Below are 55,323 nucleotides of genomic sequence, written 5' to 3'. Positions count from 1 at the left end.
GGATGTTAAAGGGCATAGAGCGTGTTTCTGTGAGATGGCGCCGCTAGTCTACATGGGTCTTGCTTTTTAGACCAGTTGAGCTCATCCGGAGCGGGTGAAACACCTGCACGTCGGCCCGCGCAGGCGCTTGGACGTCGCCTGCGCAGGCGCTTGAACGTCGCCCCCGCGCAGGCGGGGGTCCAAGTCCTGCAGGAGCTGTCGAAACGTTACCGAACCTGGGTTCCCGCCTTCGCGGGAACGACGTCATTTGCTAGTGCAGCTGCCGGTAGATCTCTTCCGCCAGCGTGCTCGAAATGCCCTCGACCGACATCAGGTCTTCGACGCTGGCATCGATCACGCCGCGCAGGCCGCCGAAGCGCGCCAGCAGCTTCTGGCGGCGCTTGGCGCCGATGCCTTCGATCTCCTCGAGGCGCGAGGCCTGGCGGGCCTTGGCGCGCTTGGCGCGCATGCCGGTGATGGCGAAGCGGTGCGCTTCGTCGCGGATCATCGCCACCAGCATCAGCGCCGCCGATTCCTTGCCCAGCTCCTGCGGCTCGCGGCCATCGGCGAAGATCAGGGTCTCGAGGCCGACCCGGCGCCCCTCCCCTTTCGCCACGCCGACGATCGCGCTCACGTCCAGGCCCAGTTCGGAGAACACCTGGCGCGCCATCTCGACCTGGCCCTTGCCGCCGTCGATCAGGGCGATGTCCGGCATCACCCCCTCGCCGCCCGCGACCTTCTCGTAGCGCCGCATCAGGACCTGGCGCATGGCGGCGTAGTCGTCGCCCGGCGTGATGTCGTTGATGTTGTAGCGGCGGTATTCGCCGTTCTGCATCTGGTGATGGTGGAACACCACGCACGAGGCCTGGGTCGCTTCGCCGGCCGTGTGGCTGATGTCGAAGCACTCGATGCGCAAGGTGTCCAGTTCCTCGCTGTCGAGGCCCAGCACCTCGGCCAGCGCGCGCGTGCGCGCCTGCTGCGAGCCCTGCTCCGACAGCAGGCGCGCCAGCGAGATCTCGGCATTCTTCTGCGCCAGTTCGAGCCACTGGCGGCGCTGCCCCTGCGGCTGGAACACCAGGTTGATGCGGTGTCCGCACTGCTCGGTCAGGGCGTTGATCAGCTCCGGCATGTCGAAGAAGGTGTTCAGGATGAAGGTGCCGGGGATGAACTTGTCCCCGTAGTGCTGGGCCAGGAAGGCGGCCAGCACCTCGACCTCGATCGACGACTCCTCCAGCGCCTCGCCGACCTGGGTCGGGAAGTAGGCGCGGTCGCCGAGGTGGCGTCCGCCGCGCACCATCGCCAGGTTGACGCAGGCGCGCCCGCCCTGCACCACCACGGCGATGATGTCGACGTCGGCGTCGCCGGTGGTCTCCATGCTCTGCGCGTGCAGCACCTTCGACAGCGCCTGGATCTGGTTGCGCACGCTGGCGGCCTGCTCGAACTTCAGGTCCCCGGCATAGGCCAGCATCTTCGCGTTCAGGTCTTCCAGCACCTCGGTCTGGCGCCCGCGCAGGAATTTCGCGGCGTTGTCGACGTCGCGCCGGTAATCCTCGGGGGCGATCAGGTCCACGCAGGGGCCGCTGCAGCGGCCGATCTGATGCAGCAGGCAAGGCCGCGTGCGGTTGTGGAACACGCTGTCCTCGCAGGTCCGCAGCTTGAACACTTTCTGCAGCAGCTGCATCGATTCCTTGACCGCCCAGGCGCTCGGGAAAGGTCCGAAGTACTGGTTCTTCTTGTCCAGCGCGCCGCGGTAATAGGCCATGCGCGGGGAGTCGCCTCCCGTGATCTTCAGGTAGGGATAGGACTTGTCGTCCCTGAACAGGATGTTGTAGCGCGGCTTGAGGGTCTTGATCAGGTTGTTTTCCAGGATCAGGGCCTCGGCCTCGCTGTGCGTCACCGTGGTCTCCAGGCGCGCGATCTGCGACACCATCATCGCGATGCGCGGGCTCGACAGGTTCTTCTGGAAGTAGCTGGAGACGCGGTTCTTCAGGTTGCGCGCCTTGCCGACGTAGAGGACCTTGTCCTCGGCGTCGAAATAGCGGTACACGCCGGGCAGGCCGGGCAGCTTCGCGACGGTGGCCAGCACCTGCTCGCGGGTCGCGGCGTCCGGCCGTGCGCCGCCCTGCGCATCCTTCTGGATCGTCGCGTTCAGCTCTTCCTTCATGGCCTGCCATGCATCCGGGCGCGGGCGCGGCGAGCCTTCCGGCTGGCCTTCGGCCTTGGCCCGGTTGCTGGCGGCGCGGCTGCGCTTCGACGGTGCCACGGGGGCCGGAGCCGGCATCGCGGCGCCGCCGGCGGCCACATAGGCGACGTGTGCCTCGCGCACGTCGAGCGCTTCGCTTGCTTCGGGCGTTGCCGGGGTGTCCGGCTGCCCGTTCGATCGAACTTCCTTGGTCACTTGGGTCCTGCCAGATAAAGCTAAATGGGTTCGGGCGCCTGGGTCACGATCACGAAGGCGACGCCGTAGTCGGCTTCATCGCTGATCGTCACCTGCGCCGAGAGGCGGTTCGCCCGCATGAATTCCTCGAGCGCCCCGCTGCAGACGATGACCGGCTTGCCGCCGGGCGCGTTGAGCATCTGGGCCGAGCGCCAGGTCATGGGCATGTGCATGCCCAGCCCGATCGCCTTCGAGAACGCCTCCTTGGCCGAGAAGCGCGTGGCCAGGAAACGCAGCCCGCGCAGTTCGTGCCTGGCGCGGCGGGCGTGGTATTTCGCCAGTTCCTGCGGTCCGAGGATCTTTTCGGCGAAGCGTTCGCCGTTGCGCGCGAGGGCAGCCTCGATGCGCGAGATCTGGACGATGTCGGTACCGATCCCGTAGATCATGAACACCTCCCGCTCAGGTCTCCGACATGGGATTGCCGAGCGCGACGCCGAGACGGGCATCGACCATGATCGACTTCATCTCGCGTACCGCGTGCTCCCATCCCACGAACAGGGCGTGCGCGACGATCGCGTGGCCGATGTTCAGTTCATGGATCTCGGGGATGGCGGCGACCGGCTGCACGTTGGTGTAGTGCAGGCCGTGGCCGGCGTTCACGCGCAGGCCATGCTTGACGCCGGCCCGCACGCCCAGCTTGATGCGGGCCAGTTCGCGCGCGACCTCTTCTTCGTCCTCGGCCTCGGCATAGCGGCCGGTATGCAGCTCGATCACCGGCGCGCCCACCGCCGCGGCGGCGGCGATCTGCTGCTCGTCGGCGTCGATGAACAGCGAGACGCGGATGCCCTCGCCCGCCAGCTGCCTGACCGCGGCTTCGACTTCCTTGTAGTAGCGGATCACGTCCAGGCCGCCCTCGGTGGTCACTTCTTCGCGGCGTTCCGGCACCAGGCAGACGTCCTGCGGCTTCACCAGGCAGGCGAAGTCGATCATCTCCTGGGTGACGGCCGCTTCGAGGTTCATGCGGGTCAGCAGCTGCGGACGGATCGCCAGCACGTCGGCATCCTTGATGTGGCGGCGGTCTTCGCGCAGGTGCAGCGTGATCAGGTCGGCGCCGGCCTGCTCGGCCAGCAGGGCCGCGCGCAGCGGATCCGGATAGACGGTCCCGCGCGCGTTGCGGACGGTGGCGACGTGGTCGATATTCACGCCGAGGTCGATGACCTGGCCGGTGGGGTTCAGGAAGCTCATGTGCTCGTCTTTTCTTTTTAAAGCTGCATCAGGTCGATGAGAATCTGGCGCGTATTCAGCGGCGCGCCACCTAGGTGGTAGGCCAGCAGGAAGCGCATCAGCTGCTTGCTCTGCGCCTGCGTCTGCGGGTCGCCGTAATGTTCGTTTTCCATGTCGATCAGGGTCTTGCCGGTCACGACGGGCCAGGTATCCCCCATCCGCGCCGTGCGCGCGCCGCGTTCCGGGTCGACGACGTACAGCTCGCCCGGCTCGACCCGCGCGCGGGTTCCGGTGTCGCGCGTCAGGTCGGCGGCAACCCCGGTCTCCTTAAGTAAGGCCCTTTCGAACTTTCGCAAGACGATCTGCGCAGGTTCATTGTGCGCCAATTCGTTGAGCGTCGCCACGTAATGGTCGAACAGCTTCGGGTGCGGGTCGTCACGCGCCAGCAGCTTGACCAGCAGTTCGTTCAGGTAGAACCCGCACAGCAGCGCCGTTTTCTCCAGCGGCAGCATGCCGCCGACCCAGTCGGCGTCGATCAGGGTGCGCAGTTCGGACTTGCCGGAAAAGGAAATCGACAGCGGCTGGAACGTCTGCAGCACTCCGCGCAGCTTGGACAGCGGACGCTTGGCCCCTTTCGCGACCACGCCGATGCGCCCATGGTCGCGCGTGAACATGTCGACAATGAGGCTGGTTTCCTTGTAGGGGTAGCTGTGCAGCACGAAGCCGGGCTGGCCCAGCACGCGGGTGTCGCGGGCCGGGGTGCGGCGGCGTTCGGGTCTTGCGGGTGCGGGTGCGGGCGCAGGTGCAGAGGCAGGCGCCGGGACGGCAGGCGTCGCCACCGCGACGGCGGACCGGGGCGTCCCGGCGTACGGCGGCGCCGCGGCTTCCTCCACCCGGTCGGGGCCTTTGTTTTCCTGGTCGTCCTGGCCGGACATGCAAGCGGGCGCCGGAAGCTTATTCGTAGCCGTAGGCGCGCAGGCCGGCTTCGTTGTCGGCCCAGCCCGACTTGACCTTGACCCAGATTTCCAGGTACACGGGGCCGCCGAACAGTTTTTCCATGTCGAGGCGCGACTGGGTCGAGATCTCTTTCAGGCGCGCGCCCTTGTTACCGATGAGCATGGCCTTATGGGTGTCGCGCTCGACCAGGATGGCGGCGAAGATGCGGCGCAGATTGCCTTCCTGCTCGAACTTCTCGATCAGGACGGTGCTGGTGTACGGCAGTTCGTCGCCCACCAGGCGGAACACTTTCTCGCGCACGATCTCGGCGGCCAGGAATTTCTCGCTGCGGTCGGTAATGTCGTCCGGGCCGAACACCGGCGGATTCTCCGGCAGGTGGCGGCGGATTTCCTTTTCCAGCGCATCGACCTGGAAGCGCAGCTTGGCCGACACCGGCACCACGGCCGTGAAGTCGCGCAGCCCGGCCACCTTGGCCGCGAACGGCATCAGCTCGGCCTTGTCCTTCATGCGGTCGGACTTGTTGATCACCAGGATCACCGGCACGTTCTTCGGCAGCAGCTCCAGCACCTGCTGGTCGGCCGGGCCGAACGTGCCCGCTTCGACCAGGAACAGGATCACGTCGGACGCGGTCAGGGTGTTCGAGACCGTCTTGTTCAGGGTCTTGTTCAGCGCGTTCGCGTGGCGGGTCTGGAAGCCCGGGGTGTCGACGTAGATGAACTGGGCGTCGTCGCGGGTCTGGATGCCGGTGATGCGGTGGCGCGTGGTCTGGGCCTTGCGCGAGGTGATCGACACTTTCGCGCCGATCAGCACGTTCATCAGCGTCGACTTGCCCACGTTGGGGCGGCCGACGATGGCGATGTAGCCGCAGCGGAAGTCCGCGGGGACCTGATCGTCCTGGTTGTTGTCGCCTTGGGTGGTCTCGATGTTCATGCTGCTGGTTTCCTCGTTGATTCTGTGATGGCCGGCGCTTCGCCCTGCTCGGCGCTCTGGTCGGTCGCGATGCCCGCCAGTTTCAGCTGGGCCGAGCGCGGACGGCTCTTGCGGGCGCCGCCCGGGTTCTTTTGCGCCGCCTGTTCGGCGACTTCGAGGGCCAGGCGCGCCGCCGCCTGCTCGCCGGCGCGCCGACTGCCGCCGCGGCCGAACACCTGGATGCCGAGCTTGGGCACCAGGCATTCGATCTCGAATTCCTGGCTGTGGGCGGCGCCATGGGTCGCCACCACGTTATAGGTCGGCAGCGAAATCTTTTTGCTCTGCAGGAATTCCTGTAGCAGCGTCTTGGCATCCTTGCCGAGGGTACGCGGATCGACCGAGTCCAGCAGCGGGATGTAGAAGGCGCGGATCACGTCGCGCGCGCTGTCGAAGCCGCTGTCCAGGAAGATCGCGCCCAGCAGGGCTTCGAGGGTGTCGGCCAGGATCGAGGGACGGCGGAAGCCGCCCGATTTCAGCTCGCCCTCGCCCAGGCGCAGGAACTGCGACAGCTCGAGCTTCTGGGCGATCTCGTACAGCGACTGCTGCTTGACGAGGTTGGCGCGCAGGCGCGACAGGTCGCCTTCGGCCAGTCCCGTGAAGCGCTCGTACAGCACCGAAGCGACCACGCAGTTGAGGATCGAATCTCCGAGGAATTCGAGGCGTTCGTTATGCAGGCTGCTGTGGCTACGGTGGGTCAGCGCCTGCTGCAGCAGGCTGGGGTCCCGGAACGTATAACCGAGGCGAGTTTGCAATAACTGAAGATTCATTGTCGTTTCATTGTGCTAGAGCCGTGCATCGGAGCCGGCATCCGGACCCGCGCACGGCGCCAGCCCGGCTTGTTACTTGGCGGCCGTATCGGCCGAGGCTGCCACCTCTCCGCTCGGGTCGGTGGTGCCGGCGTAGTCGATCAGGAGGCTGACGTTGCCTGCCAGCGGAATCCGTTTTTCGTAGGCGAAGCTGATTTCGGCCTGGCCGTTGTCGCGGGTGATCACCAGGTCTTTACTGCCGATCACGGTGATGTTGTTGATCTCGGCATTCCGTGAGAAGGCCTGCTGCATCTCGCGGTTGCTGCCGCCGGTTGCCTTGGCCGCTGCGATCGCATGCTTGATCGAACGGTATTCGGCCCAGGACGGGAACACCCGTATTGCCACCAGCGCCACGGCGCCCAGCACCACCAGCACCACGATCAGGCCGGACAGCGATACACCGGCCTCCCTACCCTTTCCTGCATGTCGCATCCGCGCCTCCGCTTGTCAGTGGATACCGCCGATGCGCTTCAGGTTGCTGAAGTTCATCCAAACGAGCACAGCCTTGCCAACGATGTTCTGGTCCGGCACGAAGCCCCAGTAGCGGCTGTCTGCGCTGTTGTCGCGGTTATCGCCCATCATGAAATAATTGCCTTCCGGTACGATACAGGTAAATTTATCGTAGGAATAGGTGCAATTTTCGTGATGGGGGAAGTCCGGATCGACCGCGGCCAGGTTGATCGTGCGCTGGCCCTCCATGTTCAGGATGCGGTGCGGCGCATTCGCGAGCTTCTCCATGAACTGCTTGTGGTACACCGGGCGCTCGTCGTCGAGGTAGTCGTCCATCGGTTCGTACTGGACCGGAACCCCGTTGACGGTCAGGCGCTTGTTCTCGTAAACGATTTTATCACCCGGCACGCCGATGACGCGCTTGATGTAGTCCTGGCTCATGTCCTTCGGGTACTTGAAGACCATGACGTCGCCGCGCTGCGGGTTGCCGACCTCGATGATCTTCTTGTTGATCACCGGCAGGCGGATGCCGTAGTCGAACTTGTTCACGAGGATCAGGTCGCCCACCAGCAGGGTCGGCACCATCGACGACGACGGGATCTTGAACGGCTCGAACAGGAAGGAGCGCAGGAAGAACACCAGCGCGATCACCGGGAAGAAGCTGCCCGAGTACTCGACCCAGGTCGGCTGGCGCAGGATCGACGCTTCCAGCGCCGCGCGGTTGCTGTTGTCGACCTTGATGCCGTCGGCGGTCAGCTTGGCGCGGTGGGCGTCGTATTCGGCCAGGGCGGCGTCGGCTTTCGCGCGGCGTTGCCTGGACAACACGAAGACGTCGAGGAACCAGATGACGCCCGTGATGACCATGGCCACGAACAGGATCAGCGCAAAATTTCCGAGGATCGGTTGCAGATTCATCGCTTGTTATTCTTTCACGTCGTTCTTATTTGTCTTCGACCTGGAGGATCGCCAGGAAGGCCTCCTGCGGGATTTCCACCGAGCCCACCTGCTTCATGCGCTTCTTGCCGGCCTTTTGCTTTTCCAGCAGCTTCTTCTTGCGCGAGATGTCGCCGCCGTAGCACTTGGCCAGCACGTTCTTGCGCAGGGCCTTGACGTTTTCGCGCGAGATGATGGTCGCGCCGATCGCGGCCTGGATCGCCACGTCGAACATCTGGCGCGGGATCAGTTCGCGCATCTTCGCCGCCACCTGGCGTCCGCGGTAAGGCGCGTTGGCGCGGTGCACGATGATCGCCAGGGCGTCGACCTTCTCGCTGTTGATCAGCATGTCGACCTTCACCACGTCGGCGGCGCGGTATTCCTTGAACTCGTAGTCCATCGACGCATAGCCGCGCGAGGTCGACTTCAGGCGGTCGAAGAAGTCCAGCACGATCTCGGCCATCGGGATCTCGTAGTGCAGCTTGACCTGGCGGCCGTGGTAGGCCATGTCCATCTGGATGCCGCGCTTGCCGTTACACAGGGTCATCACCGACCCCACGTATTCCTGCGGCATGTAGAGGTTGACGTCGACGATCGGCTCGCGCACTTCGTTGATCTTGGACGGTTCCGGCATCTTCGACGGATTGTCGACGCGGATCACGCTGCCGTCGCGCATCTCGACCTCGTACACCACGGTCGGCGCCGTCGTGATCAGGTCCATGTCGAATTCGCGTTCCAGGCGCTCCTGCACGATTTCCATGTGCAGCAGGCCCAGGAAGCCGCAGCGGAAGCCGAAGCCCAGCGCCTGCGACACTTCCGGCTCGTACATCAGGGCGGCGTCGTTCAGCTTCAGCTTCTCCAGCGAGTCGCGCAGCGCGTCGTACTGGTTGGCTTCGACCGGGAACAGGCCGGCGAACACCTGCGGCTGGACTTCCTTAAAGCCCGGCAGCGGCGCCGGGGCCGGCTTGGCCGCATGGGTCACGGTGTCGCCCACCTTGGCGGCGGTCAGCTCCTTGATGCCGGCGATGATGAAGCCGACCTGGCCGGCCGACAGTTCCGGCAGCGAGACCGAGCGCGGCGTGAAGATGCCGATGTTCTCGACCAGGTTGACCGATTCGGTCGCCATCAGCAGGATCTTTTCCTTCGGACGCAGGGTGCCGTTGACCACGCGCACCAGCATCACCACGCCCACGTACGGGTCGTACCAGGAGTCGACGATCAGGGCCTGCAGCGGCGCGTCCGGGTCGCCCTGCGGCGGCGGGACCTTGGCGATCAGCGTCTCGAGCACGTCTTCCACGCCGAGGCCGGTCTTGGCCGAGCAGACCGTGGCGTCGGAGGCGTCGATGCCGATCACGTCCTCGATCTCTTTCTTGGCGTTGTCCGGATCGGCGTGCGGCAGGTCGATCTTGTTCAGGATGGGCACCACTTCCACGCCCAGGTCGAGCGCGGTGTAGCAGTTGGCGACGGTCTGGGCTTCCACGCCCTGCGAGGCGTCCACCACCAGCAGCGCGCCTTCGCAGGCGGACAGCGAGCGCGAGACTTCGTAGGAGAAGTCGACGTGGCCGGGGGTGTCGATCAGGTTCAGGTTGTAGGTCTGGCCGTCGCGCGCCTTGTACTGCAGCGCCGCGGTCTGGGCCTTGATGGTGATGCCGCGCTCGCGCTCCAGGTCCATCGAGTCGAGCACCTGCGCGTCCATCTCACGGTCCGACAGGCCGCCGCACAACTGGATGATGCGGTCGGCCAGCGTCGATTTGCCGTGATCGATGTGGGCGATGATGGAAAAATTACGTATGTTTTTCATTAACAAAACTCAAAACCAAAAAGAGCGGCATGCAGACATGCGCGGCAATACGAAAAAGCGCTTCGGCGGGGTTCACTGCCATCCCCGGGCGAGCGCTTTCATCAAGCGTGAGAATCCAAGCCGTGCATTTTACCGGATTTCGGGTCAGAAAGCCCGGTTTCTGGGGGGATGGCGCCCAGATTGGGGCATCAGGCGGGAAGCACCAGCCCCAGGTGGCGCCGCAGGGCGGCTTCGTCGAGGAAATAGTGGCACAGCTCGGGGCCCAGCGGATCGGCGCCGACCAGCACCGGCACCAGTTCGTCGTAGCGCGCCGCAAGCAGCGGATCGACCGCCGGGTCGGTGTCGATATCGACCACGGCGACGTCGAGGGCCAGCCCTTCGCACGCCAGGAAAGCGCGCAGGGCCGCCAGCATGTCCTCGCACAGGTGGCACCAGCTGCGCGAATACAAGGTGAACTGCGGGGACCGGCTCATCACTGGCGCGGCTTGATCACGACGTAGCGCGTGACGTTCTCGCGCCGCACCAGCAGGGCCACGGTCTTCTTCGGATCGAGCTTGCCGACCAGGCTGTTGAACTGGGCGGCGCTGTTGACCTCGGCATTATTGATCTGCAGGATCAGGTCGCCCTGCTCGATGCCGGCGGTGGCGGCGCGGCCATCCACGAAGTCGACCAGCACGCCGGCCTCGATCTTCAGCTCGCGCTTCTGGGCCGGGGTCAGGTCCGAGACCTGCAGCCCGAGCGCATTGGTGGATTGTTCCGGCGCCTTCTTCTTCGGCTGGGTGCGCGGGTTGGCCGTCTGCTCGTCCCGCAGTTCGACGATGGTGACCGGCAGGTCGAGCTGGCTGCCGCGGCGGAACACGGTGACGCTGGCGCGGCTGCCGACCGCGGAGGCGCCCACCTGGCGCGGCAGGTCCGAGCTCTTCTCGATGTCCTTGCCGTTGAATTTCAGGATGATGTCGCCGACCTTGATGCCGGCCTTCTCGGCCGGGCCGCCCGGCTCGACCATGGCGACCTCGGCGCCGCGCGCGCGGCCCAGGCCCAGCGACTCGGCGACGTCGCGCGTGACTTCGCTGATCTGCACGCCCAGGCGCCCGCGCGTGACCTTGCCGGTCTTCTTGATCTGGTCGGCAACCCGCATCACCTCGTCGATCGGCACCGCGAAGGAGATGCCGTTATAGGCGCCGGACAGGGTCGCGATCTGCGAATTGATGCCGATGACCTCGCCGCGCATATTGATCAGCGGACCGCCCGAGTTGCCGGGGTTGACCGCGACGTCGCTCTGGATCAGCGGCAGGTATTCGCCGGTGTCGCGCGCCTTGGCCGAGATGATGCCGGCGGTGACCGTGTTTTCCAGGTTGAACGGCGAGCCGATCGCGATCACCCATTCGCCGACGCGGATCCGGTTCGAGTCGCCGATCCGCAGCGAGGGCAGGTTTTTCGCGTCGACCTTCAGCAGGGCGACGTCGCTGCGCTTGTCGGCGCCCAGCACCTTGGCCTTGAATTCGCGGCGGTCGGTCAGGGTGACCGTGACCTCGTCCGCACCCTCGACCACGTGGGCGTTCGTCATCACGTAGCCGTCGTCCGAAATGATGAAGCCGGAGCCGACGCCGCGCTGGACTTCCTCTTCCTGGGGTTGCTGGGGCGTTCCGCGTCCGCCACGGCCGCGCGGCGGAATCTGGCCGCCGAAGAAGCGGCGCAGGAATTCCTGCATCTCTTCGTCCGCCCCGCCCTGGCCGAGCTTGACGCGCTCGGTGGTGCGGATGTTGACGACTGCCGGCCCGACCCGGTCGACCAGGTCGGTGAAATCGGGCAGGCCGGTGACCGGCGGGGTGACCACCGGGGCGGCCGCCGCCGCTGCGGCCGGGGCCGCCGGGGAGAACATCAGACTCGCGCCCGCAAACATGAGGGCCGACAGGATCGTGCTTCCAGTTTTGCTTGTCATGGGATCGATGGGTGTTCAGACTTGAATTGATGTAATGGTAAGGCAAAATACCAACGTTGTCGCCACGGTACGGGCTCGTGGGTGCAGGCTGCAGGAGGCGGCGGCGCGGACGCCCGCAGTCCGGACGCGGCATGGTGCGGACCCGGCGCGGTCGGGGTAGGCCGGCTCAGCGGGGCCCGGCGATGGCCGTGCTGGTGGCGGCCGGCTCGGCGGCGCCGGCCGTGCGCTTGGCAGGCAGGGGCTCGGCCGCCAGGCGCGCGGCCAGGCGTTCCGCGAAGCCGGGCGACAGCTCGGCGGTGGCCTCGGCGCGCAGGATGTCGCCGATGTGGTGGTAGATGTCCCAGGCCTGCTCGCCGTCCGGCCCGCCCAGCGCGGCCATGGCCAGCTCCTGGTCGGCCTCGGGAGTTTCGCCGTCCATCAGGACAGAGATATATTCGCGGTTTTTTTTGTTCGTGTCCATCTTGGTTCCATTACGCCCGTCTCGAATCCTCAGCACCTAACAAAACCCCCATGGCGGCGTTGCATTCGTCTCGCCGTACTAGCGTACGGTCTTCGCGGTCCGCCGCTGCGGCGATGCGCCTTGCCTTGGGGTTTTTGTTAGGCGCTCTTAACTTGTTCGTCAGCTACCGACGCCTGTCAGCCGGAATATCGAGCAAGGGCCGCAATTTCTCGGCAATCACTTCGCGCGCCCTGAAAATCCGACTGCGCACGGTACCGATTGGACACGCCATCACTTCGGAGATTTCCTCGTAGCTCAAGCCTTCTATTTCGCGCAAGACGATCGCGGTCCGCAATTCCAGCGGCAGCGCTTCCATCGCGGCATTCACCGTGAACGCAATCTGCTTGCTGGCCAAGACGGACTCTGGTGTATTAATGTCTCGCAAGCTGTCCGCGTCGTCAAATCCTTCCGCACGCTCGGCATCGGCTTCCGTCGAGGTCGGGGCCCGGCGGCCTTGCGTGACCAGAAAATTTTTTGCCGTATTAATTCCGATTCTATACAGCCAGGTATAGAACGCGGAATCGCCGCGGAAATGGCGCAGGGCACGAAAAGCCTTGATAAACGTTTCCTGCACCACGTCTTCCGCTTCGGCCGGATCGTGCACGAGGCGCGACACCAGGCGCATCAGCCGGCGCTGGTATTTGGACACCAGCAGGTCGAACGCCCGGCGATCGCCAGCCTGGACGCGCTCAACCAGCAGTTGATCACACTCGCGTTCGGTCGTCACTGAACGTCCTTGTTGCTAAGAGTTGGCCCGCTGCAATAAGTTCATCGAATGGCGCTGCACTCCGCGGCGCTGCCGCCGCGCCGTCCCAGCGCCAGTACGGCCACCGCCAGCGCCCGCCAGGCGCCCGGCTCGACACTGTCGCGCCACACAGGCAGGACGTGCACGCGGGCACGGTCGTCGCGCAAGCGCAGCAGCATCAGCGGCGGCCAGACGACGGAGCCCGGCAACAGGACCACGCCGGCCGCGTCATCCGCGGCGTCCGGCTGTCCGGCCAGGCTCCGCTTGCGCAGTCCTTGTTGTACCGTCACGACCAGGTCACCGGTTCCAGAAATATCAATCCGGTGCGTCTTTGCCCTGGCCGACCCGGCATGCATCAGTACGGCGCCGGCGCCCGCCAGGATGCTTGCCTGGAGGAAGCCGGCGTGGAAACGCGCAGGCGCGGACAGGCCCACCGCGAGCGCGGCGGCGAACAGGGCCAGGCCGGCGCCGACGAGCAAGCAACGATGGATGCGCGACGGCCTGACGATGGCGGAAACCGCTATCGGCATGGGCGATCAGGGTGAGTAAAAAAGGAGGACGCGCTGCTCTAGGGCCGCGCAAAAGACAAAACGCCCATCCCTTGGACCGGGATGGGCGTTTTTGGTTCTGGCTCTGTGAAGCCGGTCAGACCTTGGCGAAGACCAGGGTGCCGTTGGTGCCGCCGAAGCCGAACGAGTTCTTCACCGCGTAATCGATCTTCATTTCACGCGCCGTGTTGGCGCAGAAGTCCAGGTCGCATTCCGGATCCTGGTTGAAGATATTGATCGTCGGCGGCGAGATCTGGTTGTGGATCGCCAGCACGGTGAACACGGACTCGAGGCCGCCGGCGCCGCCCAGCAGGTGGCCGGTCATCGACTTGGTCGAGTTGACCACCAGCTTGCTGGCGTGATCGCCGAAAGTGCGCTTGATGCCCTTCACTTCAGCGACGTCGCCGACCGGAGTCGAGGTACCGTGCGCATTCACGTAGTGCACCTGGTCCGGATTGATGCCGGCGTAATTCATTGCCGACACCATGCAGCGCGAGGCGCCACTGCCATCCTCGAGCGGAGCCGTGATGTGGTTGGCGTCCGCGCTCATGCCGAAGCCGACGACTTCCGCATAGATCTTCGCGCCGCGGGCCTTGGCGTGTTCGTACTCTTCGAGCACCATCACGCCGGCGCCCTCGCCCAGCACGAAGCCGTCGCGGTCGCGGTCCCAGGGACGCGAAGCGGTGGCCGGATCGTCATTGCGCGAGGACAGCGCCCGGGCCGAAGCGAAACCGCCCAGGCCCAGCGGCGAGACGGTCGACTCGGCGCCGCCGGCGATCATCACGTCGGCATCGCCGTACTCGATCAGGCGCGCCGCCGCGCCGATGCAGTGCAGGCCGGTGGTGCAGGCAGTGACGATGGCTAGGTTCGGACCGCGCAGGCCGAATTTGATCGACAGGTCGCCCGAGATCATGTTGATGATCGAGGCCGGGACGAAGAACGGCGAGATGCGGCGCGGGCCGCGGCTGTCGTACTCTTCCTTGGTCGCTTCGATCATCGGCAGACCGCCGATGCCCGAACCCACCATCACGCCGATGCGGTCGGCATTCTGCTCGGTGACTTCGATGCCCGAATCCTGCAACGCCTGGATACCTGCGGCCATGCCGAAATGGATGAAGGTATCCATATGGCGGCCTTCCTTGCCGGGCAGGTAGTCCTCGACGTTGAAGTTCTTCACTTCGCCCGCAAAACGGGTCGAAAAAGGCGAGGCGTCGAAACGGGTAATGTTGGCAATACCCGATTTGCCCGCCAGGGCGCTCTCCCACGCTTCGGCAATGGTGTTACCGATCGGGGAAATGCAACCCAGGCCAGTTACGACGACACGACGGTTGCGTGAACTCAAGCGTTTCTCCTGGATTACTTAAAAGCTTAGGCCTTGACGTGCGCTTGTGCGTACTCGATGGCCTGGCGGACGGTGGTGATCTTCTCGGCCTGTTCGTCAGGGATTTCCATTTCGAATTCGTCTTCCAGTGCCATCACCAGTTCAACGGTGTCCAGGGAATCTGCGCCGAGGTCGTCAACGAACGAGGAATCGATTTTGATGTCTGCTTCCGCAACGCCCAGTTGCTCAGCGACGATTTTTTTAACGCGTTGTTCGATATCCGACATGTTATGGCTCCATTAGGTATGTGTTGCGGAAAGTGCGCGCATTTTATCAGGGTTTGCGCGTTGAAAAACTATTTTCAGCGTTTGACGCTAATTCGGCTGAAACTACTGCTAAAAGCCGAGATCTGGCTCAGTTCATGTACATGCCGCCGTTCACGTGCAGGGTCGTGCCCGTGATGTAAGCGGCTTGCGGACCCGCCAGGAACGCCACCGCATGCGCGATGTCTTCCGGCTTGCCCAGGCGGCCCAGCGGAATCTGGCCCAGCAGCGCTTCGTGCTGGCCCTCGCCCAGGGCCTTGGTCATGTCGGTATCGATGAAGCCCGGCGCCACGCTGTTGACGGTGATGTTGCGGCTGCCGATCTCGCGCGCCAGCGCGCGGCCCATGCCTTCCACGCCGGCCTTGGCGGCCGCGTAGTTCATCTGGCCCGGGTTGCCGCTCGAGGCCACCACCGAGGTGATGTTGATGATACGCCCCTGCTTCGCCTTCATCATCCCGCGCAGCACGGCGCGCGACAGGCGGCCGACGGCGGTCAGGTTGGTGGCGATCACGCTGTCCCACTCCTCGTCCTTCATGCGCATCGCCAGCTGGTCCTGGGTGATGCCGGCGTTGTTGACCAGGATGCCGATGCTGCCGACGTTCTTGGTCACGTCGTCGATCACGGCGCCGCACTGGGCGGCGTCGGTGACGTTCAGCACCATGCCCTTGCCGCCGAATTCGGACAGGTAGGCGGTGATGGCTTCGGCGCCGGCGTCGGTGGTGGCGGTGCCGACCACTTTCGCGCCCTGGCGCGCCAGTTCCAGCGCGATGGCCTTGCCGATGCCGCGCGATGCGCCGGTAACGAGGGCGACTTGATTTTGCAGGTTCATGCTCATCCTTGGCTTTGATTGCTCTTATAGTCAGATGGGATCAGAGCCCACCCGAGTAAACCGGGCTCTGACCCCATAGTATTACCTTTGCAGCGACGCCAGCACGCGCTCCAGCGATGCCTGGTCGACCAGGGCTTCGCCGACCAGCACCGGGTCGATGCGCTTGGCCATACCGATCAGGGTCTTGCTCGGCGCGCACTCGATGACCTGGGTCACGCCCATCGCCGCCATCTTCTGCATGGTCTCGACCCAGCGCACCGGGCCGGCGGCCTGGCGCACCAGCGCGTCCTTGATCGCAGCCGGATCGTGCAGGATAGCCACGTCGACGTTATTGATCAAGTCGATCTGCGGAGCGTGGAAGGTCAGGCCGGCCATGTAGTCGCGCAGGCGGTCCGATGCCGGTTTCAGCAGCGAGGAGTGGAACGGCGCCGACACCGACAGCTTCATGGCGCGCTTGGCGCCCTTGGCCTTGGCGATGTCGCAGGCGCGCTCGACCGCGGCGGTATGGCCGGCGATCACGATCTGGGTCGGCTCGTTGAAGTTGACGGCTTCGACCACTTCACCCTGGGCCGCCTCGGCGCAGACTTCGCGCACGGCATCGGCCTGCAGGCCGAGGATCACGGCCATGCCGCCCTGCCCGACCGGCACCGCATCCTGCATAGCCTGGGCGCGGAAGCGCACCAGCGGCACCGCGTCCTTGAAGTCGATCACGCCGACGGCCACCAGGGCCGAGTACTCGCCCAGGCTATGGCCGGCGACCAGCGCCGGCTTCGCGCCGCCGGCTGCGATCCACGCGCGGTACACGGCCACGGCCGCGGTCAGCATCACCGGCTGGGTATTGGTGGTCAGGTCCAGGTCTTCCTTCGGGCCTTCGGCGATCAGCTTGCCGATGTCCAGGCCCAGCGCGTCCGAAGCTTCCGCCACGGTCTGCGCGACGACCGGATTGCCGGCGAAGCCGTTCAGCATGCCGACGGCCTGGGCGCCCTGGCCCGTGAACACAAAAGCGAATTTGGTCATGGATACTCCTATTTTTATTCTGTGAAGACGCAGCTTACATCCGGGCCAGCACGGCGCCCCAGGTAAAGCCGCCGCCCACGCCTTCCATCAGGATGTTCTGGCCGGGCTGGATGCGGCCGTCGCGCACCGCCTGGTCGAGCGCCAGCGGGATCGACGCGGCCGAGGTATTGCCGTGTTCGTTGACGGTCACCACCATCTTCTCGACCGGCAGGCCGAGTTTCTTCGCGGTGCCGTTCATGATGCGCAGGTTGGCCTGGTGCGGAATCAGCCAGTCGATGCTGGAGGCCGGCATGTTCGCGTGCTCCAGCGCCTCGTAGGCGACTTTTTCCAGCACCGTCACGGCCAGCTTGAACACCGCCTGGCCGTCCATGTACAGGAAGGTTTCGCCGGAGATCGCGGCAGTTGCCGGATTGGTCGGGCCGCACAGGATGCCGCCGTGGCTGCCGTCGGCGTGCAGCTTGACCGCCAGCACGCCCGGTTCTTCCGAAGCGGTCATCACCACCGCGCCGGCGCCGTCGCCGAACAGCACGCAGGTGCTGCGGTCGTTGAAGTCGAGGATGCGCGAGAACACTTCGGTGCCGATCACCAGCACGTTCTTCGCGTTGCCGGCCTTGATGAAGGCGTCGGCGGTGGACATCGCGTAGACGAAGCCGCTGCAGACCGCCGCCACGTCGAAGGCGGCGCCGTTGTTGCGGATGCCGAGCTTGTTCTGCACGATGCAGGCCGTGCTCGGGAAATTGCCGTAGAAATCGGGAGTCGAGGTGGCGACCACGATCAGGTCGATCTGCTCGGCGCCCAGGCCGGCCGCTTCCAGCGCCTTGTTGGCCGCCTTGACCGCCAGGTCGGAAGCGTTCTCGTCGGCCGCCGCATAGTGGCGGGCCTGGATGCCGCTGCGGGTCACGATCCACTCGTCCGAGGTCTCGATGCCCTTCGCGCCCAGCTGGGCGGCGAGGTCGTGGTTGGTGACGCGCTGGGCCGGCAGATAGCTGCCGGTACCGATGATTTTGCTGTACACAGTCATTACTTGGCCTGCTGAATGGTTGAGCCTGGCGATTGCGGATCAGGAGTGCGGGGCATCAACTCGGCGATCATCGCCGACAGTTGTTCCTGCACGTTGTATTGAGCCGCATTATAGGCGCGTTTTATTGCCCACTCGAAAGCGAATGCATTCGCGCCGCCATGGCTCTTGAACACCAGGCCCCGCAGGCCCAGCAGGCCGGCGCCGTTATAGCTCTCCGGGTTCAGCTTCTTCAGCGACTTGCGGGCCAACAGCGCGCCCAGCTTGGACATCGTGGTTTCCATCAGGGTCGCCTTGACGAAGCGCGACAGGCCCTCGACCGCCTTCAGGGTCACGTTGCCGACGAAGCCGTCGCAGACGATCACGTCGACCGTGCCCTTGAAGATGTCGTTGCCTTCGACGTTGCCGTGGAAATTCAGGACGCCGCGCTCGTGGTCGGCGCGCAGCAGGGCCCCGGTGGCCTTCACCACTTCATTGCCCTTGATTTCCTCGGTGCCGACGTTGAGCAGGCCGATGCTCGGGCGGCGCTGCTCCATTGCCTGGAACAGCACGGCGCCCATGATGGCGAACTGGTGCAGGTGATGCGGCTCGCAGTCGACATTGGCGCCCAGGTCCAGCATATAGGTCGGGCTGCCCTTCTGGTTCGGCATGATCGAGCAGATCGCCGGACGGTCGACGTCGGCCATGGTCTTCAGGACGTAGCGCGAGATCGCCATCAGCGCCCCGGTGTTGCCGGCCGAGACGCAGACGTCGGCCCGGCCGTCCTTCACCAGCTCGATCGCCACGCGCATCGACGAATCCTTCTTGCGGCGCAACGCGACCTCGATCGGATCGTCCATCGCCACCACCTCGGTGGCGTGCTTGATGGTCAGGCGCGGATTGGTGTCCGCGTGGTGTTTCTTGAGTTCGGCGCGCACCTGCTCTTCCAGGCCGACGAGGATGAGCTCCACGTTGGGTTCGTGCTTGAGGAAGGCGAGCGCTGCCGGAATGGTAACTGAGGGGCCGTGATCGCCGCCCATGCAGTCAATGGAGATTGTAATTGTCATTTTTCGGGATGAACCGCGGCTCAGGATAGGCGAGCGACGGCGTGTCCTTGCGCGGCAGAATGCCGGGGGGACTCAGCGGGATCGAAAACGACGGCATACACGGACGTGCAACCGGAATCAATATCGCAAAAGAGAAAGCGGCGCCACGCACTGTACATACGTTGCACCGCTTCCATAGAACAAAACAGCAAGACGCCGATTACTCGTCGTTCTTGGTCTTGATCACTTTGCGACCACGGTAGAAACCGTTCGGGCTGATGTGGTGACGCAGGTGGGTCTCGCCGGTGGTCGGCTCGACGGCCAGGTTCGGCGCAACCAGGAAATCGTGCGAACGGTGCATGCCGCGCTTCGACGGGGACTTCTTATTCTGCTGAACTGCCATGATGACTCCTAAACATAAGTTCTAAAATTCTAACACAATCGACTCGCAATTCCATGCTTATCGAGTATCCCAGCGGCAATTTACTTCATTGCCGACATGTTTTAACGCTGCCTACATCTTGCTACCGCTGCCATACTCGACTGCTGCACGCGTTTGACACGTCTTTTGAGCGCCCGCACACCCTGTTCGGGCATCCGCGGCGCAATTCCATCAACTACTGTTATTCTGATTTGAGGCTCTTCAGTGCCGCGAACGGCGATACCTTGTCGGACTTCAAGGAGTCCATCAGCTTGGTATCTGGGCACACCTCATGCTTCGGTGCCTGCGGCAGGGCCAGCAGGGCTTCATCTTCCAGTAACTGCATGATGTCGCAGCTCTGGCTGCCGACGATCACGTCGATGGTTTCATCGTCGAGGATTTCCTCGATCTCATCCGCATCTTCGTCGTTCTTGCCCAGCACGAGCATGGTCGACGAATCGATGTCGTAGCCGAACGGCGCCAGGCAACGCTGGCAGACCAGCTGCACGGTACCGGAGACGGACAAGGTCATCGACGGATACCCCTGCCTGGTCTGGCCGCCCTGGATCGCCCAGGTGATCTGGCCCGACGGGTCGGCGCACTCGGCTGCCAGGCGGGGCATGTCAGCCACCGGCGTGACACCTTCCCGATAGCCGTTGTTCCGACAAAATTCGAAGGCGTCGATGACAAAAGCGCTCATTTGGAAAAGCTTCCCCGGAAAACCTGCGATAATAGCAGGCTTCTTCCCGCTCAGTCAAAGAATTCCGCACTTGGGTTGCATCCCTGCCCGCACGGCCGGACCGGCCATCGGATTTTCTTGCCGGGAAGGCCTATCTATTTGTTTTGCTTATGAATATTGGACTGGCCGACATGATACCAAGTTCCGCTCATTGTTGTGATCCTGTGCGCCTGATCCTCGCTTCCAGCTCCGCCTACCGGCGCGAACTGCTGTCCCGGCTCGGCCTGCCCTTCGAGGCGATCGCGCCGGACATCGACGAGACCCCGCTGCCGGGCGAGGCGCCGGAAGCCACCGCCCTGCGCCTGGCGCGCGACAAGGCCGCCGCGGTTGCCCGGCAGCATCCCGGTGCGCTGGTCATCGGCTCGGACCAGGTCGCCACCCTGGACGGCGAACAGATCGGCAAGCCCGGCGACCATGCGCGCGCCCTCGCCCAGCTGCAGAAGATGCGCGGGCGGCGCGTGACTTTCCATACGGCCCTGTGCCTGTGGGATGGCCGCCTGTCTGCGGAGCAGGCGGCGCAGGTCGAGAATGTGCAGGTCTTCGTCACCTTCCGCGACCTGCCGGACCACGAACTCGACGCCTACCTGCGCATCGAGCAGCCCTACGACTGCGCCGGCAGCGCCAAGAACGAAGGTCTCGGCATCGCCCTGCTGGAACGCATCGACAGCAGCGACCCGACCGCCCTCACCGGCCTGCCGCTGATCGCCCTGACCGGCATGCTGCGCCGCGCCGGCGTCACTTTTTTCGGCACTAAATAAAACAAGATTCCACCATGCCAGGCACTCTCTACCTTGTCCCGAACACCCTCGGCCCGCTTGACGCCGCTCCCCACGCCCTGTCCCACATCCTGCCCGAACAGGTGCAGGACATCGCCTCGAAGCTGGAATATTTCGTGGCCGAGAACGCCAAGACGGCGCGCGCCTTCCTGAAACTGGTGTCAGTCGACCATCCGCTGGCGCGCCCCCTGCAGGAAATCAAGATTTCCGAGCTGAACGTGAACACGCCGCCGCAAGCCCTGGCCGCCCTGCTCGCGCCCCTGCTGGAAGGAATTGACGCCGGCCTGGTATCGGAAGCCGGGGTGCCGGCGGTGGCCGATCCGGGCGCCGACCTGGTCCGGCTGGCGCACCAGCACGGGATCACGGTGCGGCCGCTGGTCGGCCCGTCCTCGCTGCTGCTGGCCGTGATGGCGAGCGGCCTGAACGGCCAGAGCTTCGCCTTCAACGGCTACCTGCCGACCGATGCGGCCCAGCGCACCAAGCGCATCCAGCAACTGGAACAGCGCTCGCGCGCCGAGAAGCAGACCCAGTTGCTGATCGAAACGCCCTACCGCAACGCCGCCATGCTGGACGCCCTGGCCGGCGCCTGCCAGCCCGGCACCTTGATTTGCGTGGCGACCGACCTGTCGCTGCCGAGCGAATCGGTGCGCACGCTGACGGCGGCAAAATGGAAGACTGCGCTGGCCGCGAACAAGGGGCCGGACTTCCACAAGAAGCCGACCGTGTTCCTGCTGCTGGCGCAGTAAAAAGCCAGAGCGTCCGACAAGCGCCCTAGTGGGTCTGTGATTCGGCGCCCAGGCCGCGGACCCAGTCAAAGGCCGCCAGCTCGATCTCGCGGATCTGCTTGACCGACAGGCCCAGCTTGTCGAGGGCGCGTTTCAGGCTGACGCCGCACTGCTTGCCTTCCAGCTCCTCGGCCACGCTCAGCATCGCGCCATAATCGCCGGCGCGGCCCAGCAGCGCGCCCTTCACTTCCTGCGACACGTCGACGCGTTCGAGGATGCGGTCCATCGGTAGCGACAGCAGCGCATCCATCAACGACATCATGCCGATCGTGAAGGCGGCCTCGGCGCCGGCGACGTCGCCCGGCCGCAGGGTCAGGCTCATCAGCTCCAGCAGGCGGCCGCGCGTGGTCGCCATCTGCAGCAGCGGCGAATTCAGCTCGACCCGGCCGTCCGGCGTGCTGTACAGCAGGATCTGCAGCCAGCGCTGCAGCTGGTTGCGCCCGAGCTGGACCAGGGCCTGCGACACCGATTCGATGTGGGTGTCCGGCCCCGCGGCGCGGCTGTTCACGAGGCGCAGCAGGTTCAGGCTCAGCAGGGCGTCGCGCTTGACGGCCGCCTCGATGGCGGCGCTGTCGGCATTCGAGCCGATCAGCTCCAGCAGGCGCAGCACGACCAGCTCGGACGGCGAGATCTTCCTGCCCGACAGGATGGCCGGGCGCGCGAAATAATAGCCCTGGAAGTATTCGAAACCGAGTTCCATGCAAAGGTCGAATTCCTCCACCGTCTCGACCTTTTCCGCCAGCAGTTTTTGGGGCGCATCGCGCAGGCTGGACGCCAGGCAGGCCAGCTCCTCGCGGCTGACGCCTTTGAGGTCGACCTTGATCACATCGACCAAATCGATCAGCTTGCTAACCTGCTCGGAATGGCCTATAACGTCGTCGAGGGCGAACTTGAAGCCAAGCTCTTTCAGTTCCTTCACGCGCGCCAGCAGCGCATCGGTGGGCTGCACGGTTTCCAGGATCTCGAGGATCACCCGGTCCGGCGGAAGGAAACGGACGAAGTCGCTCATCAGCACCACCTCGTCGACATTGACGAAGGCGAGCTGCTCGCCCACCACCTGCTCCATGCCCAGCTGCGAAGCGTGGGAAATGACGGTGGCGGTCGCGGCGGCAAAATCGGTCAGTTGCGCGTCCTCGTGCTCCGGGGCGGCGCGAAACAGCAGCTCGAACGCCACCAGCTTCTGGTCGCGCCCGAGTATGGGCTGGCGCGCCAGAAAGAATTGATCGGGCGGCATGGACGTGACTGCCGTTGCATCCGCGTGCATCTTAAAACTCCTGAGAATCAATTTCGACTCGTAAATGCGAGTCGAGGCCTGGGCTTTGCCCTGCACCTCTTCGACTATACTACAGACTCGAAGTCTTTACATTTCGACATCGTATCAAATCGTTACGAAGAACGGGACCGGCGACGGTCCGGCCAAGCAGGCGAGCTCAACCGGATCAGCCGCGGCCTGGCGTCTTGCGTTTATGGCCTTGTGCGGCCGATTTGTTCTGGTCTGCGTAGCGGAAAGCGGGAACGCGCTTCTTTGCCGGGGCCGCGGCGGAAGGCTGGGCCGGGCGCTCGCCGGCGGCTTCCTTGCCGGGCGCGACGCCCTCGCGCTTGCGCGGGCCTTCGCCGAAGGGCTGGCCCGGCAGGCGCAGGCTGCCGGCGCCGGACAGCGGGCTGGCGCGGCGCGCATTGCCGACCGGCTTGCGCGGGCCGGTGTCAAGGCCGCGCGGGCTGGCGGTTCCCGTGACCTGGGTGCCTTTTTCGATGCGGAAGGTGGCGCCGCTGTCCTGGCCGAGCACCTGCACCAGATAGGGCATGGTTTCGCGCAGCATCGGCTCCAGCGTGTAGGGCGGATTGAGGATGAACATGCCGCTGCTGTGCATGCCGGTGCCGTCCGGACCCGGGGTCGCCACGGTCAGGGTCACGTGCAGCCATTCCTTGGCCGGCAGGCGCTTCAGGCGGTCGGCGAACTGGCGCGACTCCATGCGCTGCAGCACCGGATACCAGACAGCGTAGATCCCGGACGGGAAACGGCCGAGCGCCTCTTCCAGCGCATCGCGCACATGCTTGTAGTCGAGCTTGACTTCATACGGCGGATCGATCAGCACCAGTGCGCGGCGCGATGGCGGCGGCAGCAGGGCCTTCATCGCATGGAAGCCATCCGCATGCTCGATCAGGACGCGGCGCCCGCGCGAGCGCTCGCCCTGCTCCGCCTTGTGCGCCTCGAGCTTGCGGAAGTTCTCCACCAGCAGCCTGGTGTCGGCCGGGTGCAGTTCGAACAGGCGCAGCCGGTCCTCGGCACGCGCGACCTGCTCGGCCACATAGGGCGAGCCGGGGTAGTAGCGCAGGCGGCCGGAGGGATTCATGGCGCGCACCAGGTTCACGTAGTCCGCCAGCGGCGTCGGCAGGTCGTCGCGTTCCCACAGGCGCGCGATGCCGTCCAGGTATTCCCCGCTTTTCACCGCCTGCGCGCTGTCGAGCGCATACACGCCGGCACCGGAATGGGTGTCGATATAGGTATAGGCCGTGTCCTTCTGGTTCATGTACTGGTGCAGCTGCACTTGTACGAAGTGCTTCAGGACATCGGCGTGGTTACCCGCGTGAAAGGCGTGGCGGTAGCTGAACATGGCAATTCCAAGGATGAGGCTAGAAAGCCGCCATTATCCCCTAGATGCGCCGCACTCCCCAAAAATAAAAAAGCCGCAGCGGCTCGTGACCGCTGCGGCTGCCACCGCGAACAACGGAGGGAAAATCTGCCGGCCGATCAGGCCACTTTCTTTTCGTCGAAGAACTGCTCGTCTTCGGTCGAGCCGTGCAGGGCCGTGGTCGAGCTCTGGTGCTGCTGGATGGTCTGGGTCACGGCGTCGAAGTAGCCGGTACCGACCTCGCGCTGGTGCTTGACCGCGGTGAAGCCCTTGTCGGCGGCCGCGAACTCGGCTTCCTGCAGCTCGACGAAGGCCGACATGCCGCGGCGCGCGTAGCCGTGCGCCAGGTTGAACATGCTGTAGTTCAGGGCGTGGAAGCCGGCCAGGGTGATGAACTGGAACTTGTAGCCCATCGCGCCCAGCTCTTTCTGGAACTTGGCGATGGTCGCGTCGTCCAGGTTCTTCTTCCAGTTGAACGAAGGCGAACAGTTATAGGCCAGCATCTTGCCCGGGAATTTTTCGTGGATGGCTTCGGCGAAGCGCTTGGCGAAGGCCAGGTCCGGCTTGCCGGTCTCGCACCACACCAGGTCGGCGTAGGGCGCATAGGCCAGGCCGCGCGAGATCGCCTGCTCGACGCCCGGCTTGACGCGGAAGAAGCCCTCGACGGTGCGCTCGCCGGTGCAGAACGGCTGGTCGTTGGCGTCGACGTCGGACGTCAGCAGGTCGGCCGCTTCGGCATCGGTGCGGGCCACCAGGATGGTCGGGGCGCCCATCACGTCGGCCGCCAGGCGCGCCGCATTCAGCTTCTCGACGGCTTCGCGGCTCGGCACCAGCACCTTGCCGCCCATGTGGCCGCACTTCTTGACGGAAGCGAGCTGGTCTTCGAAGTGGACGCCGGCCGCGCCCGCCTCGATCATCGATTTCATCAGCTCGAAAGCGTTCAGCACGCCGCCGAAGCCGGCCTCGGCGTCAGCCACGATCGGGGCGAAGTAATCGATGTCGTCCTTGCCTTCCGACCACTGGATCTGGTCGGCGCGCTGGAAGGCGTTGTTGATGCGCTTGACGACCATCGGCACCGAATTGGCCGGGTACAGCGACTGGTCCGGATACATCTCGCCGGCCAGGTTGGCGTCGCCCGCCACCTGCCAGCCGGACAGGTAGATCGCCTTCAGGCCGGCCTTCACCTGCTGCATGGCCTGGTTGCCGGTCAGCGCGCCCAGCGCATTGACGTAAGGCTCGCTGTTGATCAGGTCCCACAGCTTTTCGGCGCCGCGGCGCGCCAGCGTATGGTCGATCTGCACCGAGCCGCGCAGGCGGACGACGTCCGCCGCCGTGTAGTTGCGGGTCACGCCCTTCCAGCGCGGGTTGTTGTCCCAGTCCTGCTGCAGGGCTGCGATTTGCTGTTCACGAGTTGCCATGCTTGTTCTCCTGATGGTGAATGATGAATGCCGGGTTGGCAGGAAGCGTCGTTATCGATATCTTAGGACGGCTTGTGCGCAGCACCAATACTCTTATATAAGACATAGGAATATTTTTATTTCCATGTTTATCATATACTTAGCAACTCAATTCCATGATGCGGAACGGATTTTCTCAGGATGGAAACGGGTGAGCCTGCCCTTTTTGTGCGATTTTCACATCCGCGAATCCCATTCCAGATTGTGGAAAATGACGCGTGAACCCAGGACGAACAATGATCTGTTCGGGCGACACCAACGGCAAGGCCGGCAGCCGCCAGTGCTTCTTCGCCCAGCAGGTCGCGCTGAGCGACGACATGATGTTCCGCTTGGCGTTCAGCGGCAACGCCGTCCAGGCGCTCGAGCCGCACGTCAAGGTGGAGTTCGTGGACAGCGCCGGCAAGACCGCCGCCGAGGTACCGGAACCGCGGAGCATCGCCCTGCTGCCGGCCGGCCTTGGCCTGATGGGCCTGGTCGCACAGCGCAAGCGCCACGGCTGACTCCAAAGTGTTTCCCGCCAACGCCCGCCTCGTGCGGCCGTCTTTGTCCGGCGTTGTAAATATGCCGACAAGCCGCAAATTTCTTGTCATGCAGAGTAAATGAATTGACAAAAGTGCCGGTTACACTAGTATGGATACTTCTTGTAATCGAAACATTGCGTCGGGGTACCTTATGAATAAGCTAATGCGAACCGCATTCCCGGCCAGCCTGGTCTGTGCGGCCATGACCCCGGCCCATGCCGGCCTGCTGACCTACCAGGGCGTGACGTTCAACTCGAGCTGGGCGGGCAATGTCCTGACCCTCGAGATCGACGCCGCCGGCCGCAAGGACGCCTGGGCCGGGGCAACAGGCCTTGCGGCGCTGGAACTGGACGGCATCGGCAGTTACACGAGCGTGAGCGTCGCCGGTATGCCGAACGGCGCCGCCGGCTGGACCACCTCCGGTTCCGAACTGAACGCCCAGGGATGCTCGGGCCGCACCAACGGCCAGGCCGGCAGCCGCCTGTGCTTCTACGGCCAGCAGATCGCGCTGGCGGACGATATGGTGTTCAGCTTTACCTTCAACGGCAACGCAGTCCGGCCGGTCGAGCCGCACCTGAAGGTGGCATTCGTCGACAGCAAAGGCAAGAAAGTGGGCGGCCTGCTGTCGCAAACCCTGCCTGCTTCGCCAGGCACGGGCAGCCAGTCCGGTAACGGCGGTTCCAGTAACGGCGGCTTCGGTACGCCGACGACGCCGGGCACCGGGGCGGGCTCCGGCGGTTCCGGTAACGGCGGCTTCGGTACGCCGACGACGCCGGGCACCGGGGCGGGCTCCGGCGGCTCCGGTAACGGCGGCTCCGGTAACAGAGGCTCCGGTAACGGCGGCTCCGGTAACGGCGGCTCCGGTAGCGGCGGCTCCGGTAGCGGCGGTTCGGGCAGCGGCGGTTCGGGAAGCGGCGGTTCGGGTAGCGGCGGCTCCGGTACGCCGGCGACGCCGGGCACCGGTTCGGGCTCCGGCGGCACCGTCATCGACGCCCCGAACACGGAGATTCCGCCGCTGGCCGACCAGGCGCATGACGAACCGACCGGACCAACTGCCGGTTCCGACACCGGCACCCAGAACGGCACCGAAGTCCCGGAACCGCAGAGCATCGCCCTGCTGCTGGCCGGCCTTGGATTGATGGGCGCGAGCAAGCGCCGCAAGCCTCGCGCCTGACGCCCCGCCCTCCCATCCAACGGCCGCCTCGTGCGGCCGTTTTCGTTTTCCAGCCCTTCCTCGCGTCCCTGTCCTTGTTACAAAGGCTGAGTTAGCTGCTTAACAGAATGCAAATCCTGCTCCCTCTACGCTGGGTTCGCGGACTCATCCGTATCGCCGGCCCGTTCGCAGGACGCGAAGGACCGGCACCCGAGGACCCAAAGTAAAGGAGAACGAAGTGCATACGACGATCCGAAAGACGCTGCTTTCCGCGCTACTGGCTACAGGCGCCATCGCCTCGGCCCAGGCCGGCACCCTGGAGTACCAGGGCGTCACCTTCACGTCGTCCTGGACGGACAACGTACTGACCCTCGAAATCGACGCCGCCCACCCGACCGGTGACTGGGCCAGCGCCACCACCATCGGCGCGCTGCAACTCAAGGACATCGGCACCTTCGACAGCGTGAGCCTGACCTCGGCGCCGGGCGGCGCGGCCAACTGGACGCTGTCGAGCAACGAGCTGAACGCGAACGGCTGCGGCGGCGGCGCCCACGTCGGCGCCAGCCTGTGCTTCTCCGGCGACCACGTCGCGCTGTCGGACGACATGATCTTCAAGTTCACCTTCAACGGCGGCGCCACCGATTTCTCGTCGCCGCACGTGAAGGTCAACCTGTTCGATGGCGACGGCGGCCGCAAGGTCGGCAGCCTGCTGTCAGAGAACATCCCGCTGACGCCGGTGCCGGAGCCGCAGACCTATGCGATGATGCTGGGCGGGTTGGGGTTGATGGGGGTGATGGTGAGGCGGCGCAAAAGCAAGCGCTGAATTTGAAAGTTACTAGTACGCAAGGCGAACCTGGATTCCCGCCTGCGCGGGAATCCGTTTCCGGCAATGCCGGGGAACGACGGTTTTAACGCTAATAACAAACGCCCTGCCCGGTTTCCCGGACAGGGCGTTTTTGCGTGCTGCGTGCCAGCTTACTTGGCCAGCTCGACCGCCGGTTCCCGGCCAAAGGTAAGCTCGCTGCCGTTGACGCCGACGTGGATCGTGTCCTTCGGGCCGAAGCGGCCGGACAGGATCGCCTTCGACAGCGGATTCTCGATCTGCTGCTGGATCGCGCGCTTGAGCGGACGGGCGCCGTACACCGGATCGAAGCCGGCTTCCGCAATCTTCTGCAGGGCGGCATCGCTGATGTCCAGCGACATCTCCATCTTCTCGAGGCGCTGCTCCAGGTTGCGCAGCTGGATCTTGGCGATCGCGCCGATGTTCTTCTCGTCGAGCGCATGGAAGACCACGATCTCGTCGATCCGGTTGATGAACTCGGGGCGGAAGTGTCCGCGCACCTCGGCCATCACGGCCAGTTTCACCACCGCCGGCTCGTCGGTGTCCATCGACTGGATCTTGTGCGAACCCAGGTTCGAGGTCATCACGATCACCGTATTTTTGAAATCCACTGTCCGGCCCTGGCCATCGGTCATGCGGCCGTCGTCGAGCGCCTGCAGCAGGACGTTGAACACGTCCGGGTGGGCCTTCTCGATCTCGTCGAGCAGGATCACGCTGTAGGGCTTGCGGCGCACGGCTTCGGTCAGGTAGCCGCCCTCTTCATAGCCGACATAGCCCGGCGGCGCGCCGATCAGGCGGGCCACCGAATGCTTCTCCATGAACTCGCTCATGTCGATGCGGATCAGGGCGTCCTCGGTATCGAACAGGAAAGCGGCCAGCGCCTTGCACAGCTCGGTCTTGCCGACGCCGGTCGGGCCCAGGAACATGAAGGAGCCGTACGGACGGTTCGGGTCGGCCAGGCCGGCGCGCGAGCGGCGGATCGCATCGGACACGGCCTCGATCGCCTCGTCCTGGCCCACCACGCGCTTGTGCAGCTCGTCCTCGATGTGCAGCAGCTTGTCGCGCTCGCCCTGCATCATGCGCGCCACCGGGATGCCGGTCGCGCGCGAGACCACTTCCGCGATCTCCTCGGCGCCGACCTGGGTGCGCAGCAGGCGCGGCTTGTCGCCGTCCGCTTCGGCCTGTTCGCCGGCCGCTTCGGCATCCTTCAGCTGCCTCTCCAGCTCGGGCAGGCGGCCATACTGCAGCTCCGAGACCTTCTGCCAGTTGCTCTGGCGCTTGGCCTCTTCCATCTGCAGGCGGATCTGCTCGATCTCTTCCTTGATGTGGGTCGTGCCCTGCACCGCGGCTTTCTCGGCCTTGAGGATTTCCTCGTAATCGTTGTACTCGCGCTCCAGGCGGGCGATTTCCTCGTTGATCAGCTCCAGGCGGCGCTGCGAGGCCTCGTCGGTTTCCTTCTTGACGGCTTCGCGCTCGATCTTCAGCTGGATCAGGCGGCGGTCCAGCTTGTCCATCACTTCCGGCTTGGAGTCGATCTCGATCTTGATTTTGGACGCGGCTTCGTCGATCAGGTCGATCGCCTTGTCCGGCAGGAACCGGTCGGTAATATACCGGTGCGACAGCTCGGCCGCGGCGATGATCGCCGGGTCGGTGATCTCCACCTTGTGGTGCAGCTCGTACTTTTCCTGCAGGCCGCGCAGGATGGCGATGGTCGCCTCCACGCTCGGCTCGTCGACCATGATCTTCTGGAAGCGGCGCTCCAGCGCGGCATCCTTCTCGACGTACTTGCGGTACTCGTCGAGGGTGGTCGCGCCGATGCAGTGCAGCTCGCCGCGCGCCAGGGCCGGCTTGAGCATGTTGCCGGCGTCCATCGCGCCTTCCGCCTTGCCGGCGCCGACCATGGTATGGATCTCGTCGATGAAGACGATGGTCATGCCTTCGTCATGGGCCAGCTCCTTCAGCACGGCCTTCAGGCGCTCTTCGAATTCGCCGCGGTACTTGGCGCCGGCCAGCAGGGCCGCCATGTCGAGCGACAGCACGCGCTTGCCCTTCAGCGAATCGGGCACTTCGCCGTTCACGATGCGCTGGGCCAGGCCTTCGACGATCGCGGTCTTGCCCACGCCCGGCTCGCCGATCAGCACCGGGTTGTTCTTGGTACGGCGCTGCAGCACCTGGATCGCGCGGCGGATCTCGTCGTCGCGGCCGATCACCGGGTCGAGCTTGCCCATGCGGGCGCGCTCGGTCAGGTCGAGCGTGTATTTCTTCAGCGCTTCGCGGTTGCCCTCGGCGTCCTGCGAATTCACGTTCTCGCCGCCGCGCACGGCGGAGATGGCCGATTCCAGCGCCTTCTTCGCCAGGCCATGCTCGCGTGCAAGGCGGCCGGCGTCCGACTTGTCCTCGGTCAGCGCCAGCAGCACCATCTCGCTGGACAGGAACTGGTCGCCGCGCTTCTGCGATTCGCGGTCGGCCAAATTCAGCAGCTGCACCAGCTCGCGCCCGACCTGGACGTCGCCGCCCGTGCCGGACACTTTCGGCAGGCGCTCCAGCTGCCCGCGCAGGCCGGTTGCCAGCGCACCGACGTTGACGCCGGCGCGCTGCAGTAGCGAACGCGCGCCGCCGTCGTCCTGGTTCAACAGGGCGCTCAGCAGGTGCGCCGGTTCGATATATTGGTTATCGTTGCCGACCGCCAGGCTCTGGGCATCCGCCAGCGCTTCCTGGAGCTTGGTCGTCAGTTTGTCTTGCCGCATATTCTTATCCCCTAGTGGTTGGGTTGGTTCTCAAGTTAGACCCAAGTTAGGGATGCGGCAACGATATTTCAAGATGCGAAACCTGCAGCGCGGCTCAGGCAATCGCGCGCCAGGTGGCGAATCCCGCGATACAGCAGGCGATCGAGCCGAGCAGGTGCACGCCCGAGTGCGCCAGCGCCCAGCCATAGTGTCCGCGTTGCAGCAGCACCATCGCTTCGGCGGAAAAACTGGAGAAGGTCGTCAGGCCGCCCAGGAAACCGGTGATGGCGAACAGCCGCCATTCCGGCGACAGCGCCGGATAGCTGCCGAAAAAGCCCAGCGCCAGGCCGATCAGGTAGCCGCCCACCAGGTTCGCCACCAGGGTGCCGAGCTGTATGTGTGAGTGCAATTGCCCCAGGAAAATAGTCAGGCCCCACCGCAGCCAGGCGCCGAAGGCGGCGCCAAGGCCTACCGCAAGCCAGCTCATCGGCCAGCCCACTTCGCTCTGGCCGCATCGTCGCTGACGCGGGCGTCGACCCAGCGGGCGCCCTCCGGCGTCTGTTCCTTCTTCCAGAACGGCGCCTCGGTCTTCAGGTAATCCATGATGAATTCGCAGGCCGCGAAGGCTTCGCCGCGGTGGGCGGCGCTGACCGCCACCAGCACGATCTGCTCCATCGGCTGCATCGGGCCGACCCGGTGCACGACCAGGGCGCCGTACAAGGGCCAGCGCGCGCGCGCCTGCTCGACGATCTCCTGCAGCGCGCGTTCCGTCATGCCGGGATAATGCTCCAGCTCCAGTTCGGCGACCTTCGCGCCATCGTTCAGGTCGCGCACCGTGCCGACGAAGCTGACCACGGCGCCGACGCGAGGGTCGCCCGCGCGCAGGCGCGCGACTTCCGCGCCGAGATCGAAATCGTCCTGCTGGACCCTTACCTCGATAAAATTCTGCAAGGACTCTCCCTTCATTTGCCCTCCCGGGCCAGGCGCATGAACAGCTGTTCGATGCGCGACGCGGTGCGGGCGTCGGTCAGGGCCGGCAGCGCGACCAGCTCGCGCAGCTGGGCATGGCTGCCTCCGCCCTCTTTCTGCCCGCCCCTGTGGCCGGACTTCAGCGAGGACTGCAATACCTCGACCTGCAGCTTGAGGCGCTCGCGCGCGAACTCGGGGCCGCTGTCGATGCCGGCCCGGATCTCGGCGCGCAGCAGGTCGTGCAGCAGGGTGTCGCGGTTGCGCTCGAGCAGCCGGGCGTAGGCCTCGCGGCCGTCCTGGAGCGCGCGCAGGGCCGCGTCGAAGCGGGTGCGCAGGGTCCGCTCCAGGTCGGCGTCGAGCGGCGGCAAGGCACCCCAGCGCCCTTCCCAGTCGGCCTCGGGCACGCCCTGGCCGGCGACGGCCTGTTCCAGTTCCTGCACCAGGCGCAGCTTGTCGCGCAGCTGTCCGGCCTGGGCCAGGCCAGCGGCGCGCTTCGCCAGGTCGGCGTGATGCTGCACCTGCGCCACCGCGGCGTGGTAGCGCTTCTCGACCCTCGACTCGTGGGCGCGCGGCACCGGCCCGATCGCCTGCCACTCGGCGGCGGCTTCGCGCAGCAGCTTGCCGGCGCTGGCCGGGGTGACGTCGGGCGCCGCCGCTTCCAGGCGCGCGCTGATCGCCTCCTTGGCGGCTTCGTGGGCGCGGCGCTCGATGTCGGCCTCGTGCATGCTTTCCTTGCGGCGCTGGAACACCTCGTCGCAGACGGCGCGGAAGCGCTGCCACAGCGCCTGTTCGCTCTTGCGTTCGAGCGGCAGCGCGCGCGCGTGCTCCTGCCAGCGCTGCTGCAGGGCGCGCATGGTGTCGAGCGCATGGCGGTCGTGCGGGTCGATCGCCGCGGCCTGTTCGATGAGTTCCTCGCGGCTCGACATCTCGGCCTTGCGCTGCTCTTCCAGCGGCCCCTGCAGGATGTTCAGGGCGTCGGTGAACTGCGCATCCAGGCGCTTCTTCTCCTTGCGGTCGATCGCGCCCAGGTGGCTCCAGGCCAGGCGCAGGCGCTGCACCGTGCCGGCCACGTGCTTCCATTCCACCTCGCCGGCGCGCAGGCGCGCGATCTCGGCGTTGGCCTCGTCGACCAGGGCCTGGCCGCGCGCGGCGTTGGCGTGGCGTTCGTCGGCCAGGTGGCGGAAGTGGGCTGCCGCCGGCGCGTAGGCCGCGGTGCAGGCGGCGTCAAAGCGCTCCCACAGGCTTTTCGGGGCGGCGCCGGACAGGCTGTCGAGGGCCTTCCAGCGCTCGCGCATGCTGCCCACCTTCTTGGCCAGCTCGCTCATCCCCAGGTTTTGCGTCGGCAGCGCTTCGACCGTCCTGATCAGTTCTTCGCGCGACACGTTGCCGCCCCAGCGCGCCCAGTCGGACAGGCGCTTGAGCTCGGCGCGCAGGTGGGCCAGGCGGTCGGACTGGGCCGGCGTCAGGCGCATGCCCTTCTCGCGCGACTCCTTCAGCGCCTTGTCGAGCTCGGCGGCGCTGCCCAGCGAGCCCTGCTGCAGGGCCGATTCCATCGCATCCATGGTGTCGATGAAATGCTGGTCGGCGCCGCGCGGCTTGCCCTGCTCTTTCGGTTCTTTCGGTTGTTTCGGTTGTTTCGGTTCTTTCGGCTGCTGCGCTTCCTTGTGCTCGCGCGGCTTGCGCGCTTCCGGCTGCGGCAGGGTCGCCAGCAAGGCGTCGAAGCGTTGCTGGAGCGCGGCCAGGGCCTCGCCCTGCGGCGCCTGCGGCAGGCGGTGCCATTCCTTGCGCAAGGCGTCGGCATTCAGCTCGGCGGCCGGCTTGTCCTGCTGGGCTGCGATAAACGCTTCGCGCGCCGCCAGCGCGGCCTGGCCGGCTTCCATCTCGTGCAGGCTGGCCTGCAGCTTCTGGGCTTCGAGGCCGACCTCCGCCACCAGCCCGCGCGGCAGCGAGGGGTGCTCCGGGGCCTGCAGGGCCTGGGCCTGTTCCTGGGTCAGGGCTTCCAGGCGCGCGGCCAGCTCGGCCGGCGGCAAGGGCTCGGACGGCAGCCGGCGCAGGCTGGCCAGGCGGTCGATCATGGCGCGCTGCAATTGCACCTGCGCCTCCAGGCGCTGGCCCAGCGCGGCGCGCACGGCCGCGAACTCGTCCTGCAGCTCGGGCGCGGAGATCACCGCCCATTTACGGTCGAGGTCGGCGACATGGTTGGGCGTGAGCAGCTCGTCCTTCAACAGCGCCCGCGCCTGTGCGAGCGTCGCTTCGCCGCGCAGGCGTTCCGCCTCGTGGTGACGGTGGGCGTCCAGGCGCGACTGCATCAGCTTGGCGACGCGACGGTCTGTATTGCGCATCGCGGCATGGACGCGTTCGAGCAGCTCGGGGCGATGGACGAACTCGGCCGCGGCCAGGCGTAGCTCGGAAAATTCGCATTGGAGAATGAATTCCACCGCGGCAGCTTCGTCGCCCTGGATCCGGCTCAGCCGTTCCGCCTGCAAGGCGCGCTGCGGGGTCGCGGCAGCGCCTGCCCCCGTGGAGCTCGAGCCCGCAGAGGCCGCCTGTTCCGGTTGCGCCCCCTGTCCGGCCGGCTTGTCGCCGGGCTTGTTGTCGCCCGGCCGCTTGAATAGGAACTCGAACATGATGAAATCGCACTTCCAAAATCGCCATCATAACAAAGAACCATGATGGCCCTGCGCCACCGGACTGGCGCGTGCGGACGGCGGACGCCGGCGCCTCAGTGCAGGAGGGACAGCCCAGCGTGGCGCCGCCCGAATTCCGGGCCGGCCGGCTCATGGACATGCCCGAGCGGATCGGCCAGCGGATGGCGGGATTCGAGCGGCTCCGGGCGCAGGCGCCCGTGCCCCAGGCTTCCGCGCCGTTCGCGCGCCACGGCATCGTGCGCCAGCATCTGGTTGGCGATCGCGAACCAGGCCTCGCCCCGCACCAGGCTGCGCGCCAGGGGAAACAGTTCGTGCTCCTCGCGCTCGAGGCGGCAGCGCAGGGCGGCGATGCAGCGCTCGACGGCTTCGCGGAAGCCCTCGCCGTCGACGCCGCGCGTGCCGGCGTCGACGCAGGCCTCGGCGGACGCCAGCGAATCGGCGGCGCCGCGGCTGATCTGCTCGAGATCGCGCAGCAGGCCGTCGGCGGCGCAGGTGGCGCGGCGCAGGGCCGGGATCAGGAACTTGTCCAGCTTGCGCCAGTGGCAATCGTCCACCACCTGGCGCAGTTCGGCGCACAGCTCCGCCGCCTGGCCGGGAGCCAGGGTGCCGCCATCGTCAGGAAGTGCATGCAGCGACCGCGCCAGCGACTGCAGCGCCGAGCGGACGGTGGTCTGTTCCACGGACAAGGCCACGAGGGTGTAAGTTGACGTCAGCATTTTGTCTCCGCTCAGTTATTCGCCAACACAAAGGTTCACCCGACCGGAAAGGTCAGGACGGGAACCTGGATGGGAGGCGTTGTTTTGAACAGGCCTGAAGGAAGGGCTGGACCCTGAGGTATCGTTTTCATCGGCCTGAAAGAATACCTAGTGTACGGAGGGGCCTGAGCTCAGGCTTGATCTGTCACAAACCGAGCTACCTCGCGCGCCGGCGCGAGCGGACGCGCCGCCAACGCGTATTCAGGCGGCAACGGCCTGGGAGTCGGACAACAGGGCGCGCAGCGGCGCCGCCACGGCGTCGGGCTCGGCACGGGTCACCTCGACCAGCGCACAGCCATGCCAGCGCGCGCATCGCCCCAGCGCCGCGGCCAGGTCGCGCAGCAGGCGCCCGCTCGGCCGCACCCCTGGTTCGAGCGCCACCGACTTCAGTTCGAACACCCCGGCCGCGCGGTGCGCCTTGGCATCGATCCGCCCCACCAGCTGGCCGCGGCGCAGCACCGGCAGCGTGAAATAACCGTACTGGCGCTTCTCGGCCGGGGTATAGCACTCCAGGCGGTAGTCGAATCCGAACAGCTCCAGCGCGCGGCGGCGGTCCCAGACGATCGGATCGAAGGGCGAGAGCAAGGTCGTCACGGTCGGATTCAGGCTCCCCTGCGCCGCCGACGCCAGCAGGCCGGCGTGCTCCGGATGCACGAACACCGGTTCCTTCCAGCCCTCGACGCGGGCGCGCAGCAGCAGGCCTTCATCGGCCAGGGTTCGCGGCGCCAGGTGCGGCGCCCTGGTGCGGTGGTAATCCGGGATCCAGGCCGCCTTCGCCACGCCCAGCGCCTTCACCGCGCGCAGCACGAATTCGCGCCGGACCTGGTCCATGCCCGGCGCGCGGCTGTCGTCCCAGCCGGGCAGCACGCGCTCGGCCAGGTCGTACACGCGATGGAAATTCTGGCGCCGCGCGACCATCACCTTGCCGGCCGTGAACAGCGCCTCCAGCGAACGCTTTTCGGGCTTCCACTCCCACCAGCCGCCGCCCTTGCCGTCCGTGCGTTCGAAGTCTACCGCGCGGGTCGGGCCTTTCATGCGGATATGCTCGAGCACCCGCGCGACATGCTCCGCATTCCCCTGCATCCACTTGGCGCCGGACTTCCAGCCCAGCGGCGCGGTGTCGAGCATGCGGTGGCGGTACAGGCCGTAGTCCTCGATCGGGATGAAGCAGGCTTCGTGGGCCCAGTATTCGAACAGTCTGCCTTCGGCCAGCAGCTGCTCGAGCCAGGCCGGGTCGTAGTCGCCCAGCCGGCTCCACAGCACCAGGTAGGGACTGCGCGCGACCACGCTGATGGTGTCGATCTGCAGCACGCCCATGCGGCGGATCGCCGCCAGCACGTCGTCTTTCGTGGCGCGGGCGCGGCGCGGCTGCAGCATGCCCTGGGCCGCCAGGTGCAGGGCGCGCGCGGCGCCCAGGGAGAGGATAAATTCGCTCATGGCATGATTTTAGTGGACGTATTGCCATGTTGCTCATCAGTCCGAGAACTTTTGTCATGCTCCTGTGGTCTGCGCTATAGTGAGCCCCCTGACTCACCCACCTTCCCGTAAGACATTCCACCCATGCGGCTGCTGCACACCTCCGACTGGCACCTCGGCCAGACCCTGCACAACTTCGACCGGACCCACGAACACCAGCGCTTCCTCGACTGGCTGCTCGAGACCATCGTGGCCGAGCAGGTCGATGCCTTGCTGATCGCGGGTGACATCTTCGACAACTCGAATCCGTCGGCCGCCTCGCAGCGCCAGCTCTACCGTTTCCTGCAGCAGGCGCGCGCCCGCTCGCCGCAGCTCGACATCGTCGCCATCGCCGGCAACCACGATTCGCCGGGCCGGCTGGAAGCGCCCGGCCCGCTGCTCGAAGCGCACGGCACCAGGGTCGTCGGCCACGTGGTGCGCGACGCCGCCGGAGAAATCGACCTCGAACGCCTGGTGGTGCCGCTGACCGGCCGCGACGGCGCCGTCAAGGCATGGTGCGTGGCGATCCCCTTCCTGCGTCCAGGCGACGTGCCGCGCGTGGAGCTGGCGGCGGCGGACGATGGCACGCCAGTCGACGCCTACCTGTCCGGCATCGCCCTGCTCTACCAGCAGGCTTACGCGCTGGCGCGCTCGCGCTGCGCGAACGGCGAGGCGATCGTGGCGATGGGCCACTGCCACATGGTGGGCGGCGATTCCTCGCCGGATTCCGAGCGCCGCATCCTGATCGGCGGCACCGAAGCCCTGCCCTCGTCGATGTTCGATCCGGGCATCGCCTACGCCGCGCTGGGCCACCTGCACCTCGCGCAGAAGGTCGGCAAGCAGGACCACCTGCGCTACTGCGGCAGTCCGCTGCCGCTGTCCTTCGCCGAGATCGGCTACCGGCACCAGGTGCTGCGCATCGACCTCGACGGCGACAAGGCCAAGGAGATCGTCGCGCTGCACGTGCCACGCGCGGTCGAGCTGTTGCGCGTGCCGGCCCAGCCGGCGCCGCTGAAGCAGGTGATCGCCGAGCTGGTCGGCCTCGACCTGCCGGACGCGCCGCTGCACGAACAACCCTATCTGGAAGTGCGGGTGCTGCTCGACGGCCCGGAGCCCAGCCTGCGCGCCCAGGTCGAGGCGGCGCTGGAGGGCAAGCCGGTGCGCCTGGCGAAGATCGAGCCGACCCGCAAGGTGGTCACCGCCGCCGGCATCGACGCCGCGCTCAGCCTGGACCAGTTGGCCCAGCTGCAGCCGGACGACATCTTCCGCCGCCTGTGGCAGCAGCGCTTCGGCGACGAGGCGCCTGCCGACCAGCTGGCCGCCTTCGCCGAGCTGATGCTGCCCACCGATGCGCCGGGCGCCGCCGACCGGGAGTCCGCATGAAGATCCTGCGCATCGGCGGCAAGAACCTGGCCTCGCTGGCCGGCGAATTCGAGGTCGACTTCGAGAGCGAGCCGCTGGCGTCGAGCGGTCTGTTCGCGATCAGCGGCCCCACCGGCGCGGGAAAGAGCACCCTGCTCGACGCCCTGTGCCTGGCCTTGTACGACGCCACCCCGCGCCTGATCAAGGGGCCGCGCGCCGGCAACTTCCTGCCCGACGTCGGCGACGACGTGCTGTCGGTGCAGGACCGCCGCACCCTCCTGCGGCGCGGCACCGCCGAGGCCTATGCCGAAGTCGATTTCGTCGGCAACGACGAGGGCCGCTACCGCGCGCGCTGGAGCGTGCGCCGCTCGCGCAACCGCGCCGCCGGCGCGCTGCAGCCGGTAACCATGAGCCTGCAGCGCCTGCCCGAGCTGCATCCGATCGGCGCCACCAAGACCGAGGTGCTGGGCGAGATCGAGCGCCGCATCGGCCTGTCCTTCGAACAGTTCACGCGCTCGGTGCTGCTGGCGCAGAACGAGTTCTCGGCTTTCCTGCGCACCGACGAGAACGAGCGCGGCGAACTGCTCGAGACCCTGACCGGCAGCGCCGTCTACAGCGAGATCTCGCGCCGCGCCTTCGAACGCTGGCGCCACGAACAGGAAGCGATGCGGCGCCTGACCGCGCGCCTGCAGGACCAGGCCCCGCTGGCCCCGGCCGAACGCGAAGATCTCGAGCAGCAGCTCCTTGACGCCAACCGCCGCCTGGCGGAGGTCGATGTGCGCCGCGCCGCGCTGGAAGAGCGGCTGCGCTGGCACCAGGAACTGGCGCGCCTTCGTGCCGCAGAGACCGCGGCGGAGACTGCGCTGGCTGCGGCCAACGCCGACCTCGACGCCGCGGGCGAACGGCGCCGGCGCCTTGCGACCCTCGACGCCGTGCAGCCGGCGCGTCCGCTGATGGCGGACCTGGCGCGCCTGGCCGACGAGCAAAGACAGGCCCAGTCCCGGCTGGCGGCCGGAGAACAGGAACTGGCGAGTGCGCTGGCGGCCCAGCAGGAAGCCCTGCGCGGCCAGATCGAGGCCGAACGCAAACTCGAAGCGGCCGAGGAAGCGCAACGCGCCGCCGGTCCGCAACTCGACCGCGCGAAAGCCCTGGATGCGACCCTGCAGACCCTGGTGCCTGCGCACGAGAAGGCGCGCAGCGCGCGCGACGCCGCGGCCGAAGAGGCCATGCAAGCCGAGGCCGCGCTGCGGGCCAAGACCCAGGAACTGGCCGCCGCGCGCCAGTCGCTGCAGGACACGTGCGCCTGGCTGCAGGCGCAGCGCACGCTGGAAGGCCTGGCCGGCCAGTGGACGCGCTGGGAACAGCGCCTGGTCCAGGCCGAGGAAGCCGCGCGCCTGGATGCCCAGTCGGCCGCGGCCCTGAACGAGGCGCGCGCCGGCGCCGAGCAGGCGGCAAGCGGCGCCCGGCGCAACGCGGTCGCGCTGGAATCGGCGACGGCACTGCTGGCCAGCCGCGACGAAGCGCGCCGCGCAAGCGCCGACGCGCTGGCCGCCATCGACGCCGAGCTGCTGCGCGAGGAACGGCGCCGGCTGGACGCCCGCCGCGAAGGCCTGGCCTCGCTCGAACAGACCTGGAACGCCTTGTCGGGCGCGCGCCAGCGCCTGGCCGACCTCGATGCGGGCACCCTGCAGGCGACGCAGGCCCGCGCCGCCGCCAGCGAGGCGCTGGAAGCGGCGCGCGCCGCCGGCATCGCCCTCGACGCCGAGGCGGCCCAGGCCGAGCGCCTGCTGAAGGGCGCGCAACTGGCCTGCGCCGACGGCGTCGAAAGCCTGCGCGCGACCCTGGCCGACGGCGACCCCTGCCCGGTCTGCGGCGCCGAAGACCATCCCTACCGCCACCAGGACGAGCGCCTGCACGCGGTGCTTGCCGGCCTGTCCGAGGAAGTCGCCGCGCGCCGCCGCGCGCAGCGCGAGAACGTGAACCTGCAGGCCGAACACCGTGCCGCCTTCGATGCCGCGGGCGAGAAGCTGGCCCAGCTCGGACGCGAACGCGAAGGGCTCGCCGCCAGCGTCGCGCAGCTCGACCAGGAATGGCAGGACGGCGCGCTGGCCACCGAAGCGCCACCCGAAGCCGGACGCGCGGCCTGGTTCGCGGCCCAGTCGGCCCAGCTGCGCGCGGACTTCCAGGCACTGGACGCGCGCGACCAGGCCCTGGGCCGCGCACGGCTGGCGCGCGACGCCGCCCAGCAGGCCTGGGACCAGGCCAACGCCGAGCACGCGCGCCAGCTGGCGGCAGCCCAGCAGGCCCAGTCCTGGCTGGCGAAGCTGGACGCCGACATCGCCGGGCTGGCGGCGCGCCGCGAGGCCGCAGCAAGCAGCCTGGCCGCCCTGCTGGCCGAGCTCGACCCGGTGCTGAGCGATGCCGCCGGCGACGGCTGGCAAGGCCAATGGCAGAGCGACCCGGCCGGCTGGCGCCAGGCGCGCGCGGCCCAGGCCCGGGAGTGGCTGGAACGGTCGGCGCTGCAGGCCCGTTTGAGCGCAAGCATCGATGCCCTCGCCGCCGGCCAGGCCGCGCTGGAGGAACGCGCCGCCCAGGCCGCGCGCCAGCGCGACGCCGTCCGCCAGGACTTCGAACGCATCGACGCGGACCTGCGCGAACGCCGCCAGGAACGCGCCGCCCTGTTCGAAGGCCGCAAGGCGCTCGAGGTCGAACAGGCGCTGGGCGCCGCGGTCGCCGCGGCCCGCCAGGGGCTGGCGGCCTGCCAGGCGGCCAGCCTGCAGGCGGCGCAGCTGGAAGCGCGGGTGCGCGCCGCCCAGGCCCAGGCCCTCGGCCGCATCGCCGACCTGCAGGGCGCCTCCACCGATGCCGCGGCGCGCCTGGCGCTCTGGATCGAGGACTTCGCCGGCAGCGATCCGGAACTGGAACCGGTCGAGAACGAACAGCAGCTGGCCAGCCTGCTCACGGTCGGCGCCGCCCGCATCGCCCAGGAACGGAGCGCCCTGCTCGACCTGGACAACCGCGCGCGCCAGGCGGCCGCGGTGCTGGCCGAGCGCCGCGGACAGCGCGAGCAGCACGAGCGCCAGCAGGCCGCGCTGCCGGCGGTTGCCGTGGACGTGGATGGCGATGCCGCCGCCGACGCCGGCGCGCCGGCCGATGTGGACGCCCTGGCGGGTCTGCTCGACGACGTGCAGGCCGAACGCCGCACCGTGCACGAAACGGCCGCCAGCCTGGCCGTGCGCATCCGCGAGGACGACGGCCGGCGCGAGCGGGCACGCTCGATGATGGCCGAGATCGAACGCCAGCGCGCCATCGAGGAACGCTGGGCCAGGATGGCGGAACTGATCGGTTCCGCCGACGGCAAGAAGTTCCGCAACTACGCCCAGCAGTTCACGCTCGACGTCCTGCTCGGCTACGCCAACATCCACCTGTCGCAGCTGGCACGCCGCTACCGCCTGGAGCGCGTGATCAGCCAGGCCGGCCCGTCGCTGGCGCTGATGGTGCGCGACCAGGACATGGGCGGAGAGATCCGTTCCGTGAACTCGCTGTCGGGCGGCGAATCCTTCCTCGTCTCGCTGGCGCTGGCGCTGGGCCTGGCCTCGCTGTCGTCGAACCGGGTGAAGGTCGAGTCGCTGTTCATCGACGAAGGATTCGGCAGCCTGGACAGCGACACGCTCGGGGTCGCGATGGATGCGCTGGATGCGCTGCAGTCGCTGGGACGGAAAGTGGGCGTGATCTCGCACGTGCAGGAGATGACCGAACGGATTTCCACCAAGGTGCTGGTGCGGCCGGCGGGCGGCGGCAGTAGCGCGGTCACGGTCCAATAATGCGCCCGATGCTAAAATGCGCCCCTTCTATCGTCGTCCCGCGAAGGCGGGAACCCGAGTCGCACGCATTTCGTTGACGCATGCAGAACTTGGGTCCCCGCCTGCGCGGGGACGACGTTAACCAATTTCACGACCAACCATGAACAAACCCGCCCGCTTCCTGACCTTCAAGTGCGCCAAGTGCGCCAAGCCGGTCAAGGTCACCCTGCAGAAAGTCTCGGCCTGCTCGCACATCCAGCCCTACCAGGGCATCTGCGAGTGCGGCGAGATCAAGCGCCACGCCACCGGCAACCCGGATGCCGTGAAGTCCTTCGTCGAGTCGAACGAACTCCACTGGCACCACCACCATTGATCGGGCGCCCCGCTTGAATACCGAACGCATCCACTGGATCGAGAACGGCGAGGATCGGCAGGCAGCCTGGCATTCCGAGAGCGGCTGGCCGGCGCCGAAGAAGGTCGTGCTGGCCGACGACACCATGAACGCCGACACCGCCTACCGCCTGGCGCTGGAAGGCACCGGCCTGCTATGGCGCGGCGACTTCCAGAATGCGCGCCAGCTGCTGCAGGCACTGGTGCGCCGGATCGAGCACAAGGGCGGGCGAAGCAAGCGCGCCAGGACCGCCGCGAAACCGGCAACGCTCACCGAGCAGTTCCACCGCCACCGGCTGGCCCAGCTGCAGCGCGCCCGCACGCTTGCGATGCTGCTGATCCCGTTCGAGGGTGGCTACACGATCCCGCTGCGCCGCGCGCCGGATGTGAAGGAAGCCTGCTCGGAAGCCTATGGCGTCGGCGGCGAGCCCTTCGTCGCTTCGCTGCGCGAGCTGCTGGGCGTGATCGGCGCCCACGAATGGCGCCGCAAGGGTGTCTTCATCCCGGTGCTGGACGAGCGCATCCATCCCTGGTACGGCGTGTTCTCGCCGGTGCGCGGCGAGTACGTGGAACTGGTCGCGCAGGCGCCCCTGCCCGCGGGCGCAACGCTGGCCTTCGACATCGGCGCCGGCACCGGCGTGCTGTCGGCGGTGCTGGCGCATCGCGGGCTGCAGGGCGTGATCGCGACCGACATGGACGAGCGCGCGCTGGGCTGTGCGCGCGCCAACATCGAACGCCTGGGCCTGGAGGGCCAGGTCGAGGTGGTGCGCGCCGACCTGTTCCCGCAGGGCCGCGCCAGGCTCGTGGTCTGCAATCCGCCCTGGCTGCCGGGCAAGCCGAGTTCCTCGATCGAATACGCGGTGTACGATCCGGACAGCCGCATGCTGCGCGGTTTCCTGGCCGGCCTGAAGGAGCACCTGCTGGAGGGCGGCGAAGGCTGGCTGATCCTCTCCGACCTGGCCGAGCACCTGGGCCTGCGTTCGCGCGAGCAGCTGCTGGGCTGGATCGAGACGGCCGGACTGGCGGTCGCGGGCCGGCACGACATCCGCCCCGTGCACCCGAAGGCGAGCGACCCGGACGACCCCCTGGCGGCCGCGCGCATGGCGGAGGTCACCTCGCTGTGGCGCCTGAAGGCTGCTTGAGCAGGCTTGGGCAAACAAGCCGATTTGCACTTCGGGCCAGGACGCGGTAGAATGGCGTTCTCAGACGCGGGGTGGAGCAGTCTGGCAGCTCGTCGGGCTCATAACCCGAAGGTCACAGGTTCAAATCCTGTCCCCGCAACCAAATACTGTATGACAGAAGCCCGACTCTTGAGCCGGGCTTTTGTTTTCTGGGCCAGCGCAGCGCATGAGAGACAAGAAAGACAACGCCACCTTCGACCTGCCGGGCTTCGAGCCTGCCGAACCGGTCGATGCTCTTGTCCCCGAACCGAAGCGCCCCGTCCCGCGCAACCGCCGCAGCACCCCCAGGCAGGAACAGATCCCGCTGCTGGACCTGGACGAAACGGACGCCACCGGCCTGCCGGTGTGGAAGTCCGATCCCGACCTCGATTTGACCGGTTTGCCGGTCTGGAAGCCGGCGGCGTAAGCCAAGCGGTATTCGTTAGCCCCTGCACGTCATTCCCGCGCAGGCGGGAATCCAAGTTCTGCCGGCGTTTCGGTTACGCTTGCAAACTTCGATCCCCGCCTGCGCGGGGATGACGGTTAATTTTAGGCCACCATGTCCACCACCTCCTTCGCCTCCCTCCAGCTAGCCGCCCCCTTCCTTGCCAACCTGACCCAGCTCGGCTACCACGAGATGACGCCCGTGCAGGCCGCGACACTGCCGCTGGCGCTCGGCGGCCGCGACCTGATCGCGCAGGCGAAGACCGGCAGCGGCAAGACCGCCGCGTTCGGCATCGGCATGCTGCTGCGCCTGAACCCGGCGCTGTTCGCGGTGCAGGGCATGGTGATGTGCCCGACGCGCGAACTGGCCGACCAGGTCGCGAATGAACTGCGCCGGCTGGCGCGCGGGATCGGCAACGTGAAGGTCGTGGTGCTCACCGGCGGCGTGCCGATGCGGCCGCAGATCGCGACCCTGGAGTTCGGCGCCCACATCGTGGTCGGCACCCCGGGACGGATCCGCGACCACCTGCAGAAGCGCACCCTCGACCTGGCGCGCCTGCGCACCCTGGTGCTCGACGAGGCCGACCGCATGACCGACATGGGCTTCTACGACGAGATCGCAGCCATCGTGCGCGAATGCCCGGCGCACCGCCAGACGCTGCTGTTCTCGGCCACCTATCCGGACGACATCCGCGCCGCCACCGCGCGCTTCCTGAACGAACCGGAAGAAGTCGCGGTCGAGACGCGCCACGAGCCGGCCCGGATCGCACAGCGCTTTTACGAGATCGGCTTCGACGGCCGCCTCGAAGCGGCAGCGCGCCTGCTGGCCCACTTCCGTCCCGCGTCCGCGATCCTGTTCTGCAATACCAAGGCGCGCTGCCGCGAGCTGGCCGACTACCTGCGCGAACACGGCTGGTCGGCGCGCGCGCTGTACGGCGAGATGGAGCAGCGCGACCGCGACGAGACCCTGGCGCTGTTCGCCAACCGCAGCTGCACGGTGCTGTGCGCCACCGACGTCGCCGCGCGCGGCATCGACGTGGCCGGCCTCGAAGCCGTCGTCAACGTCGACGTGTCGAAGGACCCGGAAGTGCACGTGCACCGCATCGGCCGCACCGGGCGCGCCGGCGAATCCGGCGAGGCGCTGACCCTGGCCGCGCCCAACGAAAAGAAGTGGGTCAAGCTGATCGAGGACTACCAGCAGGCGCCGGCCGAATGGCACCCGCTGGCCGAACTCGGCGACGACATCCACCCCGACGGGCCGGCGCCGATGATGACGCTGTCCATCGCCGGCGGCAAGAAGGACAAGCTGCGTCCGGGCGACCTGCTGGGCGCCCTCACCGGCGACGCCGGCCTGCACAAGGACCAGGTCGGCAAGATCCAGATCGGCGAATTCTTCAGCTATGTGGCGCTCGACCGCAGGATCGCGGAACAGGCCTTCGAGCGGCTCAACGGCGGCAATCCGCTCGGCCCGGAGTTCGGCACCGTCAAGGGCCGCAACTTCAAGATGCGCTGGATCGAGGTCTGAAGCGGGCCGATACTGCTGAGTTGTAACAACGCGTAACAGGCGCGCACGGTTGAGTGCACTACGGGGCACCGCACCTGTAAATCTGGCATGATTTGCACCAAACAGAGGTTAGCAAAATGGCCAGCACACTCACCGTCGGACCAGAACAGCAGCGCATCGAAGGCCGCACCGTCAGGGACATCGTCGAGCACGATCCCGCGCAGGTCAACGAGGCCTGGTGCCGCAAGATCTTCCGCCAGCTCCTGCAGTCGCTCGAGCTGCAGTACGCGATGCACATGCCGCACCGGGCGATCACGCCGGACACCGTGGTCTTCCACGACAACGGCGAACCCCTGCTGCTGCCCTCCGGGGATGCCGGCGTCGACACCGACGAGCCGGCCGACCTGACGGCGCTGGCGCAGGTCGTGCACTTCGCGATCACCCGCGAACTGGTTTCCGGCGGTCCGCTGCGCGGCCGCGTCCCGGACGGCTACAGCGATTCCCTGGTCAGCGCGGTCGACCGCTGCATGTCGGACGATCCCGCCGTCCGTCCGCGCAACATCGACGAGTTGCGCCACATCCTCGGCATCGTATCGCTGGGTCCGTCCGTGCCGGCCGGCGCGCCCGTACCCGCAGCGGCAGCCGCAGCCGCAGCCCCGGCGCCTGAAGCCGCGATGCCGCCATCCGCCTCCCCCGCGAAGGACGCTCTGCCCTCCTTCATGCAGGCCCCGGCCCCGTCCCGCCTCGGCGGCGGACTCGCGCGCTGGCAGCGCTGGGCCATCGCGGCCGGCGGCGGCGCGGTGCTGGTCGCGATCGCGCTGGCCGTGTTCGCCGAGCTGCGTGACTCCGGCTCCTATGACCATATCGTGCTGACCCTTCCGCAATCCGGCGAGCCGGTCCGGGACCGGCCGCGCGCCGCCGCCGCGCTGCGGCCGCAGGCAGCGGAAGAGCCGGCCATGCCCGCCCGGCCGGACCCGGCGGCGCGCCAGGCCGACCTCGACGAAGCGCCCGCGGCGCTGCCGCAGTCTGCCGCCCCTGCCGGCCCAGGCACGGTTGCCGCCCCGGCGCGCCCGAACGCAGCAGTAGCGCAAGCAGCAGCAGCGGCAGCGGCAGCCGGCAGCGCCACCTACAGGCTGCGGATCCAGCCCTGGGGCATCGTCTACGTGGATGGGGTCGACCGCGGCGCCAGCCCGCCGGTCAAGCGCCTGACCCTGGCGCCCGGCAAACACACGATCCGCATCGCCAATCCGAATTTCCACGACCGCGTGCTCGAAGTCGATACCCGCGGCGGCAGCGGCCAGATCGCCGTGGACTTCAACGACGAACCCCGCTAAGCACGCACCCATGAGACCCATGCAGCGACTCCACCTCCTTGCCCTCGCCACCGCCGGCGCCCTGCTGCTCGGCGGCTGCGCCGAGTTCCCGATCTTCGACCAGAAGCAGGCGCGCACGCCCTCGCACCCGAAGGCTGCCGAAGCGCACACCCCGTCGGCGGCGCGCGACGCCGCCCCGCCGCGCGAAGCCGCCGCCCGCGCGCGCGACCGCGACGGCGACGGCGTGCCCGACGCGCCGAAGGAACCGGACGGCCTGCGCGAAGGCATCCGCCTGTACAACGACGGCGATTTCAACGGCGCGATCCGGCGCCTGTCGCGGCGCGACGTCAACAACGGCCCGCTGGCCACGCGCCTGACGGCCCTGAAATACCTGGCGTTCAGCTACTGCGTGACGTCGCGGCCGGCGCCGTGCCGCCAGGCCTTCGACCGCGCGCTGCGCCTGGACCCGACCTTCGACCTGGCGCCCGGCGAGCACGGCCACCCGCTGTGGGGACCGGTCTTCACCAAGGCCAAGCAGGCGGCCGCCACGCGCTGACGCCGGCAAGGTCCGGCAGCCGTTGCACGCACGCGGTGCGGCTGCGGTGGTAGCATGCCGGCATGACCGCTCCCTCTCCTTCTTCGTTCGACGCGATCGTCGTCGGCACCGGCCCCGGCGGCGCCAGCGTGGCGCGCGAGCTGGCCCGGCACGGCGCGGCCGTGCTGATGCTGGAACAGGGCAGCGCCGCCCCGCTCAAGGGCACGCTCGGCCAGATGGCGGGGATGGCCGCCGTGCCCGGCAAGGGCGCCTTCATCCATCGCGACGCTTCCCTTCTGGTGCGCGCCATCACGCTGGGCGGCACCTCGACCATCAACTTCGCCACCGCGGCCCCGCCGCCACGCGCGATGTTCGCCGCCCACGGCATCGACCTCGAACCGGCGCTGGCCGAACTGCGCGCCGAGCTGCCGATGGCGCCGCTGCCGGACGCGCTGGTCGGCCCGATGGCGGCCCGCATCATGCAAGCGGCGCTCGCCCTCTCTCTCGACTGGCGCAAGCTCGACAAGCTGATCCGGCCCGAGTCCTGCCGCCGCGGCTGCTGGCGTTGCGTGACCGGCTGTCCCTTCGGCGCCAAATGGACCGCGCGCGATTTCGTCGACGAAGCCCGCGGCCACGGCGCGGTGCTGCTTGCGGGCGCACGGGTGATACGCGTGCTGGTCGAAGATGGCCGCGCGGTGGGCGTGGAGGCCTGGGTCGGCGGCGAGACCCGGCAGTTGCGCGCCGGCCGCGTGGTGCTGGCCGCCGGCGGCATCGGCAGCCCGCGCCTGCTGCGCGCTTCGGGGCTGCTGGCGCGCCCGGCCGCGTTCTTCAGCGATCCGGTGGTGGCGGTGATGGGCAGCGTCGACGATCTCGGTACGGACGAACCCGGCGGCGCCGAGGTGCCGATGGCTGCAGGCGCCAGCTGGAGCGAGGATGGCATCGCGCTGGCCGACCTGACCCTGCCGCAGGCGATGTTCCAGGCCTTCGCCCTGCAGGCCGGCCGCGTCGACCGCCTGCTGGCGCATCGCCGCACGCTCAGCATCATGGTCAAGATCCGCGACGGGATCGGCGGGCGCGTGGGCCAGCGCTGGGTCGACAAGACCCTGCAGCCGGCCGACCGCGAAAAGTTCGACAAGGGCATCGCGATCGCGCGCGGCGTGCTGGAGCAGGCCGGCGCCCGCCATATCTTCGCCAGCCACCACTTCGCCGCCCATCCCGGCGGCAGCCTGCGCATCGGCGACCAGGTCGACGGCGGCCTGCAGACCGCCACGCCCGGCCTGCACGTGTGCGACGCTTCGGTGATCCCCGAGCCCTGGGGCCTGCCGCCGACGCTCACCCTGCTGGCGCTGGGCAAGCGGCTCGGCCAGCAGCTGACCAAGAGCGCCTAAAAGCCCTCAGGGCAAGGCGCGTCGTCGAAGACAGTACGCTAGTACGGCGAGACGATGCAACGCCGCCATGAGGGCTTCTTAGGCGCTCTTAAAACATCCCCTGCTCGTTCAGCATCGGATCGGGCTGCATCTGGCCGATGTCCCACATCTCGGCGATCCTGTCGCCCTCGAAGCGGAGGATATGGGCGATTGCGATGTCGGGCGCGCCCGGCTGCATCCGCGCGCGCGAGTGGACCGCCACCAGCGGCCCGTCGGCGATCGCGCGCTGCACCTCGAACAGCATGTCCGGGAAGCGCGCCGCGTTCTCCAGCATCCCGGCCTTGATCGACTCGGCGTCGCTGCGGAAATGCGGATTGTGGTGGCGGAATTGCGGGCCGGCGTAGCGTTCGAAGGCTTGCTCGACCTGGCCGGCGGCGGTCATCTGCAGGAAGGCCACGGCGGCTTCCTTGTACGTGGTGTTCGTCGTCATTTCTTGATCCCATCCAGAGTAGTGTTGACCCAGTGACGCACCGCCTCCCCGTCCGCCATATTGCCGCCGAACGGGTAGTCCGGCACGAAGGGTTCGCGGGTCGCCTGCGCGGTCCTGAAGATCGCCGAGGGGATGCGCAGGGCGCCGTGCCCGCTCGGCAGTGCGATGATATTGATCTCGCCGAACGGAGAATAACCGAGGGTGGGCTCGCCCAGCACCACGGTATCGCCCATCGCGGCGAGCTGCTGCAGGAAATTCATGCAGGAGCTGAAGCAGTTGCGGTCGATGACGGCGGCCGCGCGCGGTCCGTGCGGGCGGCGCACCACGACCGGCGCGGCGGCGGCATCGGCCTTGCCCGCTACCTGCGCCATCCGCTCGCCGGCGCGCATCGCCGCCTCGACCCTGGCGAGGTCGGCCTCGCTTTCCGCTTTCGAGGCGGCGAATTCCGGCGCCGCGATGTAGCGCCTGAGCAGGTCCGCAGTCCCGGTGTCGGCGATCAGGTATTTGCTGGCGCCGCCCGCGGCACTGAGCTGCCGCGCATAGGCCTCGCCGTACAGCGCCGCCAGCGCGCGGCTGCCCCAGGTCGAGTCGCCGCCGCCGTTGCCGCGCAGGTCGAACACGATCCAACCGGACTTCGGCAGCGCGGCCAGCTGCGGATACAGCGCCTCGTAGGCCGTACCCGAACGCGCGCCATTAAAGTCGGGCATGCCGACCCAGCGCTTGTCCGGCGCCAGCGTGCTGACGCCAACCGGGCTGGCGACGGCGCGCCAACGCGGCTGGAGCGCATCCAGGCGGGCCTGCGCGACCTCGCCCGGCACGCTGCGCAGCGGCAGCGCTAAGGTCTTGCGGCTGCCGTCGGGCAGCTCGAAGTCGCAGGCCGACGGGGTCCAGCCCAGGCCCAGGTCGAACATCACCTGCTGCGCCAGGCTGCTGAAGGTGGCGCCGTACTCGACGCTGCGGTTCATGAAGGGCGCGACCTGCAGCTGCAGCCAGGTGCCGATCCAGCTGCCGTCGCAGCTGTGCACCACGCTGCCGGTCGGCGGCAGCGGCGTGGGCCAGCCCGGCTCGGACCAGACCACGCGGTAGCGCCCGCCCTTTGCCGCGCTGTCGCGGTCGATCACCAGGCCGGTCCAGCCGCGCACGGCCAAGTGCAGGTCGATGCCGGTATGCGGGTCGCCGAAGCCGCCGATGAAGCGCATCATCAGGCGCCGATAATCCTGCTCGCTGCGCACCGCGTCCGCCTCCGGCAGGCCGGCGCGCAGTCCCGCCGCCAGCGGCAGGGTCACGCTCGGCTGGCCGTCCACGTAGCCGGCATGGCGGGTGCGGATGGCCTGCGCCGCGAAGTTCAGGTCCTGGCGCGCGATGGCGGCCCAGTCGCTGGACTCGGCCGCGGCATCCGCATGCCCTGCGGCGCCCAGCATCGCCAGGCACAGGGCGGCCGCATGTCTACCTTTCGTCAGCGGGGCACGCATGGGCTCAGGCCTTGACGTTGACCGTGGCCGGGAATGCCGGCGGACGGCGGCGCAGGCTGGCCTGCTCGTAGGCGTAGGCCATGCCGATCAGGGCCGCCTCGGTCCAGGCGGTGCCGACGAAGGAGAGCCCGACCGGCAAGCCCTGCACATAGCCGGCCGGCACCGTCACGTGCGGGTAGCCGGCCACCGCCGCCGGTGAGGAAAAGCTGCCGCCGTAGTGGTCGCCGTTGATGTAGTCGGTCAGCCAGGCGGTGCCGCCGGTCGGGGCCACCAGAGCGTCCAGCTTCTCGTCCTTCAGGATCCTGTCGATGCCCTCTTCGCGCGAGAAGCGCAGGTTGTTGGCCAGCGCGTCGCGGTAGGCCTTGTCGTCCAGGCCGGGCTTCTGCCGGGCGGCGACCAGATGCTCCTGGCCGAAGTGCTGCAGCTCGCGGCCGGCATTCTTTTCGTTGAAGGCGATCACGTCGGCCATGGTCCTGACCGGCGCATGCGGCGCATAGTTCGCCAGCCAGGCTTCAAGGCCGGGGCGGAATTCGGCCAGCAGGACTTCGAGTTCGCTGTCGCCGTATTTGTCGATGTTCGGCACCTGCACGTCGACCAGCACCGCACCCTGCGCCTTCAGCACCGCCAGCTCCTTCTCGATGACGGCATCGATGGCCGGGCTGCTGCCGAAGAAGTTGCGGGCCACGCCAATGCGCTTGCCGCGCAAGGCGTCGGTGCGCAGCGCCGCGGCGTAATCCGCCGCCTTGCCCTGCCCGTCCCTGGTGGCCGCGTCGTCCGCATCGACGCCGGCGATCGCGCCCAGCAGCAGCGCCGCGTCGGCCACGCTGCGGGTCATCGGACCGGCCGTGTCCTGCGAATGGGCGATCGGGATGATGCCGCTGCGGCTGACCAGGCCCAGGGTCGGCTTGATGCCGACGATGCCGCAGGTCGACGAAGGCGAAACGATCGAGCCGTCGGTCTCGGTGCCGATCGCCAGGGTCGCCAGGCCGGCCGCCATGGCCGCCCCCGAACCCGAGCTCGAACCGCTGGTGTTGCGGTCCAGGGCGTAGGGATTGCGGGTCTGGCCACCGCGCCCGCTCCAGCCGCTGACCGAGTGCGTGGAGCGCATGTTCGCCCACTCGGACAGGTTGGTCTTGCCGAGGATGACCGCGCCCGCCTCGCGCAGCTTTTGCGCGACGAAGGCGTCCCTGCTGGCGCGCACGCCGGCCAGGGCCAGCGAGCCGGCCGTGGTGCACATCTTGTCGGCGGTGGCGATGTTGTCCTTGATGAGGACCGGGATGCCGTGCAGCGGGCCGCGCAGCTTGCCAGCCTTGCGTTCGCGGTCCAGTTCCTCCGCGATGGCGACGGCGTCCGGGTTCAGTTCGATGACGGAATTGATGCGCGGGCCGGCCTTGTCGATGGCGGCGATGCGCGCCAGGTATTGCTGCACCAGCGATTTCGAACTCAGCTTGCCGGCCGCCATCCGGGCCTGCTGTTCCTGGACGCCCGCATCCAGGATACTGCCCCCGGCTGCCGTGCTGCGGCCATTTGCCGCATTAGCCACTTGCGCCACGCCGGCGGCCCCTGCCGCCACGCCTGCGCCTACTCCCAGCCGAACGAAATCCCTGCGTTTCATGCAATCCTCCGCGTCAGATAATGCATGAGCATAGCAGCAAAGTTGCTCATGTGACACGGTTTCAGTGCTAACGGATCGGTTGCGGCGGGCGCGCTGGGGTGCGCAGCCGCTCAGGCATCGCCCGGGCCCGTCCCTGCACCGCGCGGACGCCTGCTTCCGGCCCGGTGTTCAATACCTCTTCGGCGGGACAGCAGGCCCCGGCCCCACCAGCGCCGGCACGGGTTCTCCTGTAGCGGCAAAACATGCATACTTCGGTCTTGTTCATGGTGTCCTCCTGAAGACATCGAAGAATCTGATATGATCGCAAAAGCGGAACGCGATTCCGCATTATAACCGGAACGTCGTTCCGGTTAATAGATATTTTTTATGGATACCAACCCAAATCAAGAAGAAGCCTCGCCGGAGGTGGATGACCAGCAGCCGCGCGCCAGGCGTGTCGACGCCCAGCGCAATCTGCGTTCACTGCTGCAGGCGGCCATGGATGTGTTTGCCCAATCGGGCGTCGACGCGCCGGTGCGCGCGATCGCCGAGCGGGCGGGCGTGGGTGTCGGCACGGTCTACCGCCACTTCCCGCAGCGCGCGGACCTGATCGTCGCCGTCATGAAGTCGCAGATCGACGATTGCGCCGATGCCGCCGCCAGCTTCGCCGGCGAGTACGAACCCGGCGAGGCCTTGTCGCGCTGGATGCAGCGCTATGTCGACTTCATCGTGACGAAGCGCGGGCTGTCCGGCGCCCTGCAATCGGATAACGCCGCGTATGCCGCGCTGCCGGAATACTTCTTCGGCCGCTTGCGGCCCGCCCTCGCCTCGCTGCTGCAGACCGCCGTCGAGCGCGGCGTGATCCGTCCCGGCTACGAGGCCGACGAACTGCTGCGCGCCGTGGCGACGCTGTGCAAGGCCAATCCCGACGAGGACACCGCCGCGACGCGGAAGATGGTGGGATTGCTGGTGGATGGATTGCGCTGCCGGGCCTAGCCGCGCGCGGATTGCGCCGCGTACGGACGAAAAAAAACGCTGCCGGGGCAGCGTTTTTTTCTTGAGCAGCAGTCGGCTTAGTTGCGCACGACTTTCTTGTACTCGGCGGTGCGGGTGTCGATTTCGATGACGTCGTCCTGGTTGACGAACAGCGGCACCTGGATGGTGAACTGCTTCGACTCGATCGCGTTTTCCAGCTTCGCTTCTTTCATGACGTTACCCGAGGTGTTGCCCTTGACGGCCGGCTCGGTGTAGATGACCTGACGCGCGATGGTGATCGGCAGTTCGACCGAGATCGCCTTGCCGTCGTAGAACACGGCTTCGCATTCCATACCGTCTTTCAGGTAGTTGATGGCGTCGCCCAGGTTCTCTTCTTCGATTTCGTACTGGTTGTACTCTTCGTCCATGAACACGTACAGCGGGTCGGCGAAGTACGAGTAGGTGACCGGCTTCTTGTCCAGCACGACCACGTCGAACTTGTCGTCGCCGCGGAATACGTTTTCCAGCGGAGCGTTGGTCAGAAGATTCTTCATCTTCCACTTGTAGGTGAAGCCCGTGCGGCTCGAGCCGTTGACGTCAGAGCGCAGCACGATGAAAGGCTTGGCATCGACCATGATGATGTTGCCGACACGAATTTCTTTTGCGGGTTTCATAGGAATTATTAACCAAAAAAGGAGTTGCAGTAACCGAGCATCATACCACGTTATTTTCCGGCCGCCTATCGAAGGGACCGGGCGAAATTCAGCAGATTGCTCACTAGATCGCCATTTACCAACATCTGCGCTTCCCACTCGTGGGCCCGGCTTACGATCGTCGGCAATTCGGCTTGCAGGGACGTCCACAGTTCGTCCATGCGTCCTTCCCCTGCCTCGTTCCAGCGCAGGGAAAAGTCGACCAGACTCTGCGTATTCACCGCATACTTTTGCAAGAACGCGCGGAGTTTAACATGATGCAAGTTTTCATCTTGCGGATAAATGTGCCAAATGAAAGGACGGGCTGCCCACTGGGCACGCACCCAGGAGTCTTCGCCGCGCACGAAGTTCAGGTCGCAGGCCCATAGCAGGCGGTCGTAGTCGGTCTGGGGCATGAAGGGAATCACGCGCACCGTCAGCGCGCCGCGGGTGACGGCCGTGCCAGCTTCGGCCTCCACGCCGAGGAAAGCCTGCACCTGTTCGCGCGCCACGCCTTCCGGCACCAGGCAGGTGACCTTCCCTCCGCCCTGTTCCCAGGCCTGGAACAACTCCGCCACCGGGGCCTGCGGGTAGCAGAACAGGCTGACCTTCAGCGCATCCATCTCGGCGGGCAGGACGCCCAGGCCCGCCAGGAAGTCGGCGGCCGCGGACGGGTCGGCCTGGAAGCGCGCACGCTCTTCGACCAGGCCGCGTTCGCGCAGCAGGCCGCCGGTCTTGTCCGTAAAGCCAGGGAAGAAGAAATGCTTGGTCAGTTTCAGGCGCGGATGCATGGACGGCAGCCGGTGGCAGCCTTCGACCCACTCCTCGGCGCTCAGGCCTTCGTAGTTGATCCAGACCGGGCGCGGCTCGCACTGCGCCATCGCGGCGATATAGCCGGGCGGGAGATCGACGCCGAAGAATTCGATCACCATGCCGGGAATATCGCCCGGGGCGAAGTCGCCGTCCTGGCCGGCCCAGTGGCGCACCGTGACGCCATCGATCTGCTGCACGGCGGCGTTCACGTCCACTTGCGGCCAGATGCGGCGGAAACTCGCCAGGTCATCGACCCACAGCGTAACGGCAATGCCGTGCTCGGCATGGAATTGACGCGACAGGCGCCAGCAGATGCCGATGTCGCCAAAGTTATCGACGACCTTGCAGAAAATGGCTAGCGTGCGAGGAAATTTAGGCGACATGATCGTTTGAAAAGAGTGGACGACCAAATAGAAAAACCGAAGCACCTTTCCGCATCTGCGGGTGGTCTGCTCCGGTCTTTGACTGGCGTCCCCACGGGGATTCGAACCCCGGTACTCACCGTGAAAGGGTGATGTCCTAGGCCTCTAGACGATGGGGACCTAAAACTTTTCTACTTCTACAACTTGGTGGAGGTAAGCGGGATCGAACCGCTGACCTCTTGCATGCCATGCAAGCGCTCTCCCAGCTGAGCTATACCCCCAAAACATCTCAACAAAAGAGCCGCCCAAGGCGGCTCCTTGCAATGCTGGCGTCCCCACGGGGATTCGAACCCCGGTACTCACCGTGAAAGGGTGATGTCCTAGGCCTCTAGACGATGGGGACCT

52 protein-coding genes and 4 tRNA genes (1 of these 56 cut by a window edge) are annotated in these 55,323 nt (G+C 66.9%); 16 read left to right on the top strand and 40 right to left on the bottom strand.

From position 1 onward, the window contains the following. The 23 genes from pgsA to AC3A6M_RS04160 all read right to left on the bottom strand — a co-directional run. Nucleotides 1-16 carry the start of a CDP-diacylglycerol--glycerol-3-phosphate 3-phosphatidyltransferase gene (gene pgsA / locus AC3A6M_RS04270; RefSeq protein WP_487851486.1) on the bottom strand. Its footprint begins 566 nt before the window's first position, so the window shows 16 of its 582 coding nt (coding positions 1-16); the start codon lies at nt 14-16; the stop codon falls past the left edge of the window. Nucleotides 17-250: 234 nt separating this feature from the next. Next, nucleotides 251-2,143, bottom strand: a complete 1,893-nt coding sequence (gene uvrC, locus AC3A6M_RS04265) for an excinuclease ABC subunit UvrC (protein WP_487851734.1) — start codon at nt 2,141-2,143, stop codon at nt 251-253. Between the two features lie 254 nt (nt 2,144-2,397). Beyond that, nucleotides 2,398-2,802 carry a holo-ACP synthase gene (gene acpS / locus AC3A6M_RS04260; RefSeq protein ID WP_487851485.1) on the bottom strand — a complete coding sequence of 135 codons (405 nt, stop codon included), beginning with the start codon at nt 2,800-2,802 and terminating at the stop codon, nt 2,398-2,400. 13 nt (nt 2,803-2,815) lie between these two features. Further along, nucleotides 2,816-3,601: a pyridoxine 5'-phosphate synthase gene (gene pdxJ, locus AC3A6M_RS04255; RefSeq protein ID WP_487851484.1), complete on the bottom strand. Its 786-nt coding sequence runs from the start codon at nt 3,599-3,601 to the stop codon at nt 2,816-2,818. A gap of 17 nt (nt 3,602-3,618) precedes the next feature. Next, entirely contained in the window at nt 3,619-4,515 is an 897-nt protein-coding gene (recO, locus tag AC3A6M_RS04250) for a DNA repair protein RecO (protein ID WP_487851483.1), read from the bottom strand. A gap of 19 nt (nt 4,516-4,534) precedes the next feature. Continuing rightward, nucleotides 4,535-5,467 (bottom strand): GTPase Era, encoded by a 933-nt coding sequence (gene era, locus AC3A6M_RS04245; protein ID WP_487851482.1) that lies wholly within the window; start codon nt 5,465-5,467, stop codon nt 4,535-4,537. Next, nucleotides 5,464-6,273: a ribonuclease III gene (gene rnc / locus AC3A6M_RS04240; protein ID WP_487851481.1), complete on the bottom strand. Its 810-nt coding sequence runs from the start codon at nt 6,271-6,273 to the stop codon at nt 5,464-5,466. Before rnc ends, era begins: the two co-directional genes overlap by 4 nt. Nucleotides 6,274-6,345: 72 nt before the next feature. Continuing rightward, nucleotides 6,346-6,744, bottom strand: a complete 399-nt coding sequence (locus tag AC3A6M_RS04235) for a DUF4845 domain-containing protein (protein WP_487851480.1) — start codon at nt 6,742-6,744, stop codon at nt 6,346-6,348. A 15-nt stretch (nt 6,745-6,759) separates the two neighbouring features. Continuing rightward, the gene (gene lepB, locus AC3A6M_RS04230) at nt 6,760-7,677 is read right to left on the bottom strand and encodes a signal peptidase I (protein ID WP_487851479.1); all 918 of its coding nucleotides are present in this window, start codon (nt 7,675-7,677) and stop codon (nt 6,760-6,762) included. 25 nt (nt 7,678-7,702) lie between these two features. Further along, nucleotides 7,703-9,496 (bottom strand): translation elongation factor 4, encoded by a 1,794-nt coding sequence (lepA, locus tag AC3A6M_RS04225; protein WP_487851478.1) that lies wholly within the window; start codon nt 9,494-9,496, stop codon nt 7,703-7,705. A gap of 188 nt (nt 9,497-9,684) precedes the next feature. Further along, nucleotides 9,685-9,969, bottom strand: a complete 285-nt coding sequence (locus tag AC3A6M_RS04220; RefSeq protein WP_487851477.1) for a glutaredoxin family protein — start codon at nt 9,967-9,969, stop codon at nt 9,685-9,687. Continuing rightward, nucleotides 9,969-11,438, bottom strand: coding sequence for a DegQ family serine endoprotease (locus tag AC3A6M_RS04215; protein ID WP_487851476.1), 1,470 nt, complete (start codon nt 11,436-11,438; stop codon nt 9,969-9,971). Before AC3A6M_RS04215 ends, AC3A6M_RS04220 begins: the two co-directional genes overlap by 1 nt. Nucleotides 11,439-11,604: 166 nt before the next feature. Next, nucleotides 11,605-11,898 carry a sigma-E factor negative regulatory protein gene (locus AC3A6M_RS04210; RefSeq protein ID WP_487851475.1) on the bottom strand — a complete coding sequence of 98 codons (294 nt, stop codon included), beginning with the start codon at nt 11,896-11,898 and terminating at the stop codon, nt 11,605-11,607. Nucleotides 11,899-12,061: 163 nt separating this feature from the next. Continuing rightward, nucleotides 12,062-12,664 carry an RNA polymerase sigma factor RpoE gene (gene rpoE / locus AC3A6M_RS04205; protein ID WP_487851474.1) on the bottom strand — a complete coding sequence of 201 codons (603 nt, stop codon included), beginning with the start codon at nt 12,662-12,664 and terminating at the stop codon, nt 12,062-12,064. Nucleotides 12,665-12,705: 41 nt separating this feature from the next. Next, nucleotides 12,706-13,212, bottom strand: coding sequence for a protein YgfX (locus AC3A6M_RS04200; RefSeq protein ID WP_487851473.1), 507 nt, complete (start codon nt 13,210-13,212; stop codon nt 12,706-12,708). Between the two features lie 115 nt (nt 13,213-13,327). After that, a complete protein-coding gene (gene fabF, locus AC3A6M_RS04195; protein ID WP_487851472.1) occupies nt 13,328-14,572 on the bottom strand; it encodes a beta-ketoacyl-ACP synthase II in 1,245 nt (414 codons plus the stop codon). Nucleotides 14,573-14,598: 26 nt separating this feature from the next. Further along, nucleotides 14,599-14,838 carry an acyl carrier protein gene (gene acpP, locus AC3A6M_RS04190; protein ID WP_036168404.1) on the bottom strand — a complete coding sequence of 80 codons (240 nt, stop codon included), beginning with the start codon at nt 14,836-14,838 and terminating at the stop codon, nt 14,599-14,601. A 127-nt stretch (nt 14,839-14,965) separates the two neighbouring features. Then, a complete protein-coding gene (gene fabG / locus AC3A6M_RS04185; RefSeq protein ID WP_487851471.1) occupies nt 14,966-15,709 on the bottom strand; it encodes a 3-oxoacyl-ACP reductase FabG in 744 nt (247 codons plus the stop codon). A gap of 75 nt (nt 15,710-15,784) precedes the next feature. Further along, a complete protein-coding gene (gene fabD, locus AC3A6M_RS04180; protein ID WP_487851470.1) occupies nt 15,785-16,720 on the bottom strand; it encodes an ACP S-malonyltransferase in 936 nt (311 codons plus the stop codon). Nucleotides 16,721-16,754: 34 nt separating this feature from the next. Then, the gene (locus AC3A6M_RS04175; protein WP_487851469.1) at nt 16,755-17,741 is read right to left on the bottom strand and encodes a beta-ketoacyl-ACP synthase III; all 987 of its coding nucleotides are present in this window, start codon (nt 17,739-17,741) and stop codon (nt 16,755-16,757) included. Continuing rightward, nucleotides 17,741-18,784 carry a phosphate acyltransferase PlsX gene (gene plsX, locus AC3A6M_RS04170; protein ID WP_487851468.1) on the bottom strand — a complete coding sequence of 348 codons (1,044 nt, stop codon included), beginning with the start codon at nt 18,782-18,784 and terminating at the stop codon, nt 17,741-17,743. Before plsX ends, AC3A6M_RS04175 begins: the two co-directional genes overlap by 1 nt. Before the next feature lie 199 nt (nt 18,785-18,983). Beyond that, nucleotides 18,984-19,166, bottom strand: coding sequence for a 50S ribosomal protein L32 (gene rpmF, locus AC3A6M_RS04165; RefSeq protein ID WP_036168414.1), 183 nt, complete (start codon nt 19,164-19,166; stop codon nt 18,984-18,986). Between the two features lie 220 nt (nt 19,167-19,386). Next, nucleotides 19,387-19,884: a YceD family protein gene (locus AC3A6M_RS04160; RefSeq protein WP_487851467.1), complete on the bottom strand. Its 498-nt coding sequence runs from the start codon at nt 19,882-19,884 to the stop codon at nt 19,387-19,389. A 170-nt stretch (nt 19,885-20,054) separates the two neighbouring features. On the opposite strand from AC3A6M_RS04160, the gene AC3A6M_RS04155 reads away from it, so the two are divergent. After that, on the top strand, nt 20,055-20,681 hold the full coding sequence (locus AC3A6M_RS04155) for a Maf-like protein (RefSeq protein WP_487851466.1): 627 nt from the start codon (nt 20,055-20,057) through the stop codon (nt 20,679-20,681). A gap of 14 nt (nt 20,682-20,695) precedes the next feature. Beyond that, nucleotides 20,696-21,445, top strand: a complete 750-nt coding sequence (locus AC3A6M_RS04150) for an SAM-dependent methyltransferase (protein ID WP_487851465.1) — start codon at nt 20,696-20,698, stop codon at nt 21,443-21,445. A gap of 25 nt (nt 21,446-21,470) precedes the next feature. Here AC3A6M_RS04150 and AC3A6M_RS04145 read toward each other — a convergent pair whose 3' ends face one another. The 3 genes from AC3A6M_RS04145 to aceA all read right to left on the bottom strand — a co-directional run bounded on the left by AC3A6M_RS04145 (nt 21,471) and on the right by aceA (nt 25,535). Further along, the gene (locus AC3A6M_RS04145) at nt 21,471-22,748 is read right to left on the bottom strand and encodes an EAL and HDOD domain-containing protein (protein WP_487851464.1); all 1,278 of its coding nucleotides are present in this window, start codon (nt 22,746-22,748) and stop codon (nt 21,471-21,473) included. A 175-nt stretch (nt 22,749-22,923) separates the two neighbouring features. Then, nucleotides 22,924-24,099 carry a 23S rRNA (adenine(2030)-N(6))-methyltransferase RlmJ gene (locus tag AC3A6M_RS04140; RefSeq protein WP_487851463.1) on the bottom strand — a complete coding sequence of 392 codons (1,176 nt, stop codon included), beginning with the start codon at nt 24,097-24,099 and terminating at the stop codon, nt 22,924-22,926. Nucleotides 24,100-24,236: 137 nt separating this feature from the next. Next, nucleotides 24,237-25,535, bottom strand: a complete 1,299-nt coding sequence (gene aceA, locus AC3A6M_RS04135; protein ID WP_487851462.1) for an isocitrate lyase — start codon at nt 25,533-25,535, stop codon at nt 24,237-24,239. Between the two features lie 275 nt (nt 25,536-25,810). Here aceA and AC3A6M_RS04130 point away from each other — a divergent pair, with 275 nt between their 5' ends. The 3 genes from AC3A6M_RS04130 to AC3A6M_RS04120 all read left to right on the top strand — a co-directional run bounded on the left by AC3A6M_RS04130 (nt 25,811) and on the right by AC3A6M_RS04120 (nt 28,071). Then, a complete protein-coding gene (locus tag AC3A6M_RS04130) occupies nt 25,811-26,074 on the top strand; it encodes a PEP-CTERM sorting domain-containing protein (protein WP_487851461.1) in 264 nt (87 codons plus the stop codon). 184 nt (nt 26,075-26,258) lie between these two features. Continuing rightward, complete coding sequence (locus AC3A6M_RS04125) at nt 26,259-27,269, top strand: PEP-CTERM sorting domain-containing protein (RefSeq protein WP_487851460.1); 1,011 nt, start codon at nt 26,259-26,261, stop codon at nt 27,267-27,269. Between the two features lie 217 nt (nt 27,270-27,486). Continuing rightward, nucleotides 27,487-28,071 carry a PEPxxWA-CTERM sorting domain-containing protein gene (locus AC3A6M_RS04120; protein WP_487851459.1) on the top strand — a complete coding sequence of 195 codons (585 nt, stop codon included), beginning with the start codon at nt 27,487-27,489 and terminating at the stop codon, nt 28,069-28,071. A gap of 152 nt (nt 28,072-28,223) precedes the next feature. Here AC3A6M_RS04120 and clpB read toward each other — a convergent pair whose 3' ends face one another. The 6 genes from clpB to AC3A6M_RS04090 all read right to left on the bottom strand — a co-directional run bounded on the left by clpB (nt 28,224) and on the right by AC3A6M_RS04090 (nt 36,624). Beyond that, entirely contained in the window at nt 28,224-30,836 is a 2,613-nt protein-coding gene (clpB, locus tag AC3A6M_RS04115) for an ATP-dependent chaperone ClpB (protein WP_487851458.1), read from the bottom strand. Nucleotides 30,837-30,930: 94 nt separating this feature from the next. Next, nucleotides 30,931-31,302 (bottom strand): fluoride efflux transporter CrcB, encoded by a 372-nt coding sequence (crcB, locus tag AC3A6M_RS04110; RefSeq protein WP_487851457.1) that lies wholly within the window; start codon nt 31,300-31,302, stop codon nt 30,931-30,933. Further along, nucleotides 31,299-31,754 carry a molybdopterin synthase catalytic subunit MoaE gene (moaE, locus tag AC3A6M_RS04105; protein ID WP_487851733.1) on the bottom strand — a complete coding sequence of 152 codons (456 nt, stop codon included), beginning with the start codon at nt 31,752-31,754 and terminating at the stop codon, nt 31,299-31,301. The genes crcB and moaE overlap by 4 nt, the downstream gene beginning before the upstream one ends. Before the next feature lie 23 nt (nt 31,755-31,777). Then, a complete protein-coding gene (locus AC3A6M_RS04100) occupies nt 31,778-34,411 on the bottom strand; it encodes a DUF349 domain-containing protein (RefSeq protein WP_487851456.1) in 2,634 nt (877 codons plus the stop codon). 95 nt (nt 34,412-34,506) lie between these two features. Continuing rightward, nucleotides 34,507-35,148 (bottom strand): hemerythrin domain-containing protein, encoded by a 642-nt coding sequence (locus tag AC3A6M_RS04095; RefSeq protein WP_487851455.1) that lies wholly within the window; start codon nt 35,146-35,148, stop codon nt 34,507-34,509. Between the two features lie 240 nt (nt 35,149-35,388). Further along, nucleotides 35,389-36,624, bottom strand: coding sequence for a winged helix-turn-helix domain-containing protein (locus AC3A6M_RS04090; RefSeq protein WP_487851454.1), 1,236 nt, complete (start codon nt 36,622-36,624; stop codon nt 35,389-35,391). Nucleotides 36,625-36,747: 123 nt separating this feature from the next. Between AC3A6M_RS04090 and AC3A6M_RS04085 the strand changes: the two genes are divergently transcribed. The 10 genes from AC3A6M_RS04085 to AC3A6M_RS04040 all read left to right on the top strand — a co-directional run bounded on the left by AC3A6M_RS04085 (nt 36,748) and on the right by AC3A6M_RS04040 (nt 48,541). After that, nucleotides 36,748-38,025 (top strand): exonuclease SbcCD subunit D C-terminal domain-containing protein, encoded by a 1,278-nt coding sequence (locus AC3A6M_RS04085; protein ID WP_487851453.1) that lies wholly within the window; start codon nt 36,748-36,750, stop codon nt 38,023-38,025. Next, on the top strand, nt 38,022-41,828 hold the full coding sequence (locus AC3A6M_RS04080; RefSeq protein WP_487851452.1) for an AAA family ATPase: 3,807 nt from the start codon (nt 38,022-38,024) through the stop codon (nt 41,826-41,828). The genes AC3A6M_RS04085 and AC3A6M_RS04080 overlap by 4 nt, the downstream gene beginning before the upstream one ends. Nucleotides 41,829-41,967: 139 nt before the next feature. Next, nucleotides 41,968-42,180 carry a hypothetical protein gene (locus tag AC3A6M_RS04075; protein WP_036240255.1) on the top strand — a complete coding sequence of 71 codons (213 nt, stop codon included), beginning with the start codon at nt 41,968-41,970 and terminating at the stop codon, nt 42,178-42,180. 13 nt (nt 42,181-42,193) lie between these two features. Continuing rightward, complete coding sequence (locus tag AC3A6M_RS04070; RefSeq protein ID WP_487851451.1) at nt 42,194-43,339, top strand: methyltransferase; 1,146 nt, start codon at nt 42,194-42,196, stop codon at nt 43,337-43,339. Between the two features lie 65 nt (nt 43,340-43,404). Next, nucleotides 43,405-43,481 (top strand) — tRNA-Met (locus AC3A6M_RS04065). Nucleotides 43,482-43,544: 63 nt separating this feature from the next. Next, nucleotides 43,545-43,784 carry a hypothetical protein gene (locus tag AC3A6M_RS04060; RefSeq protein ID WP_487851450.1) on the top strand — a complete coding sequence of 80 codons (240 nt, stop codon included), beginning with the start codon at nt 43,545-43,547 and terminating at the stop codon, nt 43,782-43,784. Between the two features lie 132 nt (nt 43,785-43,916). Then, nucleotides 43,917-45,326 carry an ATP-dependent RNA helicase DbpA gene (gene dbpA / locus AC3A6M_RS04055; RefSeq protein WP_487851449.1) on the top strand — a complete coding sequence of 470 codons (1,410 nt, stop codon included), beginning with the start codon at nt 43,917-43,919 and terminating at the stop codon, nt 45,324-45,326. A gap of 116 nt (nt 45,327-45,442) precedes the next feature. Beyond that, a complete protein-coding gene (locus AC3A6M_RS04050; RefSeq protein WP_487851448.1) occupies nt 45,443-46,639 on the top strand; it encodes a serine/threonine-protein kinase in 1,197 nt (398 codons plus the stop codon). A gap of 19 nt (nt 46,640-46,658) precedes the next feature. Further along, the gene (locus AC3A6M_RS04045) at nt 46,659-47,174 is read left to right on the top strand and encodes a TssQ family T6SS-associated lipoprotein (protein WP_487851447.1); all 516 of its coding nucleotides are present in this window, start codon (nt 46,659-46,661) and stop codon (nt 47,172-47,174) included. Between the two features lie 62 nt (nt 47,175-47,236). Then, nucleotides 47,237-48,541 (top strand): GMC family oxidoreductase N-terminal domain-containing protein, encoded by a 1,305-nt coding sequence (locus tag AC3A6M_RS04040; protein ID WP_487851446.1) that lies wholly within the window; start codon nt 47,237-47,239, stop codon nt 48,539-48,541. 88 nt (nt 48,542-48,629) lie between these two features. On the opposite strand, the gene AC3A6M_RS04035 is transcribed toward AC3A6M_RS04040, so the two are convergent. Genes AC3A6M_RS04035 through AC3A6M_RS04025 form a run of 3 tightly spaced genes read right to left on the bottom strand, consistent with a single transcriptional unit; the run spans nt 48,630 to nt 52,097 of the window. Further along, nucleotides 48,630-49,010 carry a nuclear transport factor 2 family protein gene (locus AC3A6M_RS04035; RefSeq protein ID WP_487851445.1) on the bottom strand — a complete coding sequence of 127 codons (381 nt, stop codon included), beginning with the start codon at nt 49,008-49,010 and terminating at the stop codon, nt 48,630-48,632. Beyond that, nucleotides 49,007-50,482: a hypothetical protein gene (locus AC3A6M_RS04030; RefSeq protein WP_487851444.1), complete on the bottom strand. Its 1,476-nt coding sequence runs from the start codon at nt 50,480-50,482 to the stop codon at nt 49,007-49,009. The genes AC3A6M_RS04035 and AC3A6M_RS04030 overlap by 4 nt, the downstream gene beginning before the upstream one ends. A 4-nt stretch (nt 50,483-50,486) precedes the next feature. Next, nucleotides 50,487-52,097, bottom strand: a complete 1,611-nt coding sequence (locus AC3A6M_RS04025; protein WP_487851443.1) for an amidase — start codon at nt 52,095-52,097, stop codon at nt 50,487-50,489. Between the two features lie 366 nt (nt 52,098-52,463). Between AC3A6M_RS04025 and AC3A6M_RS04020 the strand changes: the two genes are divergently transcribed. Next, a complete protein-coding gene (locus AC3A6M_RS04020) occupies nt 52,464-53,072 on the top strand; it encodes a TetR/AcrR family transcriptional regulator (RefSeq protein ID WP_487851442.1) in 609 nt (202 codons plus the stop codon). A 77-nt stretch (nt 53,073-53,149) separates the two neighbouring features. Here the strand turns inward: AC3A6M_RS04020 and AC3A6M_RS04015 are convergent, their stop codons facing one another. From AC3A6M_RS04015 to AC3A6M_RS03995, 5 genes are all read right to left on the bottom strand, one after another. Beyond that, complete coding sequence (locus tag AC3A6M_RS04015) at nt 53,150-53,725, bottom strand: elongation factor P (protein ID WP_258845939.1); 576 nt, start codon at nt 53,723-53,725, stop codon at nt 53,150-53,152. 65 nt (nt 53,726-53,790) lie between these two features. Continuing rightward, the gene (gene earP, locus AC3A6M_RS04010) at nt 53,791-54,939 is read right to left on the bottom strand and encodes an elongation factor P maturation arginine rhamnosyltransferase EarP (RefSeq protein ID WP_487851441.1); all 1,149 of its coding nucleotides are present in this window, start codon (nt 54,937-54,939) and stop codon (nt 53,791-53,793) included. An 83-nt stretch (nt 54,940-55,022) separates the two neighbouring features. Next, nucleotides 55,023-55,098, bottom strand: a tRNA-Glu gene (locus AC3A6M_RS04005). Between the two features lie 25 nt (nt 55,099-55,123). Next, nucleotides 55,124-55,199, bottom strand: a tRNA-Ala gene (locus AC3A6M_RS04000). Nucleotides 55,200-55,245: 46 nt separating this feature from the next. Next, nucleotides 55,246-55,321: transfer RNA gene (locus AC3A6M_RS03995), tRNA-Glu, on the bottom strand. Nucleotides 55,322-55,323: the final 2 nt, after the last annotated feature.

Source organism: Telluria sp. Soil_C_11, assembly GCF_057657395.1.
Note: the sequence above shows the minus strand (reverse complement) of the source record. Positions and strands in the feature narration are given on the sequence as shown.

What these genes read in the sequence shown, in the direction of transcription:
- AC3A6M_RS04035 (WP_487851445.1), bottom strand. Translation starts at nt 49,010, where the DNA reads ATGACGACGAACACCACGTACAAGGAAGCCGCCGTGGCCTTCCTGCAG.
- AC3A6M_RS04040 (WP_487851446.1), top strand. Translation starts at nt 47,237, where the DNA reads ATGACCGCTCCCTCTCCTTCTTCGTTCGACGCGATCGTCGTCGGCACC.
- era (WP_487851482.1), bottom strand. Translation starts at nt 5,467, where the DNA reads ATGAACATCGAGACCACCCAAGGCGACAACAACCAGGACGATCAGGTC.
- pdxJ (WP_487851484.1), bottom strand. Translation starts at nt 3,601, where the DNA reads ATGAGCTTCCTGAACCCCACCGGCCAGGTCATCGACCTCGGCGTGAAT.
- AC3A6M_RS04025 (WP_487851443.1), bottom strand. Translation starts at nt 52,097, where the DNA reads ATGAAACGCAGGGATTTCGTTCGGCTGGGAGTAGGCGCAGGCGTGGCG.
- lepA (WP_487851478.1), bottom strand. Translation starts at nt 9,496, where the DNA reads ATGAAAAACATACGTAATTTTTCCATCATCGCCCACATCGATCACGGC.
- dbpA (WP_487851449.1), top strand. Translation starts at nt 43,917, where the DNA reads ATGTCCACCACCTCCTTCGCCTCCCTCCAGCTAGCCGCCCCCTTCCTT.
- earP (WP_487851441.1), bottom strand. Translation starts at nt 54,939, where the DNA reads ATGTCGCCTAAATTTCCTCGCACGCTAGCCATTTTCTGCAAGGTCGTC.
- acpS (WP_487851485.1), bottom strand. Translation starts at nt 2,802, where the DNA reads ATGATCTACGGGATCGGTACCGACATCGTCCAGATCTCGCGCATCGAG.
- AC3A6M_RS04140 (WP_487851463.1), bottom strand. Translation starts at nt 24,099, where the DNA reads ATGTTCAGCTACCGCCACGCCTTTCACGCGGGTAACCACGCCGATGTC.
- rnc (WP_487851481.1), bottom strand. Translation starts at nt 6,273, where the DNA reads ATGAATCTTCAGTTATTGCAAACTCGCCTCGGTTATACGTTCCGGGAC.
- AC3A6M_RS04020 (WP_487851442.1), top strand. Translation starts at nt 52,464, where the DNA reads ATGGATACCAACCCAAATCAAGAAGAAGCCTCGCCGGAGGTGGATGAC.
- clpB (WP_487851458.1), bottom strand. Translation starts at nt 30,836, where the DNA reads ATGCGGCAAGACAAACTGACGACCAAGCTCCAGGAAGCGCTGGCGGAT.
- plsX (WP_487851468.1), bottom strand. Translation starts at nt 18,784, where the DNA reads ATGACAATTACAATCTCCATTGACTGCATGGGCGGCGATCACGGCCCC.
- fabD (WP_487851470.1), bottom strand. Translation starts at nt 16,720, where the DNA reads ATGACCAAATTCGCTTTTGTGTTCACGGGCCAGGGCGCCCAGGCCGTC.
- AC3A6M_RS04125 (WP_487851460.1), top strand. Translation starts at nt 26,259, where the DNA reads ATGCGAACCGCATTCCCGGCCAGCCTGGTCTGTGCGGCCATGACCCCG.
- AC3A6M_RS04090 (WP_487851454.1), bottom strand. Translation starts at nt 36,624, where the DNA reads ATGAGCGAATTTATCCTCTCCCTGGGCGCCGCGCGCGCCCTGCACCTG.
- uvrC (WP_487851734.1), bottom strand. Translation starts at nt 2,143, where the DNA reads ATGAAGGAAGAGCTGAACGCGACGATCCAGAAGGATGCGCAGGGCGGC.
- AC3A6M_RS04015 (WP_258845939.1), bottom strand. Translation starts at nt 53,725, where the DNA reads ATGAAACCCGCAAAAGAAATTCGTGTCGGCAACATCATCATGGTCGAT.
- fabG (WP_487851471.1), bottom strand. Translation starts at nt 15,709, where the DNA reads ATGAGCATGAACCTGCAAAATCAAGTCGCCCTCGTTACCGGCGCATCG.
- AC3A6M_RS04050 (WP_487851448.1), top strand. Translation starts at nt 45,443, where the DNA reads ATGGCCAGCACACTCACCGTCGGACCAGAACAGCAGCGCATCGAAGGC.
- AC3A6M_RS04075 (WP_036240255.1), top strand. Translation starts at nt 41,968, where the DNA reads ATGAACAAACCCGCCCGCTTCCTGACCTTCAAGTGCGCCAAGTGCGCC.
- AC3A6M_RS04150 (WP_487851465.1), top strand. Translation starts at nt 20,696, where the DNA reads ATGCCAGGCACTCTCTACCTTGTCCCGAACACCCTCGGCCCGCTTGAC.
- AC3A6M_RS04045 (WP_487851447.1), top strand. Translation starts at nt 46,659, where the DNA reads ATGCAGCGACTCCACCTCCTTGCCCTCGCCACCGCCGGCGCCCTGCTG.
- AC3A6M_RS04200 (WP_487851473.1), bottom strand. Translation starts at nt 13,212, where the DNA reads ATGCCGATAGCGGTTTCCGCCATCGTCAGGCCGTCGCGCATCCATCGT.
- crcB (WP_487851457.1), bottom strand. Translation starts at nt 31,302, where the DNA reads ATGAGCTGGCTTGCGGTAGGCCTTGGCGCCGCCTTCGGCGCCTGGCTG.
- AC3A6M_RS04155 (WP_487851466.1), top strand. Translation starts at nt 20,055, where the DNA reads ATGATACCAAGTTCCGCTCATTGTTGTGATCCTGTGCGCCTGATCCTC.
- recO (WP_487851483.1), bottom strand. Translation starts at nt 4,515, where the DNA reads ATGTCCGGCCAGGACGACCAGGAAAACAAAGGCCCCGACCGGGTGGAG.
- rpmF (WP_036168414.1), bottom strand. Translation starts at nt 19,166, where the DNA reads ATGGCAGTTCAGCAGAATAAGAAGTCCCCGTCGAAGCGCGGCATGCAC.
- AC3A6M_RS04235 (WP_487851480.1), bottom strand. Translation starts at nt 6,744, where the DNA reads ATGCGACATGCAGGAAAGGGTAGGGAGGCCGGTGTATCGCTGTCCGGC.
- aceA (WP_487851462.1), bottom strand. Translation starts at nt 25,535, where the DNA reads ATGGCAACTCGTGAACAGCAAATCGCAGCCCTGCAGCAGGACTGGGAC.
- AC3A6M_RS04080 (WP_487851452.1), top strand. Translation starts at nt 38,022, where the DNA reads ATGAAGATCCTGCGCATCGGCGGCAAGAACCTGGCCTCGCTGGCCGGC.
- AC3A6M_RS04145 (WP_487851464.1), bottom strand. Translation starts at nt 22,748, where the DNA reads ATGCACGCGGATGCAACGGCAGTCACGTCCATGCCGCCCGATCAATTC.
- AC3A6M_RS04100 (WP_487851456.1), bottom strand. Translation starts at nt 34,411, where the DNA reads ATGTTCGAGTTCCTATTCAAGCGGCCGGGCGACAACAAGCCCGGCGAC.
- lepB (WP_487851479.1), bottom strand. Translation starts at nt 7,677, where the DNA reads ATGAATCTGCAACCGATCCTCGGAAATTTTGCGCTGATCCTGTTCGTG.
- AC3A6M_RS04220 (WP_487851477.1), bottom strand. Translation starts at nt 9,969, where the DNA reads ATGAGCCGGTCCCCGCAGTTCACCTTGTATTCGCGCAGCTGGTGCCAC.
- AC3A6M_RS04095 (WP_487851455.1), bottom strand. Translation starts at nt 35,148, where the DNA reads ATGCTGACGTCAACTTACACCCTCGTGGCCTTGTCCGTGGAACAGACC.
- AC3A6M_RS04175 (WP_487851469.1), bottom strand. Translation starts at nt 17,741, where the DNA reads ATGACTGTGTACAGCAAAATCATCGGTACCGGCAGCTATCTGCCGGCC.
- AC3A6M_RS04085 (WP_487851453.1), top strand. Translation starts at nt 36,748, where the DNA reads ATGCGGCTGCTGCACACCTCCGACTGGCACCTCGGCCAGACCCTGCAC.
- AC3A6M_RS04210 (WP_487851475.1), bottom strand. Translation starts at nt 11,898, where the DNA reads ATGGACACGAACAAAAAAAACCGCGAATATATCTCTGTCCTGATGGAC.
- AC3A6M_RS04030 (WP_487851444.1), bottom strand. Translation starts at nt 50,482, where the DNA reads ATGCGTGCCCCGCTGACGAAAGGTAGACATGCGGCCGCCCTGTGCCTG.
- AC3A6M_RS04060 (WP_487851450.1), top strand. Translation starts at nt 43,545, where the DNA reads ATGAGAGACAAGAAAGACAACGCCACCTTCGACCTGCCGGGCTTCGAG.
- acpP (WP_036168404.1), bottom strand. Translation starts at nt 14,838, where the DNA reads ATGTCGGATATCGAACAACGCGTTAAAAAAATCGTCGCTGAGCAACTG.
- AC3A6M_RS04130 (WP_487851461.1), top strand. Translation starts at nt 25,811, where the DNA reads ATGATCTGTTCGGGCGACACCAACGGCAAGGCCGGCAGCCGCCAGTGC.
- AC3A6M_RS04160 (WP_487851467.1), bottom strand. Translation starts at nt 19,884, where the DNA reads ATGAGCGCTTTTGTCATCGACGCCTTCGAATTTTGTCGGAACAACGGC.
- AC3A6M_RS04215 (WP_487851476.1), bottom strand. Translation starts at nt 11,438, where the DNA reads ATGACAAGCAAAACTGGAAGCACGATCCTGTCGGCCCTCATGTTTGCG.